At 38.5% G+C, this 57,671-nt stretch carries 49 protein-coding genes, 1 other RNA gene and 1 pseudogene (1 of these 51 cut by a window edge); 38 read left to right on the top strand and 13 right to left on the bottom strand.

Going from position 1 to position 57,671, the window contains the following annotated elements:
• Positions 1–711: 711 nt before the first annotated feature.
• Entirely contained in the window at positions 712–1,275 is a 564-nt protein-coding gene (locus D1093_RS02520) for a c-type cytochrome (protein WP_120100465.1), read from the bottom strand.
• Positions 1,276–1,379: 104 nt separating this feature from the next.
• Between D1093_RS02520 and D1093_RS02515 the strand changes: the two genes are divergently transcribed.
• The 24 genes from D1093_RS02515 (at position 1,380) to truB (ending at position 25,951) form a co-directional block, all read left to right on the top strand.
• On the top strand, positions 1,380–2,111 hold the full coding sequence (locus D1093_RS02515) for a 3-deoxy-manno-octulosonate cytidylyltransferase (RefSeq protein WP_120100463.1): 732 nt from the start codon (positions 1,380–1,382) through the stop codon (positions 2,109–2,111).
• The gene (locus tag D1093_RS02510; protein WP_120100461.1) at positions 2,108–2,971 is read left to right on the top strand and encodes a prephenate dehydratase; all 864 of its coding nucleotides are present in this window, start codon (positions 2,108–2,110) and stop codon (positions 2,969–2,971) included. Before D1093_RS02515 ends, D1093_RS02510 begins: the two co-directional genes overlap by 4 nt.
• 557 nt (positions 2,972–3,528) lie before the next feature.
• On the top strand, positions 3,529–3,933 hold the full coding sequence (locus tag D1093_RS02505) for a hypothetical protein (RefSeq protein ID WP_120100460.1): 405 nt from the start codon (positions 3,529–3,531) through the stop codon (positions 3,931–3,933).
• Between the two features lie 506 nt (positions 3,934–4,439).
• Positions 4,440–4,537: signal recognition particle sRNA small type (ffs, locus tag D1093_RS02500), an RNA gene on the top strand.
• Positions 4,538–4,759: 222 nt separating this feature from the next.
• Positions 4,760–6,700 carry a DNA polymerase III subunit gamma/tau gene (locus tag D1093_RS02495; RefSeq protein WP_120100458.1) on the top strand — a complete coding sequence of 647 codons (1,941 nt, stop codon included), beginning with the start codon at positions 4,760–4,762 and terminating at the stop codon, positions 6,698–6,700.
• Positions 6,701–6,714: 14 nt separating this feature from the next.
• A complete protein-coding gene (locus D1093_RS02490) occupies positions 6,715–7,038 on the top strand; it encodes a YbaB/EbfC family nucleoid-associated protein (protein WP_005774120.1) in 324 nt (107 codons plus the stop codon).
• 32 nt (positions 7,039–7,070) lie between these two features.
• A complete protein-coding gene (gene recR / locus D1093_RS02485) occupies positions 7,071–7,676 on the top strand; it encodes a recombination mediator RecR (RefSeq protein WP_120100457.1) in 606 nt (201 codons plus the stop codon).
• A gap of 49 nt (positions 7,677–7,725) precedes the next feature.
• On the top strand, positions 7,726–8,754 hold the full coding sequence (locus D1093_RS02480) for a YeiH family protein (protein WP_120100455.1): 1,029 nt from the start codon (positions 7,726–7,728) through the stop codon (positions 8,752–8,754).
• A gap of 375 nt (positions 8,755–9,129) precedes the next feature.
• The gene (gene tsaB / locus D1093_RS02475) at positions 9,130–9,816 is read left to right on the top strand and encodes a tRNA (adenosine(37)-N6)-threonylcarbamoyltransferase complex dimerization subunit type 1 TsaB (RefSeq protein ID WP_120100454.1); all 687 of its coding nucleotides are present in this window, start codon (positions 9,130–9,132) and stop codon (positions 9,814–9,816) included.
• A complete protein-coding gene (gene rimI, locus D1093_RS02470) occupies positions 9,816–10,307 on the top strand; it encodes a ribosomal protein S18-alanine N-acetyltransferase (RefSeq protein ID WP_120100452.1) in 492 nt (163 codons plus the stop codon). Before tsaB ends, rimI begins: the two co-directional genes overlap by 1 nt.
• 31 nt (positions 10,308–10,338) lie before the next feature.
• Positions 10,339–11,715, top strand: a complete 1,377-nt coding sequence (miaB, locus tag D1093_RS02465; RefSeq protein WP_120100450.1) for a tRNA (N6-isopentenyl adenosine(37)-C2)-methylthiotransferase MiaB — start codon at positions 10,339–10,341, stop codon at positions 11,713–11,715.
• 129 nt (positions 11,716–11,844) lie between these two features.
• Positions 11,845–12,981 (top strand): PhoH family protein, encoded by a 1,137-nt coding sequence (locus tag D1093_RS02460; protein WP_120100449.1) that lies wholly within the window; start codon positions 11,845–11,847, stop codon positions 12,979–12,981.
• Positions 12,978–13,469 (top strand): rRNA maturation RNase YbeY, encoded by a 492-nt coding sequence (gene ybeY / locus D1093_RS02455; RefSeq protein WP_120100447.1) that lies wholly within the window; start codon positions 12,978–12,980, stop codon positions 13,467–13,469. Before D1093_RS02460 ends, ybeY begins: the two co-directional genes overlap by 4 nt.
• 84 nt (positions 13,470–13,553) lie before the next feature.
• A complete protein-coding gene (locus D1093_RS02450; protein WP_120100446.1) occupies positions 13,554–14,579 on the top strand; it encodes a hemolysin family protein in 1,026 nt (341 codons plus the stop codon).
• Complete coding sequence (gene lnt, locus D1093_RS02445; protein WP_120100444.1) at positions 14,542–16,176, top strand: apolipoprotein N-acyltransferase; 1,635 nt, start codon at positions 14,542–14,544, stop codon at positions 16,174–16,176. Before D1093_RS02450 ends, lnt begins: the two co-directional genes overlap by 38 nt.
• Before the next feature lie 149 nt (positions 16,177–16,325).
• A complete protein-coding gene (locus tag D1093_RS02440; protein ID WP_012230643.1) occupies positions 16,326–16,745 on the top strand; it encodes a helix-turn-helix domain-containing protein in 420 nt (139 codons plus the stop codon).
• A gap of 125 nt (positions 16,746–16,870) precedes the next feature.
• Entirely contained in the window at positions 16,871–18,139 is a 1,269-nt protein-coding gene (metK, locus tag D1093_RS02435) for a methionine adenosyltransferase (RefSeq protein ID WP_120100443.1), read from the top strand.
• Positions 18,136–18,837: a tRNA (guanine(46)-N(7))-methyltransferase TrmB gene (locus tag D1093_RS02430; RefSeq protein WP_120100442.1), complete on the top strand. Its 702-nt coding sequence runs from the start codon at positions 18,136–18,138 to the stop codon at positions 18,835–18,837. Before metK ends, D1093_RS02430 begins: the two co-directional genes overlap by 4 nt.
• 151 nt (positions 18,838–18,988) lie before the next feature.
• A complete protein-coding gene (gene rimP / locus D1093_RS02425) occupies positions 18,989–19,615 on the top strand; it encodes a ribosome maturation factor RimP (RefSeq protein ID WP_120102295.1) in 627 nt (208 codons plus the stop codon).
• 47 nt (positions 19,616–19,662) lie between these two features.
• Positions 19,663–21,294 (top strand): transcription termination factor NusA, encoded by a 1,632-nt coding sequence (gene nusA / locus D1093_RS02420; RefSeq protein ID WP_120100440.1) that lies wholly within the window; start codon positions 19,663–19,665, stop codon positions 21,292–21,294.
• Positions 21,295–21,930 carry an RNA-binding protein gene (locus D1093_RS02415; protein ID WP_120100439.1) on the top strand — a complete coding sequence of 212 codons (636 nt, stop codon included), beginning with the start codon at positions 21,295–21,297 and terminating at the stop codon, positions 21,928–21,930. It abuts the gene before it with no gap.
• A complete protein-coding gene (infB, locus tag D1093_RS02410) occupies positions 21,927–24,455 on the top strand; it encodes a translation initiation factor IF-2 (protein ID WP_120100438.1) in 2,529 nt (842 codons plus the stop codon). Before D1093_RS02415 ends, infB begins: the two co-directional genes overlap by 4 nt.
• Before the next feature lie 124 nt (positions 24,456–24,579).
• On the top strand, positions 24,580–24,984 hold the full coding sequence (gene rbfA, locus D1093_RS02405) for a 30S ribosome-binding factor RbfA (RefSeq protein WP_120100437.1): 405 nt from the start codon (positions 24,580–24,582) through the stop codon (positions 24,982–24,984).
• Positions 24,985–24,988: 4 nt separating this feature from the next.
• On the top strand, positions 24,989–25,951 hold the full coding sequence (gene truB, locus D1093_RS02400; RefSeq protein ID WP_120100435.1) for a tRNA pseudouridine(55) synthase TruB: 963 nt from the start codon (positions 24,989–24,991) through the stop codon (positions 25,949–25,951).
• A 463-nt stretch (positions 25,952–26,414) separates the two neighbouring features.
• On the opposite strand, the gene D1093_RS02395 is transcribed toward truB, so the two are convergent.
• Positions 26,415–28,043: an MFS transporter gene (locus D1093_RS02395; RefSeq protein WP_150222263.1), complete on the bottom strand. Its 1,629-nt coding sequence runs from the start codon at positions 28,041–28,043 to the stop codon at positions 26,415–26,417.
• Positions 28,044–28,357: 314 nt separating this feature from the next.
• Here D1093_RS02395 and rpsO point away from each other — a divergent pair, with 314 nt between their 5' ends.
• The 3 genes from rpsO to D1093_RS02380 all read left to right on the top strand — a co-directional run bounded on the left by rpsO (position 28,358) and on the right by D1093_RS02380 (position 32,143).
• Entirely contained in the window at positions 28,358–28,627 is a 270-nt protein-coding gene (gene rpsO / locus D1093_RS02390; RefSeq protein ID WP_005774142.1) for a 30S ribosomal protein S15, read from the top strand.
• Positions 28,628–28,878: 251 nt separating this feature from the next.
• Entirely contained in the window at positions 28,879–31,074 is a 2,196-nt protein-coding gene (gene pnp / locus D1093_RS02385; protein WP_120100434.1) for a polyribonucleotide nucleotidyltransferase, read from the top strand.
• Positions 31,075–31,147: 73 nt separating this feature from the next.
• Entirely contained in the window at positions 31,148–32,143 is a 996-nt protein-coding gene (locus tag D1093_RS02380; RefSeq protein WP_120100433.1) for a class I SAM-dependent methyltransferase, read from the top strand.
• Positions 32,144–32,161: 18 nt separating this feature from the next.
• Here the strand turns inward: D1093_RS02380 and hslU are convergent, their stop codons facing one another.
• Together hslU and hslV are read right to left on the bottom strand one after the other, a co-directional pair.
• Complete coding sequence (hslU, locus tag D1093_RS02375) at positions 32,162–33,472, bottom strand: ATP-dependent protease ATPase subunit HslU (RefSeq protein ID WP_120100432.1); 1,311 nt, start codon at positions 33,470–33,472, stop codon at positions 32,162–32,164.
• Entirely contained in the window at positions 33,473–34,054 is a 582-nt protein-coding gene (hslV, locus tag D1093_RS02370; RefSeq protein ID WP_120100430.1) for an ATP-dependent protease subunit HslV, read from the bottom strand. It abuts the gene before it with no gap.
• Between the two features lie 218 nt (positions 34,055–34,272).
• On the opposite strand from hslV, the gene D1093_RS02365 reads away from it, so the two are divergent.
• The 4 genes and pseudogenes from D1093_RS02365 (at position 34,273) to D1093_RS02350 (ending at position 38,788) form a co-directional block, all read left to right on the top strand.
• Entirely contained in the window at positions 34,273–35,262 is a 990-nt protein-coding gene (locus tag D1093_RS02365) for an asparaginase (protein WP_120100428.1), read from the top strand.
• A 175-nt stretch (positions 35,263–35,437) separates the two neighbouring features.
• A complete protein-coding gene (gene coaA, locus D1093_RS02360) occupies positions 35,438–36,382 on the top strand; it encodes a type I pantothenate kinase (protein ID WP_244614051.1) in 945 nt (314 codons plus the stop codon).
• A 13-nt stretch (positions 36,383–36,395) separates the two neighbouring features.
• On the top strand, positions 36,396–37,769 hold the full coding sequence (locus D1093_RS02355) for a leucyl aminopeptidase family protein (protein ID WP_120100425.1): 1,374 nt from the start codon (positions 36,396–36,398) through the stop codon (positions 37,767–37,769).
• Positions 37,770–37,920: 151 nt separating this feature from the next.
• Positions 37,921–38,788: pseudogene (locus tag D1093_RS02350) on the top strand (C40 family peptidase).
• A 685-nt stretch (positions 38,789–39,473) separates the two neighbouring features.
• On the opposite strand, the gene mutT reads toward D1093_RS02350, so the two are convergent.
• From mutT to D1093_RS02335, 3 genes are all read right to left on the bottom strand, one after another.
• The gene (mutT, locus tag D1093_RS02345) at positions 39,474–39,887 is read right to left on the bottom strand and encodes an 8-oxo-dGTP diphosphatase MutT (protein ID WP_120100423.1); all 414 of its coding nucleotides are present in this window, start codon (positions 39,885–39,887) and stop codon (positions 39,474–39,476) included.
• A gap of 121 nt (positions 39,888–40,008) precedes the next feature.
• On the bottom strand, positions 40,009–41,241 hold the full coding sequence (gene argJ, locus D1093_RS02340; protein ID WP_120100422.1) for a bifunctional glutamate N-acetyltransferase/amino-acid acetyltransferase ArgJ: 1,233 nt from the start codon (positions 41,239–41,241) through the stop codon (positions 40,009–40,011).
• A gap of 131 nt (positions 41,242–41,372) precedes the next feature.
• Positions 41,373–42,326, bottom strand: coding sequence for a peptidylprolyl isomerase (locus D1093_RS02335; RefSeq protein WP_120100420.1), 954 nt, complete (start codon positions 42,324–42,326; stop codon positions 41,373–41,375).
• Between the two features lie 423 nt (positions 42,327–42,749).
• On the opposite strand from D1093_RS02335, the gene secA reads away from it, so the two are divergent.
• From secA to prmC, 4 genes are all read left to right on the top strand, one after another.
• Positions 42,750–45,467: a preprotein translocase subunit SecA gene (gene secA / locus D1093_RS02330; RefSeq protein ID WP_120100419.1), complete on the top strand. Its 2,718-nt coding sequence runs from the start codon at positions 42,750–42,752 to the stop codon at positions 45,465–45,467.
• Positions 45,406–45,897: a Fur family transcriptional regulator gene (locus D1093_RS02325; protein ID WP_120100417.1), complete on the top strand. Its 492-nt coding sequence runs from the start codon at positions 45,406–45,408 to the stop codon at positions 45,895–45,897. The genes secA and D1093_RS02325 overlap by 62 nt, the downstream gene beginning before the upstream one ends.
• 224 nt (positions 45,898–46,121) lie before the next feature.
• Positions 46,122–47,198, top strand: coding sequence for a peptide chain release factor 1 (gene prfA, locus D1093_RS02320; protein ID WP_120100416.1), 1,077 nt, complete (start codon positions 46,122–46,124; stop codon positions 47,196–47,198).
• Positions 47,195–48,061: a peptide chain release factor N(5)-glutamine methyltransferase gene (gene prmC, locus D1093_RS02315; protein WP_120100414.1), complete on the top strand. Its 867-nt coding sequence runs from the start codon at positions 47,195–47,197 to the stop codon at positions 48,059–48,061. Before prfA ends, prmC begins: the two co-directional genes overlap by 4 nt.
• Here the strand turns inward: prmC and nrdF are convergent.
• The 4 genes from nrdF to nrdH are packed head-to-tail and all read right to left on the bottom strand — an operon-like array spanning position 48,058 to position 51,798.
• Positions 48,058–49,032: a class 1b ribonucleoside-diphosphate reductase subunit beta gene (gene nrdF, locus D1093_RS02310; protein WP_120100413.1), complete on the bottom strand. Its 975-nt coding sequence runs from the start codon at positions 49,030–49,032 to the stop codon at positions 48,058–48,060. The two genes, prmC and nrdF, sit on opposite strands and share 4 nt — an antisense overlap.
• Before the next feature lie 11 nt (positions 49,033–49,043).
• Positions 49,044–51,194 carry a class 1b ribonucleoside-diphosphate reductase subunit alpha gene (nrdE, locus tag D1093_RS02305; protein WP_120100412.1) on the bottom strand — a complete coding sequence of 717 codons (2,151 nt, stop codon included), beginning with the start codon at positions 51,192–51,194 and terminating at the stop codon, positions 49,044–49,046.
• Positions 51,176–51,574 (bottom strand): class Ib ribonucleoside-diphosphate reductase assembly flavoprotein NrdI, encoded by a 399-nt coding sequence (nrdI, locus tag D1093_RS02300; protein ID WP_012230603.1) that lies wholly within the window; start codon positions 51,572–51,574, stop codon positions 51,176–51,178. The genes nrdE and nrdI overlap by 19 nt, the downstream gene beginning before the upstream one ends.
• Positions 51,574–51,798 (bottom strand): glutaredoxin-like protein NrdH, encoded by a 225-nt coding sequence (nrdH, locus tag D1093_RS02295; protein WP_005774163.1) that lies wholly within the window; start codon positions 51,796–51,798, stop codon positions 51,574–51,576. The genes nrdI and nrdH overlap by 1 nt, the downstream gene beginning before the upstream one ends.
• Before the next feature lie 678 nt (positions 51,799–52,476).
• Between nrdH and D1093_RS02290 the strand changes: the two genes are divergently transcribed.
• The 3 genes from D1093_RS02290 to D1093_RS02280 are packed head-to-tail and all read left to right on the top strand — an operon-like array spanning position 52,477 to position 55,033.
• Positions 52,477–53,229, top strand: a complete 753-nt coding sequence (locus D1093_RS02290; RefSeq protein ID WP_120100411.1) for an ABC transporter ATP-binding protein — start codon at positions 52,477–52,479, stop codon at positions 53,227–53,229.
• Positions 53,230–53,232: 3 nt separating this feature from the next.
• A complete protein-coding gene (locus tag D1093_RS02285; RefSeq protein WP_120100409.1) occupies positions 53,233–54,102 on the top strand; it encodes a metal ABC transporter permease in 870 nt (289 codons plus the stop codon).
• 10 nt (positions 54,103–54,112) lie between these two features.
• A complete protein-coding gene (locus tag D1093_RS02280) occupies positions 54,113–55,033 on the top strand; it encodes a metal ABC transporter solute-binding protein, Zn/Mn family (protein ID WP_120100408.1) in 921 nt (306 codons plus the stop codon).
• Positions 55,034–55,958: 925 nt separating this feature from the next.
• Here D1093_RS02280 and D1093_RS02275 read toward each other — a convergent pair.
• Both D1093_RS02275 and ugpE read right to left on the bottom strand, forming a co-directional pair.
• Entirely contained in the window at positions 55,959–57,005 is a 1,047-nt protein-coding gene (locus D1093_RS02275; RefSeq protein WP_120100407.1) for a sn-glycerol-3-phosphate import ATP-binding protein UgpC, read from the bottom strand.
• A gap of 2 nt (positions 57,006–57,007) precedes the next feature.
• Positions 57,008–57,671: the 3' portion of a sn-glycerol-3-phosphate ABC transporter permease UgpE gene (gene ugpE, locus D1093_RS02270; RefSeq protein WP_120100406.1), read on the bottom strand. It continues 188 nt past the right edge of the window; only the last 664 of its 852 coding nucleotides appear in the window; the start codon falls outside the window, past its right edge — the gene reads right to left on this strand; the stop codon is at positions 57,008–57,010.

Here is a 57,671-nt window from a genome sequence, read left to right as displayed (position 1 = left end):
TTTATAAACGATTAGATACTCGTGCAAAAGGTGCTGCCATCAGTGTTCTTGTATAAAGAATTTTCGAGGAGGGTAAAAATATAAGCCGCAGAACTCTATTTAACCAGTTTGCTTTTCACGCATAAAATTGCTCCCCACGAAAGTGCTTCCTTCCAACCATAACGCATAAATAAATAATCTAACTCATATTTTAGTTATCGATACGATAAAAGGTCAATAATCTGTACCTGCACCTCTAACCTCAAAAGAAAACGTCTATTCATCAAGAATCATACAATGCAGCTTAGGATTATGGCCGTATAAGAACAATTAATTGTCTCCGTCTATAATAAAAACACATAGAGATTGATGTGTATAGAAAAATTAAGATAAACCTCATGTAGAGCTTTAATTACACAATTATTATATTCAAAAGCAGAAAGCTATCGCTCATAAAGAGATAATCCTTCAGCAATAACTTCATAGACAAGCATATGTAGAAAAGGTGAAGCAAACAGGTCTTGAAAACAAATCTGTAGATGACAACGTTAAGTGCGCATTTTTTAAAAAATCTCTTTAAGAGCAGGAAAATATGCAACGTTAAGTGTATTCTGTTTTACATGTGGGCGTTGCCCCTATCAAAACATTCATAAAAGCTCTTTCGATAAAACCTTGAAACAAAAGCTACAAAAAATTGAATTTTTTTTCTAAACTACACATCTAGAATGTACGTTATTTTGGCCCGTTCACTTTGTTATTATCGATTGGTAAAGGAACAGGATGATCGGATAAACTGCGTAAATAAAGCAAAAGATCGGCACGATCTTGGTCATTTTTAATTCCACGGAAAGACATAATGGTCCCAGGAAATGCTTCACGTGGAGAACGCAGATAACGATCTAACGTTACAAAATCCCATTTTTGATCAGAATGCGCACGCAATACCCGTGAATAGGCAAAACCTGCGGCGGATGCCAAAGGGCGGTCAACAATTTCCCAAAGAACTGGACCAACGCGCCCTGCTTGATTGCGTCCAGAAGTATGGCATATGGCACATTGACGAAAAATTTTACGCCCATTTTCAAAATCGCCTTGTTGAAGGCGGCTATTGAGTGATACAGGAATATCGGATTCTTTCTGTTTTTCTTTAAATGTATCATTCTTGGTAACTGTGTGATAATATTGGACTGATGAAGAATGATCGTAAACTATATCGCTGAGTGTGGAAATTCCCACAACAATAACCAGCACACATAAACATGCGCCAATAAAATAGATAGCTTTCCAGCGATTCATAAAAACTCAAATGTTCACGGTTTCATTACCATTTTTAGTATAAGTTTTTTCTTTATAACACACAACATCATAAATACAGCACAAACGACGTTTGGAATCTTGCAATGGCTCTTGAACCGATTATTCTTATTCCTGCCCGTATGGGATCAACCCGCCTTCCTCAAAAAGCTCTTGCTGAAATCAGTGGAAAGCCGATGATTGTTCATGTCGCAGAACAAGCTAAAAAAGCAGCAATAGGGCGTACAATCGTTGCAACAGATCACAATGATATCGCCAAAGCTGTTGCAGAGTATGGGCACGAATATATCATAACACGAGGTGATCATAAATCTGGATCTGATCGTATTTATGAAGCTTTAATGCGTATTGATCCTGAACAACGCTACAATGCTATTTTAAATATACAAGGTGACCTCCCAACGATAATGCCTCGTGAAATCATTCATGTATTACGTCCTTTAGAAAATAGCTTTACTGATATCGCAACCTTGGGGGCTCAAATCATTGAGAAAGATGAAAAAAGAGATCCCAATGTTGTCAAAGTCATTGGAACACCGCTTTCTCAAAATCGCCTTCGTGCTCTTTATTTCACTCGTGCTACAGCTCCTTATGGAGAGGGTCCTCTTTATCATCATATTGGAATATACGCTTATCGGCGCGAAGCACTTGAAAAATTTGTATCATCCAAACCCTCTACACTCGAGATGCGTGAAAAACTTGAACAATTACGCGCATTAGAGCATAATATGCGTATCGATGTGGAGATAGTCGATACGATTCCTTTAAGTGTAGACACACAACGTGATCTTGATAGAGTACGTAAGATTTTAGCATGAAAACACTCAAAAAAACCAATAAAATCTCTTTCCAAGGAGAATATGGTGCTAATTCCCATATTGCTTGCTCCAATATGTTCCCCAACATGGATGCTGTGCCCTCTGCTACTTTTGAAGACGCCCTTAATTTGGTGGAAAATGGGAAAGCTGATCTTGCTATGATCCCTATTGAAAATACTCTTGCTGGACGCGTTGCAGACATTCATCATCTTTTACCACAATCATCACTTTATATCATTGATGAATATTTTTTGCCTATCCATTTTCAACTTATGGTTTTGCCCGGCGTTACCCATGACGACATTAAAACCGTCCACAGTCATATACATGCCCTTGCACAATGTCGAAAAATCATACGAAAAAACGGTTGGAAACCTGTTGTTTCTGCTGACACCGCTGGTGCTGCAAAATTTATAAAAAAAAGTGCTCAACGTTCACAAGCAGCCTTAGCACCTATGATCGCAGCAGAACTCTACGGGCTTGATATCCTTGAAAGAGATGTTGAAGATAACCCTCATAATATTACGCGTTTTGTCATTCTTTCGCGTTCTCAACAGCACGTGCCTATCCCCCAAAATGGCGAAAAAATTATCACCAGTCTTCTTTTTCGAGTGCGCAATGTTCCCGCTGCTCTCTATAAGGCTATGGGAGGATTTGCAACAAATGGTATCAATATGACAAAATTAGAAAGCTATCAAATCGGTGGAAATTTCAATGCAACACAATTCTTTGTTGATATTGAAGGACATCCTGAAGATCCCATGATGAAACTCGCCTTAGAAGAGTTGTCTTTCTTCTCTGCTGAATTGCGTATTATCGGTACTTATCCGGCACAAAATGATCGAACATCGCATATATAAAGGCAACGAAACCATTATCCTTTTTTGCTGATCTCGAAGAACATCCTAAAAATCCTATAATGCAATGTATCTTGGAGAAACCCGTTTTCTTATGCTAAACCCGCTTTATCATAAATGCTAAAGTAGAAAAAGAGAGATAACATCCGATAATGGAATATATAAATTGCTTTGATAATGTTTTTTGACAAATTACATTATGATAAATAGCAATTCAACGTGTACAAAGATCTATGTAAAGAAAAAACTGAAAATGAAAGCACTTTGACCCTCCATTTTCTTTATATAAAAGAAAGATTCTTAAGAAAAGATATCATATCCTATAGCCGTTTATTCCCATAAAGATAACAAACTTCTAAATTAGCTCATAAAAACAATTTAACTTATCATTAGAGTATATTAAGATAATAGGTCTTTAAATCTCTTGAATTTAGATAATTTTCAACGTGCTTTTTATAAAGCGAGAAAATGCTGTTTAACCCTGTTTTTTTGAATTACGTTTAAATTTTCCTATTTATAAAAACTGATTTATGATTCTTTTGTTAAAAAAGGAAAAGATAATGCAAAAAATCTTCACGCAAGGATTATTAGCTGCAAATATTCTCGCCTACTCTAGTATTGCATTTGCTGGATTTAGCGAGAGTGTATGGGATTTTGCGCCAAATGAAACTGTTACAATTGGTGCACCCGATGAAATACAGCAAGGTGCTGAATATGGGTGCAAAGCATTTAAACCCGAAAAAGTATCCTTTACTTTATCATACTCATCTCCTTCTGACGTCAACAAACTACACATTGCTGCAGATGATGAAAAGAAAATAACACATGATAAAGAACATAAGATCTTTACGATCAAAGATGTAAAATCCCTCGATATAGGTTTCCCTGGATCAGGATATTATACTTTTAAAAATATTACTAAAGAAAGAGTTATTGGTCTAGATTGTGAAGCAGGGGATTTTTAATAATATTTTCAACAATATCTTAGCGTTGCGTAGATGTATAAAAAGGTTTAAAGCGAGCTTTTTTTCGAAATCGGGCATGTCAATCATTAACGCTCAGTTTTTGAAAAATTCAGCTTTGTGCTTATGGAATAAAAACTATATCATAAAGTTAAACCGTCAAGAAAAATAAATTTCAAAAAGACTGAAGATTGAACAGCTTTTGTAAATTATGAAATTATTTATTATATTTTCATTATCAGAATGAATGGTTTGTATGAGACTATCGTATCTGTCTGCGCCTTGAAGCCTCTCAAAATTGCTACACGCTATATCGTATATAAACAGAGAAATAAAAAAGCTTTGTTCATGGCAAATCAGTGGAGGAGTTGTTTCTGAAAATTTAAATCTCTATTACTTTTTGTTGTCTATAATACAAGAATGAAGTTCAAAGTAAAAATTCTTATGTTTGTGTTATATTTTTTGTTTCTGAGCTTGATTTTTCATTCCAAATGGACAATATGAACTTGGGAGGTTGGTGGTGGACGAACTACTCGCCAACTGGGTCAGGTCTGGAAAGAAGCAGCCCCAACGAGTTCTGGTACGGGTCATCGTGCCGGCCTCCTATTTTGATGAGGAGATTATTTTTTGCTATGTTTTAGCAAGATATTTAATCTTTAGAGCATCATTTGTATGCAGCATATAAAGGGATTTGGTTATTTTTAAGCAAATATCCCATAAGAAATACATTGATTGAGAAAAAATCCTTTTATATGAGAGTACAGTATTGACCTATGCTTTGTGTATGATCAAAATGTACGCATAAAAAATTTCAAAGTTGGAAACATTCATGGAAAATGTGCCGGCAGAAACAGCTTATCGTGTTCTTGCTCGTAAATATCGACCTCAAAACTTTTCTGATCTCATTGGTCAAGAAGCGATGGTGCGTACTCTCACCAATGCCTTTGAAAAAGGTCGTATTGCACAAGCATGGATGTTAACAGGGATTCGTGGTGTAGGTAAAACGACAACAGCACGTATTTTAGCACGTGCGCTCAATTATAAAACAAAAGATATTGATCAACCAACAACGGCCTTGGAATCTCTTGGTGAGCATTGCACACAAATTATTGAAGGGCGTCATATTGATGTTATAGAAATGGATGCCGCTTCTCATACCGGCATTGACGATATTCGTGAAATTATTGAACAAATACGCTATCGTCCTGTTTCTGCGCGCTATAAGGTTTATATTATCGATGAAGTCCATATGCTCTCAACGCAAGCCTTTAATGGTTTGTTGAAAACGCTTGAAGAACCACCATCCCATGTGAAATTTATTTTTGCCACAACAGAAATTCGCAAAGTTCCCATTACAATTCTTTCGCGTTGCCAACGTTTTGATTTGCGACGAATTGAATCAAAAGCTTTGAGTGCGCATTTGCGTAAAATTGCGAAGTATGAAAAGGTCGAAGTAGAAGATCAAGCACTCTCTATGATTGTTCGTGCTGCAGAAGGCTCTGCACGTGATGCATTATCCATTTTTGATCAAGCTATTGCCCATAGCAATGGCAATGTTACTGCCACCGCAGTGCGTACAATGTTAGGATTAGCGGATCAAGCACGTATTATTGATCTCTTTGAATTTATCATGAAAGGCGATGTTATCCATGCTTTACATGAATTACGAAGCCAATATGATGCAGGCGCTGATCCTCTAACGATATTAACAGAATTGGCCGATTTTAATCATCTGGTCACACGTTTACGTTTCACACCAGAAATAGTGGAAGATTTCTCACTAACTGAAGAGCAACGTTTAAGAAGCTTAGACTTTTCAAAAAAACTTTCCGTTCCTGTTTTATCCCGAAACTGGCAAATGTTGCTCAAAGGCATACAAGAAGTTAATCAAACTGCACGTCCACTGCAAGCAACAGAAATGCTTTTAATTCGTCTTGCACACACAGCTGATCTCCCCACTCTTGATGAAGCCTTAAAAAAACTTACGCAGGAAAAAACACCTCTCACACTTGTTTCAAATTCTTCTCATCAAGAATCGATAAATGCAAATAATACAACAAAAGAAACAACAGCTGATATCCATGCTTCCTCAAGCATTTCACATACATTACCAAATCAGACAGATTTAAAAACATCCTTGCAAGACCAATTAGACCACTCCTTAAAACTAGAAAATTTTGTTAAAAATCAAAAACCTGAAAACACCAACACCCAAGAAATAATAGAACCTCTTGAAACGTCTCAATCGACTAAACTTTCTGAAAAGAGTGCAAATTTATCGCAGTCTGTCACGCAAACAATAGGAGAGATTACTGAACCTAAACCCCTCGTGATTAATTCTTTACACGATATTGTTAAATTAGCCGAACAGCATAATGATGTACCTTTCAAACTCCTTGTTAAAGAGTTTGTTCATCCCGTTTCCTTTGAAACTGGGCATATTACTTTAAGACTTTCTGAAAATACCCCACAATTTCTTGCTCATGATATCGAAAAAAAAATCTCTCAATGGGCTAAAAAACGCTATGTGATAACTTTTGTTAATGAAGGCGGCGGTCCAACCTTACAGGAAGAAAGTGTTGCGATTCAAAAGACTCTTTTTTCCAATGCAGAGACAGATCCGGATATCGCAAAAATCCTCAACCATTTTCCAGAAGCAAAAATTGTCGATATACGACTTAATCGAGAAGAAAATGATCTTGATTTACCCCCCGATACCTTTAAAAATACTGATCTATTTGAAAATGAAAACGATAGCAATGATGAATAAGGATACCTATTCCTATGCGTGAAATGATGAGTATGATGAAAAAAGCCAAAGAAATGCAAGAGAAAATGCAGAAAATTCAGGAGGAAATGGCTAATCTGCAAGCTACCGGCACTGCAGGAGGTGATCTCGTCAGGATCACTTTAAATGGCAAAAATGTTATAACAGCCATTCAAATTGATCCTTCATTACTTAAACCTGAGGAAACTGAGATTCTTGAAGATCTCATTATGGCGGCTTATAATGAAGCAAGAACAAAAATTGACAACGCACTAGAAGAAAAAACCAAAAGTATGACAGCAGGGCTACCGCTCCCGTCAGGCTTCAAGCTTCCATTTTAATAAAACGATTTTTTCCCCACGGGATAAAATACATGTCTAAATACATTGCAGGCCCTGAGATTGAGCGTCTCATTCAGATTTTAGCACGGTTGCCAGGTCTTGGACCACGTTCAGCGCGTCGTGCTGCGCTTCATCTTATTAAAAAAAAGGAAACTTTGCTGGAGCCTTTAGGAGCAGCAATACAAGTAGCGATAGAAAAAGTCGGCATTTGTTCTGTTTGTGGCAATGTCGATACTATTGATCCTTGTTCAATTTGTACAGATCCGCGACGTGATGATACAACAATCATTGTTGTTGAGGATATTGCTGACCTGTGGGCTTTAGAGCGTGCAAAAACTCTCGCCGCACGTTATCATGTATTGGGTGGACGACTCTCACCCTTAGATGGAATAGGTCCTGACGAACTCAACATTGCCACCTTAATACAACGTGTTGTACAAAACCCAATCACAGAGATTATTCTTGCTGTTAATGCGACTGTCGAAGGACAAACAACCGCTCACTACATCACCGATCAGCTTTCCAATTTTTCAGTTAAAATTACGCGACTTGCTCATGGTGTTCCTGTAGGAGGAGAGCTTGATTATCTTGATGATGGAACTTTAGCAGCGGCTGTACAAGCAAGAACAAATCTTTAAAACTTTTTACTTTGAACCTTTAGCTCTTTAATGACGAGGAAATATTCAAATGCTAAAGAAGAACCTCTCACTTTTAAACAACTTTGGTCCTGGTATTTTAGTATGTTTACTCATATCAGCTTTAGCGTATGGTTTAGAAGTTCTAGAAAAACAGCTTTTTGGGCAAGCATGGCTTGAAAGTCTTGTCTTAGCAATTCTCTTAGGGTCTGTTACCCGTAGTTGTTTTACGATGCCAACCTATTTTCAAAAAGGTATCACTTTTTGTGCCAAAACACTTCTTGAAGTTGCTATCGTCCTTCTAGGAGCAAGTATTAGTATTCATGCCGTTCTTTCCGCTGGTTGGAGTTTACTTGCAAGCATTGTATTCGTTATATTTGTAACCATTATTCTTAGCTTTATCATCGGGCGAATTTTCGGGCTTTCTAAACATTTGGCAATGCTCGTTGCTTGTGGAAATGCTATTTGTGGGAACTCAGCCATTGTTGCTGTAGCTCCTGTCATTAAAGCAAAACATGAAGAAATTGCTGCATCAATTGCTTTTACAGCTCTTTTGGGAATTCTTATTATTTTATGTCTCCCCTTTGCACATCCACTTCTAAATTTATCCTTTAATCAATATGGTGTGCTTGCTGGCATGGTTGTTTATGCTGTACCACAAGTTTTGGCGGCTACTGCATCTGTCTCTTTTGCCAGTGTTCAAATTGCAACCATTGTTAAATTGGTACGCGTTCTCATGTTAGGCCCTCTTATTTTTGCCCTGTCACTCATCTATCGTCGATCAGAGCAAATCCACTTTCGTTGGCATACTCTCGTTCCATGGTTTATTATTGGTTTTATGATGATGATGTTGGTCCGCTCGAGTAATCTTATCCCCGAAACAGCTCTCAATCCTATCAAATTTATTGCTCAATTGTTCACGGTCATTTCAATGGCTGCATTAGGACTAGGTGTTGATATTCGTTCATTAAAAAAAGCAGGATGGCGCGTTATTTTGGCTTCGACTTGCTCTATCATTATTCTCGGTATTTGTAGCCTTATCATGATACAATTGAATGATTTAAATCATATAACACTTTAAAAATATTCTTATTTCTTTTTTCAACAGAACATGTGATAAACTCAGACAATTGCCAATATTATTAAAACAGCTCTTTCATTTAAATAATCCTTTCTTAAATGATTTTATCTATACACTAACTCTGCTTATGATATATAAGAGAATGATTTTGTTTTATGGATTTAAAGTGAACATAGAAAAATTTATCATTGTAAATCAATTTATTAACAATCAAAACAAATAAGGATCAAATCAATATTTCGTCTTATTCCATAAAAAGATATTGTTGCTTATTGGCACTAGCAACTTTCATACAAATGAACTATACAACGATAAGAAAAATTAAAAATACCGTAGATTTTTTTATCTATCGTTTTATTCAATTAAAATATTTTTATGCTTATTCTTGCTATCGATACTGCTTCAATTTATTGTGCTGTTGCGCTCATTCATCATAAGTCTGTTATTGCGCGTATCGATGAGCGCATGAATAAAGGACATGCTGAAAAACTTATTGGACAGATGACACAAATAATGACACAAGCCAATATGACGCTTGATCAAGTTGAGCGTATTGCAGTCAATGTTGGACCTGGATCATTTACTGGTGTGCGTGTTGGTGTTGCCACAGCACGCGCTTTGGCATTAGCACTTGAAATACCTGCTGTTGGAGTGAGTGCACTTGAAGCTTTAGCAGCACAAGTCACAACCAATAAAAATACTGCATCCGCAATTACTGTTGTCATTGAAGCAGGCAGAGAGATGTTTTACCATCAAAATTTCCATAAGGATCTCACACCTTTGGGAAAACCGGGATTAAAAACAATTGAAAATATCCTCGAAGATTTGCCCAAAAAAACCCAACTGACTGGCCCAGCAGCTGATATCGTTATGCAGCATATTGAAAACCACAAAATAAATGAAAAAATTATCCTAGAAAAAATCCCTTGTGAAGCAGCAGATATTGTGCACTATGCTTATCTTGCTGCAAACAAACAACCACAAAATTCGCCTCGCCCCCTCTATCTACGTAGCGCTGATGCAAAACAACAAACTAATTTTGCGTTACCACGAAAAAAATAATGTTTAAATTTTTAGTGACAAAAAAGCATCTTGGAATTGCTCCATTACACGTTAATGATAGTGCTTCTCTTCACCAAATTCATCAACATTGTTTTACCCCAGCTTGGGGAAAACAAGCTTTTGATACTTTTTTAACAGATCACTCTATCTTTGGGTACAAAGTTTTTCTCATTGATCACTCTGATCAAATTTTAGGCTTCTGCCTATGCCGCCTCATTCTTGATGAAGCAGAAATCATCACAATTGCTGTCCATCCTCATTATCGTCAACAAGGAATTGCTACCCTACTTATTGATCATACAATTCGCCATCTTCAAGATAAGTGCGCTATAAAATTATTTTTGGAAGTAGAATCCACAAACCTTTCTGCTTTAACCCTTTATCAACGCTTCGAATTTCAAAAAATTTCTGAACGTCTGGCCTACTACCCGTCAAAAAATGGCCGTGGTGATGCAATTATCATGCAAAAAACTTTTAAGCAAAGAGATTGAGATTTGTGTAAAAAACATTTAGACAAGCACTATGAATAAAGTAAATCCTAAAAATACATCTCCTGTTACTCCTAAAAAGGTTTTTATCAAAACCTATGGGTGTCAAATGAATGTTTATGATAGCCAGCGGATGACTGATAGTCTCAGTGCACAAGGCTATGTGGCAACACAAACGCCTGATGATGCCGATCTTATTCTTGTCAATACCTGTCATATTCGTGAAAAAGCAGCAGAAAAACTCTATTCTGATCTTGGTCGTTTACGTGTTATGCGTCAAGAGCGAACGCCTGATAAACCCTTGACAGTTGGTGTAACAGGTTGTGTTGCACAAGCTGAGGGAAGTGAAATCTTGCGTCGTGCTCCAACAGTGGATCTCGTTATTGGTCCGCAAATGTATCATCGCTTACCAGAGTTTTTAGAAAAAGCCAAACAAGGTAAAAAAATTATTGAAACAGATTATGCTGTTGAAGATAAATTTGCTCATTTGCCGCCTCATAATAAACGTGCAGTAAGAAAACGGGGTGTTAGCGCATTTTTAACAGTACAAGAAGGCTGCGATAAATTTTGCACTTTTTGTGTTGTTCCTTACACACGCGGTGCTGAAATATCGCGTTCTGTCGAGCAAATTACCGAAGAAGCCCGTCAACTCATTGAAGCGGGTGTTAAAGAAATTACGCTGCTTGGACAAAATGTTAATGGTTGGCATGGACAAAGTGCAGATGGCAAAACCTGGCGTCTTGGTGATCTTCTTTATCATCTTGCAAAACTCGATGGTTTAAAGCGTTTGCGTTACACAACCAGCCACCCCCGAGATATGGATGATAGCCTTATTGCCGCGCATCGAGATCTTGATATGTTAATGCCTTACTTGCATCTTCCCGTTCAGTCAGGCTCAGATCGCATCTTAAAAGCAATGAACCGCCAACATAAAAGCTCTTATTATCTTCATATTATCGAAAAAATTCGGGCTGCACGGCCAGATATTGCCTTTTCAGGTGATTTTATTGTAGGGTTTCCAGGTGAAACAGATGAAGACTTTGAAGAAACCATTAAGCTTATTCAACAAGTGCAATACAGTTCAGCTTATTCTTTTAAGTATTCCCCCCGTCCTGGAACAGTAGGGGCCACCATGAAAAATCACGTTGATGAATCTGTAAAAGATGCTCGGCTTCAACATTTACAAGTTCTTCTCCTTGAACAACAAAATACATTTTTACGTTCTAAAATTGGACAAAAAACGGATGTTCTTATCGAAAAACCTGGACGTCATTCAGGGCAAATGGTGGGGCGCTCCCCTTGGCTTTTACCTGTTGTCGTCGATACAGAATCCTCTACAGGTAGCGTGGTAGAAATTCATATTAAAAATATAAGCTCAAATAGTTTTGTCGGTGAAGTGACAAATAGATAAATATGTCTCTACTATCTTGTTAACAATAAAGATTTTGGAAAACTCTTTTATTTTCAAAGAAAATGATTACATCTAGAGAATGAATTTTTATGAAAGAAAATTTGCCTTTTATAAAGTTCACTCAAAAAAATGTGTAATATTGATGTCGATATGGAGAATAAGCTGAAAGCTTCAACTGAAAAAATAAATACTGACATTGAAAAAATTGCACCCTTGGAACAAGAAAGCACTTCAGAGACAAGCCAAGTCGTTTTGATTTTCGAAAATAATAAATATGCAAAAGCGGTTTTTGGTCAATTTGACGAAAATCTTGCTTATATTGAAAAAAAACTTAAACTTAGTATTCATCCGCGTGGTAATGAAATCTTAATCCATGGAAATATTTCTGTTATAAAACGTGCGCAATATGTATTGCAGCAACTTTATGAGCGTGCCAAAACAGATCAAGAGCTCACTTTATCAGATATAAAAGGAGTGATTGCTATGGCGAATATACCACAGAAGAAGAAAGAAGACACAATAACACACAAATCTGCAACGAGACGTATACCAGCACGGTTGAGTATCCATAAAAAAATAATTCATGCAAGGACTCCAACACAAGATGCTTACATACGCGCGATGGAGCGTGCTGAACTTGTATTTGGCGTAGGACCAGCAGGAACAGGAAAAACGTATCTTGCTGTTGCACATGCTGCAATGCTTCTAGAACGTGGTATCATTGAGCGAATTATTCTCTCACGTCCTGCTGTTGAAGCTGGAGAACATCTGGGGTTTCTTCCCGGTGATCTTAAAGAAAAAGTCGACCCCTATTTACGACCACTTTATGATGCTCTTTATGATATGATGCCTGCTGCAAAAATAGAACGCATTTTAGCTTCTGGTGTCATAGAAATCGCTCCTCTTGCCTTTATGCGTGGGCGAACACTTGCTCATGCTGCGGTTATTCTTGATGAGGCACAAAATACGACACCGATGCAAATGAAAATGTTCCTCACACGTCTTGGAGAAGGAACACGTATGATTGTTACCGGTGATGTAAGCCAAATTGATTTGCCTATAGGGCAAAAATCAGGTCTCATTGAAGCAATCCGTATTCTTTCAAATGTAGAAAATATTGCCATTGTGCGCTTTGATGAAAAAGATGTTGTACGCCACCCGCTTGTTGCTGCTATTGTTCATGCCTATGATCGTGATTCTGAAATACAAAATAAAAAAAAATCACGCGTATGCAATACATTAAAAAATGAATTTGATTCATCATGATTATTATTGATATAATGGTTAAAAGCGCAGGGTGGAATGATGAGAAAATGCTTTATAATATCACCGAAAAAGCATTAACGATGGCAATGCATCATGTTTCATTGGAAAATGTTGTAAGCGAGATTAGTCTGCTTTTTACGGATGATGAGCATATGACACAAATCAATGCGCAATGGCGGGGTAAAAATAAATCCACCAATGTATTATCCTTTCCGGCATTCCCAATTAAAGCAGGAAACCCTCCTGGTCCTATGCTGGGTGATATTATTATTGCGCGAGAAACTGTTGTTCTCGAAGCAGAAAGACAAGGAAAAACATTGCAAGACCATTTAACGCATATGATTGTTCATGGTATCTTGCATCTTCTTGGCTATGACCATGAAACCGATGATGAAGCACATCAAATGGAAAAACTCGAAAAAGAAATTCTTCAAAAGCTCTCCATAAAAGATCCTTACGCTGAGTTATCTATAAATGATAAAATTTAACTTTTAAAATCAATATGACGAGCATACCATTTAAAACCTCTCATTCACCTATCATAAAAAGAAAGTTTAGAAGATTTTAAAACCATGGCAAACAAAATAAATGCACAAAATAATAATCAAATATCTTCTAATAATGAAAAAGATCCCTCTCAACAGACCAATCATACAGAAAAATATTCTCTGATGAATCATTTGTTTTCATTCTTACGGGGGCGTCATTGTGCATCTACGTCACTGCGCGATGATCTTACCGTTGCGCTTACAACTAACAATGAAAAAGATACCGCCCTCTTCTCACCTGAAGAACGTACGATGCTGCATAATATTTTACGCTTGCGTGAAGCACGCGTGGATGATGTTATGATACCGCGTTCTGAAATTGAAGCATTGGAAATAAATACCTCGCTTGGAGAAGCCCTTAAATGTTTCGCAAAAATTGGTCATTCTCGCATCCCTGTTTATGCTGAAACTTTAGACGATCCACGCGGCATGATCCATATCCGCGATATTCTTAACTATATGACTCGCTTTATTATTAACTCTACAAAAACCGAACAGAAATCCGATTTGCTTCCATTAAACCATACAGATTTACATACCCCCATCGGTGAATTAGATTTGATTCGAACCGTTCTCTTTGTTCCCAGTTCTATGCTTGCAAGCAAATTATTAACACGAATGCAAACCACACGAACACAAATGGCTCTAGTTATTGATGAACATGGGGGAACAGATGGTCTCGTTTCGATGGAGGATATTGTTGAATTGGTTGTTGGTGATATCGAAGATGAACATGATCATGTTGACAATGCGATCGTACGCGAACACAATAATAAGTGGCTCGTGGATGCAAGAACCGAATTAGAAGATGTAGAGAAAGCTCTTGGACCTGATTTTATCGTAGGGGAATATGGTGATGAGGTTGATACTATTGGTGGTTTAATTGTTTCCATTCTTGATCGTATTCCTGCAAAAGGTGAAGTTGTCGAAGCTGTTCCTGGCTATAAATTCCGTATTTTAGAAGCTGATAAACGCCGAATTAAGCGATTGCGCATTTTTCGCATTCCAGAAAATGAAAATTTTGAAAACAATGCCATCTCTAAAGAATAGTCGAGCGTTTTTAAACAATTTTATCGTTTTTTTGTTCTCTATTACCGGCTGGAAGCGACAAGCATGGATATTTCTATGTGGTGCTCTTACTTCCCTTGCACTGCCACCCTTTTATTTAACACCTCTGTGCTTTCTAACTTTTCCCATTTTTATCGTTTTACTTGACTCAATACAGTCCTCTCCAAACAATAAAAAACATTTTTTTATCTACGCTTTAAGCTGTGGAACTTTTGGTTTTAGTTATTTTATTTGCGGACTTTGGTGGCTCTGCAATGCTTTGTTGACAGATCCAGATTCTTTTGGTTGGGCGATCCCATTCGCCATCTTATTTCCTCCTCTCTACCTTTCTCTTTATTGGTTTTTTTCTGGTTTCATTGTCGGTTTATTATGGACAAAAGGAATAGCACGCTTTTTCGTTTTAGCCTTTGCCTTAGGATTGTCCGAGTGGTTGCGTGCGTTCTTATTCACAGGATTTCCGTGGAATGCTCTTGGCTATACAGCCATGCCAACCCCGATGTTCATGCAATCTGATGCAATCGTAGGACTTTACGGAATGAATATTCTTGCTGTCTTAACCTACAGTTTACCAACAGTTTTACTCACTGATGAAAAAAAGAAAGCAGCACTTTTTCTTTGCTTAGCACTTATATTCATTCACAGTGGTTTTGGATTTTATCGTCTCCATACGATAGAGAATACAACTGAAGATCAAAAGAGCAATTATTGGGTTCGCATTGTTCAACCTTCTATCCAACAAAATATAAAATTGCGCGATAATACACGAGAAGCTATATTGGAAGCACATATGCATCTGAGTGCAGCACCAATAACTGATAAAAATCCAGAACCCGATTTTATCGTATGGCCTGAAGCATCTGTTCCTTACCTTCTCTATGATAACTCATCTGTCACAATGCATATTGCCTCTCTTTTAAAACCTAAACAATGGGCTATTATCGGAGCGATACGCGCCAATGATGATATCCCTCATTCCCAAACACAATATTTTAATACTATTGCAGTCATTAACGCTCAAGGTAATATTTTACACACTTCCGATAAACTTCATTTGGTCCCTTTTGGTGAGTATCTTCCCTATCAGAATTTATTGGAAAAAATTGGATTACGTATTCTCACTGATAATATTGGTGGATATAGTGCTGCACATGTGCGCAAAACTGTCACCATGCCAAACGGATTTTCTTATCTACCGTTGGTTTGTTATGAAGCAATATTTCCTCATGAAATGACTTTTAAAGGTTCCCCGCCTCAAGCAATCGTTAATGTTACAAATGATGCATGGTTTGGTGTATCACCAGGACCCTATCAACATCTTCAACAAGCACAGCTTCGTGCCGTTGAACTGGGAATTCCCCTCATACGAGCAGCCAATAATGGAATATCAGCTGTTATTGATTCTTATGGACGAATCGTTGTAGCTCTTCAGCAAAATGCTGTGGGCATTATTGATTCAGAAATTCCATCATCCATTACTCCTATAGGAAGCAATGAATACAGAACTTTCTCTACTTTTATCTTATTCATCCTTATGCTATTGTGTCGTATTGGTTTTGGTTCTACAAAACAGCTTAAATGATTCAAGTGCTCCTTGTGCGGTATTATGTTGCGTGTACCAGTAATATTGGGAAAAAATATTACATATTATTTTAATTATATGATAAATCAACTTCGCATAAATCTGATGTTGATTTAAAATAAAAGTGCTGGAAATTAAAGAGTTGCATTATGACCGAAACTAGAAAAAAACCTGACCCTATAGATATCTATGTTGGAACTCGTATCCGTTTACGTCGTAATATTTTAGGACTTACTCAAGAAAAACTAGGTGAAAAATTAGGCATCACTTTTCAGCAAATTCAAAAATATGAAAAAGGAACAAACCGTATCGGTGCCAGTCGTCTTCAAGCGATAGCAGAAATTATGGATGTTCCTGTTTCTTATTTTTTTGATAAAGGACTTACCTCTCAACAAGTAGAAGGTTTTGCTGAAAGTGATCACAATTTTATGGACTTTTGTTCTAGCAGCGAAGGTATCCAACTCATGCGAGCTTTTACGAATATCTCTGATGCTAAAGTGCGTCGAAAAATCATTGATTTGGCAAAAGCACTTTCTGAGGAAGATTTGACAAATAAGCTATCAAATTAAATTTATATTTTTTCTCTCTTATTCATATAAATTCGCATTGACGATTTGCTGTCGAATTGGCAAACCGTAGCAACTTTAGTAGGCAATTAATTGAATTGTTGGTTTTCTTTTTTGAAGGAGTTCCTATGCCGCATCAAGATTATCTTTTTACAAGCGAATCGGTATCGGAAGGGCATCCTGATAAAATTTGTGATCGTATTTCCGATGAAATCGTTGATATGATCTATAAAGAAGCGCAAAAGACTGGGACTGATCCTTGGTTAGTGCGCGTTGCTTGCGAAACTCTCGTCAGTGTAAACCGTGTTGTTATCGCTGGTGAAGTCCGTGTTCCTGATACACTCTTAAAAAAAGATAAAAATAAAGAATTTATCTATGATGAAACTGGCTTTCCACTCATTAATCCTACGCGTTTTCGTACAGCAGCGCGCCGTGCTATTCGCGCCATTGGCTATGAACAACCAGGATTCCATTGGAAAACTGTTAAAATTGATGTTCTTTTGCGCCCTCAATCCGCTGACATTGCAAGAGGCGTTGATAATGCGACGGATCGGCATGGTGAAGAAGGAGCAGGTGATCAAGGCATCATGTTTGGATATGCTTGCCGTGAGACACCTGAATTTATGCCTGCACCAATTTATTATGCACATAAGATTCTCAAACTTCTTGCCGCAGCCCGCCATAAAGGAGAAGGAGAAACTGGGAAATTAGGACCAGATGCTAAAAGCCAAATCACCATACGCTATAAAGATGGAAAACCCATAGAGGTCACATCCATCGTTCTTTCAACACAACATCTTGACGAAAGTTGGGATTCCAATAAAGTCCGCACAGTTGTTGAGCCTTATATTCGTCAAGCTTTACATGATATTCCTATTGCAGCTCAATGCAGTTGGTATATTAACCCAACAGGAAAATTTGTCATTGGTGGTCCTCAAAGCGATGCTGGATTAACAGGACGCAAAATTATCGTGGACACTTATGGAGGTGCTGCCCCCCATGGAGGTGGCGCTTTCTCAGGAAAAGATACAACAAAAGTTGACCGTTCTGCAGCCTATGCGGCACGCTATCTGGCTAAAAATATTGTTGCGGCTCATTTAGCAGAGCGATGCACAATTCAACTCTCCTATGCCATTGGTATTGCACAACCTTTGTCGATTTATCTTAATTTTCATGGGACAGGAAAGGTTGATGAAAAGGTTATCGAGGCAGCTATTCGCAAAATAATGGACCTTTCCCCCACCGGAATTCGCAAACATCTTGACCTTAATAAACCAATCTATACAAAAACAGCTGCTTACGGTCATTTTGGGCGAAAACCAAAGCATGATGGTTCGTTTTCATGGGAAAAAACTGATCTTGTGAAAACGCTTCAAACGATGATCAAAATTCCATGATTCAATATAATACGCACAAGAGTGAAGCCTTTTTTGGACGTCGAAAAGGAAAGCGGCTGGGAAACAATCAGCTCGCGCGTATAAAAATGCTTCTTCCTAATTTTAATATTGATTTAAATATCCCCCCTCCTTCAAATATTACCTCCTTATTTTCAAACAAAGTAAAAGAAATTCGACTTGAAATCGGCTTTGGTAGCGGTGAACATTTACTCCATGAAATGGAACATTTTCCACAAACCGGTTTTATCGGTGTCGAGCCCTTTATCAATGGCATGGCAAAAATATTGTTTTCCCTTGAACAGCATACACACCATCAAAATCATCTTCGCCTCTATAATAATGATGCTACGCACCTGCTTGATTGGCTCCCTGATAACTCGCTTGATGGCATAGATCTTTTCTATCCTGATCCTTGGCCGAAAAAGAAACACTGGAAACGACGTTTCATCAATATAAAAAATCTTAACCGTTTCGCTCGCGTTCTTAAAAAGGGAAAATTTTTTCGCTTTGCGAGCGATATAGACAGTTATGTAAACTGGACCCTCTATCATTGTGCACACCATGATCACTTTGAATGGAAAGCAGAAAGTCCCCAAGATTGGAAAACCCCTTATCCACTATGGAAAGGTACACGCTATGAAGCAAAAGCTTTACGCGAAGGACGAACGCCTGCCTATCTTACCTTTATAAAGACATAAATGATCAAGAGCTTTTCTCACAAACATCTTGAAAAATTTTGAATTTAAGAGTATCAATAACTAAATTCTTGGTCTTATGATGAAGAGTGGGTCGTTGGACCTGCTCTTTTTTAATATCATGAAACTGACGAAAATAACTTGGATAAAATGTATGAACGAAGCTAAAAAAATAAGCAATCTTGACGAACCACGTCTGTTTGAAGAAGATGGTATCGAGGCGCGGGTTGCTGCTCTTATCATTCCGCTGCTTAAGCCTTTAGGTTTTCGTTTGGTTCGTGTGAAGCTTCTTGGACAAAATGGTTTAACACTTCAAATTATGGTTGAACGTGCTGATGGTTCTCTCACCGTAGAAGATTGTGAAACTGTTAGTCGAACTATTTCCCCCCTTCTTGATGTAAAAAATGTTATCGAACGCAAATATCATTTAGAAATCTCATCGCCTGGGATTGATCGTCCATTGGTCAGAAAATCTGATTTTTTTCATTGGCAAGGACATCTTGCAAAAATTGAAACCAAAATAACCATTGATGGGCGCCGGAAATTTCGTGGAATACTTACCAATATCACGCAGGATGGATTTATTTTAAACACTGATAAAGCTGCTTACGGAGAAGCCATGTATACCTCTATTTCATTTTGTGATATCACAAGCGCGCATTTAGTGCTTACCGATGAGCTTATTCGCGATGCATTGAAAAAAAATAAAGATTTAAGTCAACAATTCATTCCTAAAGATAATCCTACCAACTCAACAAAGACGCTCAATTTCAAGAAATAATATCACTGGGAAATACCCATTGTGTGGCACAAAGAAGGAGAAAATTGATGGCTACAAGCGCTAACAGGCTTGAAATTCTGCAAATTGCAGATGCTGTTGCACGTGAAAAGTCAATCGACCGTGAAATTGTTATTTCTGCGATGGCTGACGCTATTCAGAAAGCAGCACGTTCTCGTTATGGTCAAGAAACCAATATTCGTGCTGAAATCAATTCCAAAACAGGTGAAATTAAATTACAACGCCTGCTTAAAATTGTTGATGTTGTTGAAGACTATACAACGGAAATTACTTTGTCCGATGCACTCAAACATCAAGAAGAAGCAAAAATCGGTGATTTTTTTGCTGATCCTTTACCTCCTATGGATTTTGGACGCATCGCAGCACAATCGGCTAAACAGGTGATTGTACAAAAAGTACGTGATGCAGAGCGTGATCAGCAATATGAAGAATTCAAAAATAAAGTTGGTGAAATTATTTCTGGTACAGTCAAGCGTGTGGAATATGGCAACGTTATCGTTGATTTAGGACGCGGCGAAGCTATTGTGCGTCGTGATGAATTAATTCCTCGTGAATCCTTCCGCTATGGAGACCGTATCCGAGCTTTTGTTAATGATGTACATCGTGAAACACGTGGACCTCAAATTTTCCTTTCACGCACCCATCCTCAATTTATGGTAAAACTTTTTACGATGGAAGTTCCGGAAATTTATGATGGTATTATAGAAATCAAATCGGTTGCCCGTGATCCAGGTTCACGAGCCAAAATTGCCGTTGTTTCACGCGATGGCTCCATTGATCCTGTTGGAGCCTGTGTTGGAATGCGCGGAAGCCGTGTACAAGCTGTTGTTGCTGAGTTACAAGGCGAAAAAATTGATATCATTCCTTGGTCACCTGATGCAGCAACATTTGTCGTTAATGCACTGCAACCTGCTGAAGTTTCTAAAATCATCCTTGATGAAGATGCTGAACGCATTGAAGTTATCGTGCCCGATGACCAACTTAGCCTTGCTATTGGACGGCGTGGACAAAACGTTCGCTTAGCTTCGCAACTCACAGGATGGAACATTGATATTTTAACGGAAAAGGAAGAATCTGAAAATCGTCAAAAAGAATTTACTGAACGCAGTAAATTGTTTATGGAAGCCTTAGAGGTTGACGAAATGATCGGACAGGTTATGGCATCAGAAGGCTTTTCTTCTATTGAAGAAATCGCCTACATCGATCTTGAAGAAATCGCTTCTATTGATGGTTTTGACCATGATACCGCTTCTGAAATTCAAAGTCGAGCCCGCGAATATCTTGAACATCAAGAAAAAGAACTTGATGACAAACGCAAAAAGCTTGGAGTTTCTGACGAATTGCGAACACTTCCTGGAATGACAAGTGCTATGCTGGTTGCAGTGGGTGAAGATGGTGTAAAAACGATAGAAGACTTTGCTGGCTATGCCGTTGATGATTTAGCTGGGTGGAGAGAACGTAAAGAAGGTCAAACAAAGAGTTTTTCTGGTGTTTTAACCCCTTTTGACATTACACGCGCGGATGCAGAAGCTATGGTTTTAGCCGCACGTGTACAAGCAGGCTGGATAGACCAAGCTGATCTTGTTGCAGAAAATCCTGTAGAAGATGAAAATTCTGCAGAAAATGAAAAAACAGATGATTTGGATGTGGATACACTTTAAATGAATGAACGGACTTGTATTGTGACCCGACAAAACGCTTCAGCACAAACGCTGATCCGTTTTGTTATTGGTCCCAATAACCAAATTGTTCCTGATCTTAAAGCGAATTTACCAGGGCGCGGCGTCTGGATTTCTGCCCATCACACTGTTATTGAGAAAGCGATCAAACAGAAAGCCTTTCATAAAAATTTTAAAACAGATGTTGAGGTTGAACCAAATCTTGTGCATATTGTTGATAAGCTTTTACTCAAAGCTGCTCTTTCAAGCCTTTCCATGGCAAGAAAAGCGGGAGCTGTTGTCATGGGAGCAACGAAAGTTGATGCTGCTATCCGCTCTGGTCAAGTTATTCTTGTACTTCATGCTAAAGAAACAACAGAAGATGGAAAACGAAAAATTGCACAGGCCATTCATACAATACAACAACAAACAAATCGGACGATAGAAACCATATCTTTATTTACAAGTGATGAAATGCGTGTAGCTTTTGGTTCTAATCCTGTCATGCATGCAGCCTTATTGGATACAAAGGCTGCTGAAGGATTTCTCAAAACAACATATAAATTAATCAGCTATCGTGATGACAAGCATAATAAGCACGGTGAGATGACGGCACAAGCCGTGAAGGAAGTACAATGAGTGAAAATAACAACGACAAAACAACAGGCAAGAAGACACTAACTCTCAAGCGGTCTGTCTTGGAAACGAGTACGGTCAAGCAAAATTTTAGCCATGGTCGCACAAAAGCTGTCGTTGTCGAAACCAAACGACGTAAAATTACGCGACCTGATGAAAAAGCTGAGACCTTGCAGCCTATTACAAAACCGCATGTTGCACCCCAGCGCTCTAAACCCCGTTTTGAAGAAAAAAAACCTCAGGAATCTGTGACCAAAAGCAATCTTTCATCGGCTGAAATGGAAGCAAGACTTCGTGCGTTAGAAGAGGCACATATCCAAGAAAGGATAATGAGAGAACAAGCTGAAAAAGAAGCAAAACGCGCTAAAGAACGTGAAGAAATTTTAAAGCAAGAAATCAAAGAAAAAGAAATACTTCAAAAACAAGAAGAAGAAAAATCGCCAGTACAGATTTCACCTGTTTTTTCTGAGCCTCCCCTCATTGAGGAGACAGATATTCCTCTTACGCCTAAAAACACAACTGTGATTGAAAAACGCAAAATAGATGAAAATAAAGAGGAAGAACGGTATAGCCGACGTGCTAATCCTGCTAAATCAGAAATACGTGCACCCAAAATTGTCAAAGGAGCTGATGAACGGCGCCGTGGAAAACTGACTCTTAATAGCGCGTTAGACGAAGAAGGGAGTGCACGGGGGCGCTCAATGGCTGCAATGCGACGCAGACAGGAAAAGTTTAAGCGTGCACAAAACCAAGAACCAAGAGAAAAAATTTCTCGCGAGGTTGTTCTTCCTGAAACAATTACCATTCAAGAGCTCGCACAACGTATGACTGAGCGTTCTGTTGATGTCATTAAATTTTTAATGAAACAAGGACAAATGATGAAACCTGGCGATGTTATTGATGCAGATGTTGCTGAACTCATCGCTGTTGAATTTGGTCATACTGTTAAACGTGTTTTAGAATCTGACGTCGAGGAAGGTATCTTTAATATAACGGATAATCCTCAAAATATGCAGCCGCGCCCTCCTGTTGTAACCATTATGGGCCATGTTGACCACGGAAAAACTTCTCTTTTGGATGCCATTCGCAAAGCCAATGTTGTTTCTGGTGAAGCAGGTGGTATTACGCAGCATATTGGGGCCTATCAAGTAGAACAAAACGGTCAAAAAATTACCTTTATTGATACACCAGGGCATGCAGCATTTACTGCTATGCGTGCCCGTGGGGCTCGTGTTACTGATATTGCCGTTCTTGTTGTCGCCGCTGATGATAGTGTCATGCCGCAGACGATTGAATCAATTAATCACGCCAAAGCTGCTGGTGTTCCTATTATTGTTGCTATCAACAAAATTGATAAACCAGCTGCAAATGCACAAAAAGTGCGTACAGAACTTTTACAACATGAAGTGTTTGTTGAAACGATGGGCGGTGAGACTTTAGATGTTGAAGTTTCCGCTAAAACAGGTCAAAATCTTGATAAACTTCTCGAAGCTATCCTGCTTCAAGCTGAAATGCTTGATCTGAAAGCGGATTCTGAGCGAACTGCAGAGGGCGTTGTCATTGAAGCTAAACTCGATCGTGGACGTGGATCTGTTGCAACCGTTCTTGTTCAAAAAGGGACATTACACCCTTCTGATATTATTGTTGCGGGAAATGAATGGGGGCGTGTGCGTGCTTTGATTGACGATCATGGTCGCCATGTCAAAGAAGCTGTTCCTTCTACGCCTATTGAAATTCTAGGCATGCAAGGTACTCCACAAGCTGGAGACCGTTTTGCTGTTGTCACGCATGAAGCAAAAGCACGGGAAATTTCTGAATATCGTCAACGATTAGCACGTGACAAAGCTGTTGCTCGACAAACTGGTTCACGTGGTTCTCTTGAACAGATGATGACAAAATTGCAAACGGCTGGTATTAAGGAGTTTTCCCTTATTATTAAAGGAGATGTGCAAGGATCCATTGAAGCAATCGCTTCAGCATTGGAGAAACTAGGAAATGATGAGGTTCGTGCGCGTGTTGTACATTCTGGTGCTGGAGGAATTACCGAAAGTGATATTTCTCTTGCGGAAGCTTCTAACTCAGCTGTGATTGGTTTTAATGTTCGAGCCAATAAACAGGCGCGTGATTTTGCTAAAACACAAGGAATTGAAATTCGCTATTATAACATCATTTATGATCTTGTTGATGATATCAAAGCGGCCATGTCTGGTCTCCTCTCACCAGAACAGCGTGAAACTTTCCTTGGTAATGCTGAAATTTTAGAAGTCTTTAACATTACAAAAATCGGAAAAGTCGCTGGATGTCGTGTTACAGAAGGTAAAATAGAACGAGGAGCCGGTGTTCGCCTTATCCGTGATAATATCGTTATTCACGAAGGAAAACTGAAAACACTCAAACGCTTTAAGGATGAAGTCAATGAAGTGCAAAGTGGTCAAGAATGTGGAATAGCCTTTGAAAATTATGAAGATATGCGCGCAGGAGACATCATTGAGACCTTCCGTATCGAACATATTAATCGCACGTTATAAAATAATCCCATAACTTTACTCTGTTTTAAAATGAGAAAAGTTATTGCGATTCTATACACAATGCCTTTTTTTTCCTTATCTGGGTGGTCAAAAAAAGAGGTCTTGGAGCAAGGATAAAACTTTGATGAAAAATGCAGGGCCATCGCAACGGCAACTTAGAGTAGCAGAGCAAGTCCGTCATGCAGTAGCGCATATACTACAACGTGATATTTTGCTTGATGATGTTTTGAAGGGTGTTGTGATTTCTATCTCTGAAGTGCGTATGTCTCCAGATTTAAAAATCGCTACTTGCTTTGTATCACCTCTCAGCAAGCTTAAAAATGCTTCCCATACCGATGTCGTTGATACCCTCAATAAACATAGTCGTTTTCTCCGTGGAGAAATCAGTCATGCGTTGAGACAAATGAAATATATGCCAGAACTGCGTTTCCGCCTTGATAATAGTTTTGATAATTTTTCAAAAATTGACGCTCTCCTTCGCTCGCCTGAGGTTGCACGCGACCTTCATCGTGATAAAGATGAGGATTAAAAGGATGACATGGCAACGCAAAAAAAAAGGCCGTCCTGTTTCTGGCTGGGTCATATTTGATAAACCCAAAGGAATGAAATCAACAGAAGCTGTCTCACAAATCAAATGGCTCTTTCATGCGCAAAAAGCAGGGCATGCCGGTACACTTGATCCTCTTGCTTCTGGTCTTCTCCCCATTGCCTTGGGCGAAGCAACCAAAACCGTTCCTTACGTGATGCAAGGCAAAAAAACTTACCGTTTCCATATTGCTTGGGGGCAAGAGCGATCAACAGATGATCTAGAAGGAGAAATAACGAAAACATCTCTCAAACGTCCAACACAAGAAGAAATACTTTCTCTTCTTCCTCAATATACAGGTGTTATTTTGCAAACACCTCCACAATTTTCAGCAATCAAAATTGCTGGAAATCGCGCCTATGATCTAGCGCGAGAAGGAGAAGTCGTTGAAATTGCGCCCCGTGAAGTGGAAATAGAAACTTTCGAATTAATAGAAATGCCTACCAAAGAGTCCTCTGTCTTTGAAATAACCTGCGGAAAAGGAACTTATGTGCGCTCGCTAGCACGCGATATGGGACGAGATCTGGGGTGCTATGGGCATATCGCTGATTTAAGACGTATCGCCGTCGCACCTTTTGATAAAGAGGATCTCATTACATGGGATGAACTAAAAACAGCAATATCGCTCAATAAAAACACCACAGATGAAAATCAGAGTTCTTTTGAAAGAGACTTCTCAACACTCGATGAACTGTTAATTGAAACGGGAGCCGCATTAGATTGTCTCCCACATTATCCGCTTACCGGAAACCAAGCGCAGAGAGTTATGAGGGGGCATTCTATTCCTTTATGTGCTAATAAAACGCCTCTTGATGAAGAGGAGGTTTGTCTCCTCTATAAAGAACAACTTCTTGCTATTGGCATTCTCGGCAAAGGTCTATTTAAACCAAAGCGGATTTTCACAATTTAAGTGATTCTTTCTTATAAACATCTCTTGTTGAAAGATCTTATTCTCTATAAGATTAAGAGAACTATGTTGCTTTTCATTTCTCTACACTCACCTCATTCATATCAAGATTTAAAGACGGTGTGAAAAACCAAAACCATTATGCACTGTGTCATCTCTTAATGTCACACCCCTCGTCTTTAAGAAACTTCATAAGGAGCTTTTTTATTTCTTTTTCTATCGTTTTTACCTATACGTTTGCGCCCATTTTTAATGTGCAAAAAAACAATTTGGATTGATTCAATATAAACTAAGATAGATAGCTTTAAAATGAGAGAAGCTTTAATTTTTAAGGGTATAACTTAACATAAAAATGACAAAATATCATTAAATCAATGTATTAACCATTGAAACACTCATTTTTTGTTCTTATGCTAACCAATTGAGCTAAAGAATATAACAACCATATTACAAAACTGTTCTACCCTTAAGGAAGATGATCAGAAGGAACTTTTAAAAGCATCTCATTGACTTGAGGTATTGTCTGTCGTTCAATCATGCGGTGCACTCTTATACCGTTAGGAGCGCAATTTAAATGACGCAAACGCTTATTAACTTCAGCATCTGCTTTTGTACGACGATGATTATGGCGTAAATAATCTACCCATGTTGGCATATGGTAAGCCTCTGTCCAATATTGGGGTCTTTCTAGATCTCGTAAAAGAACCCATTGACGCGCACCATCACGTAGACGAATATGGCGTCGACGCGTCATCACTTTGAGAAACTCTTCCAGATCATTTTCATGAATTTGATAATCGATCATGATCATGATCGGGCCACTTCTTGCTTTTAGGTCGAGTAAGAGTTCTGGCTCTCTAAAATGATCAAGAGGATTCAAATCTATTTGAGGAATTTCTTGAATTCTAAATTTTATCCCTGCAAGAGCCCCAACAATCAAGAATAGAGAACAAACACTCAAAGCAATTGTTGGAGAATAACCATCCGCCAAAGCACCCCAAATTGCACTTCCAACAGCCATCCCCCCATAAGATGCTGTTTGATAAAGTGCTAAAGCACGCGCAACAACCCAGCGTGGTGTAGAGAGTTGGACAGATGTATTAAACAATGATAATGCCAAAACCCAACTTAGGCCTGCAGGAAATAAAGCAATATGGCTTACAATCAATGAGCGGCTTATTCCCAATAAAAAGCAAGAAACGGCAAAACCAATAAATGCACTTGCAATAATTGTTTCTGAACGAAAATGATGCCGTACAAATGCATTAATAATCCCTGCTGTCATGGCTCCTAACCCAAAACAACCAAGCAATGTACCATAAAGAAGGGCACTTCCTCCGAGAACTTTATGCGCAACAATTGGCAAAAGGGCTAAAATCGAAATCGCCCCTATACCAAAAAGGAATGCTCGGACCATAATACTCAGGAGATTAGGTGACATCGCAACGTAACGCAAACCATCTGAAACAGCCCCTAACAGCCTTTCTCTTGGTAATGGGTTGTTTTCATCATTCGACTTCCAGAAAAATAATGCACCAATAAGAGGGATATAGCTTATAGCATTAAACAAAAAAGCAGCAGAAGCCCCCAAAGTTGCAATGATGGCTCCCCCAATAGCAGGACCAACACTCCGCATCAAATTAAAACCGACACTATTCAAACTAACAGCAGCAGGAATATTTTCCCTGCTCACAATATCTCCTATCGTTGCTTGCCAAGAAGGATTATAAAAGGCTGTGCCACATCCAATCAAAAACGTAAAAAATAACAAAAGCCAAGGTGTTAGAAATCCCATATAGGCTAAAACAGATAAGATCATGGAGATAACCATCATCATAATCTGTGCGCTCAACATAATTTGACGCCGATTAAAATTATCCGCTAATGCCCCTGCCATCAAAGAAAACATAACAAGTGGTAATGTTGTCGCACTCTGAACAAGCCCAACCATGGAATGCGAAGAACTAATTAACGCCATTAACCACCCTGCTCCAACAGCCTGTATCAGCCCCCCTAAATTAGAAATAAGAGTAGATGACCATAAATTTCGAAATACCGAATTACGAAAAAGCTTGAATGTTGAAATGCTCTGCATCTTTTCCCTCCAAATCGGTATTTATTACTTTTGTTACCACACACACGCTCATAATCTTTGTCTCAAAAGGATGCATAAATCTTTAAAAAATTTCTCATAAAACCCTATTTAAATCAATATTTCAAAACAAAAGCCTTTATTTAAAGAAAGGCTTCAAAATGCTGTCAAGGACTAGTATTTTAACCTGCTTTCCTATATAAGAGCGAAAATAGGTGAGAGTCTTCGACTCTTCTTATTTCCTCGCAGACCCTGGCTGAACGACATCTCGGCTATGGGTGACTTTATGTTTCTTCGTTTTTTGAAAGGATAATACGATGTCGATTACAGCTGAACGTAAACAAGCTCTTGTCGCAGAATACGCAAATAAAGTTGGTGATACAGGATCACCAGAAGTACAGATTGCTGTACTTTCTGAACGTATTTCTAATTTAACAAACCACTTTAAGTCTCACAAAAAAGATAATCATTCTCGTCGTGGTCTTTTAAAGATGGTGTCTCAACGCCGGCGCCTTCTTGATTATCTTAAAGGAGTTGACCAAAATCGTTATCAGACACTTATCAAAAAGTTAGGTTTGCGTCGCTAAAAGAAAAATGGGGTGGTGTAAAAAAACCACCCATTTTTTCAATATGTTGCTTTTCGTTAAAAATTTTAAAAACTGACACGTTATTATGGGATAGCACTGCTCATCATTTCGCATTTAAGGCGATTTATCTCTCTCTTCTCGCAACAAAGATGGAAGTAGCTTGTTAGTCTACCCCAGAGCTTAAAAATATGCTACGCAAAGCCAGAATGTGAGCAATCAAAGATTTAAACACTGGTCATTAAGGATAAAAAATGTTCAAAACGCACAAGATAGAAATTGAATGGGCCGGGCGTCCGCTCACCCTTGAAACAGGGAAAATAGCACGTCAAGCTGATGGTGCCGTGATTGCTACCTATGGTGAAACGATTGTCTTAGCAACCGTTGTATCGGCAAAAAGCCCAAAACCAGACCAGGACTTTTTTCCACTCACCGTTAATTATCAAGAAAAATCCTATGCTGTTGGTCGAATACCTGGGGGCTATTTAAAACGTGAAAGTCGGCCAAGTGAAAATGAAACTTTGGTTTCACGCTTAATTGATCGTCCAATTCGTCCTCTCTTCGTTGAGGGATACAAAAATGATACACAAGTCATTGTTTCCGTTATACAGCATGATCTTGAAAATAATCCCGATATTCTTGCGATGATTGCCGCCTCTGCCGCTTTGACCCTGTCAGGGGTTCCTTTCATGGGACCTATAGCAGGTGCCCGCGTTGGCTATTGTAATGGACAATATGTTCTCAATCCTCATATTGATGAAATGCCTGAATCAAAACTTGATCTTGTGGTTGCTGGAACAGAAAGTGCTGTTTTGATGGTTGAATCAGAAGCACAAGAATTACCAGAAGATATTATGTTGGGTGCTGTGATGTTCGGTCACAAAGGCCTTCAACCTGTCATTGATGCTATTATCAAGCTTGCTGAGGTAGCTGCAAAAGATCCGCGTGATTTTGTTCCTGAAGATCTTTCTGACCTTGAAAAAGCAATGCTAGAAATGGCTGAACAGGGTATACGAAAGGCCTACACAATTACTGATAAGCAAGAACGTTACGCCGCAATTGATGCCCTAAAAACAGAAGTTGTTCATAAGTTTATACCAGAAACAGAAGATGACTGTCAATTTAGTGCTGACCAAATTGCAACCGTCTTTAAACAGTTGCAAGCAAAAATTGTTCGCGGAAACATTCTTGATACAGAAAGGCGTATTGATGGGCGCAACCTTTCTACTGTGCGCCCTATCCAATCAGAAGTGAGTATTTTACCCCGCACACATGGTTCTGCACTCTTTACCCGTGGAGAAACACAAGCGATTGTCGTTGCAACATTGGGGACTGGTGAAGATGAACAATATGTTGATGCCTTAACGGGGATGTACAAGGAAACGTTCCTTCTTCATTACAATTTCCCCCCATTTTCAGTAGGGGAAACAGGACGCCTTGGTTCTCCTGGTCGTCGTGAAATTGGACATGGAAAATTAGCATGGCGAGCAATTCACCCCATGTTGCCAACGAAAGAATCTTTTCCTTATACCATTCGTGCTGTCTCAGAAATTACTGAATCTAACGGATCTTCTTCTATGGCAACGGTTTGTGGAACATCGCTTGCTCTCATGGATGCTGGTGTTCCGCTCGCGCGCCCCGTTGCAGGTATTGCCATGGGATTGATTAAAGAAGGAGAACGCTTTGCTGTTCTGTCTGATATCTTAGGGGATGAAGATCATCTTGGAGATATGGATTTTAAAGTTGCAGGAACAGAAAATGGTATTACTGCTTTGCAAATGGATATCAAAATTGATGGTATTACCGAAGAGATTATGAAAATCGCACTTGAACAAGCTAAAGACGGTCGGATTCATATCCTTCATGAAATGGGCAAAGCTTTAACCAGTGCACGGGCTGAACTCAGCGAATTTTCGCCACGTATTGAGGTTATGAATATTGCTGTTGATAAAATTCGTGATGTGATCGGCTCTGGTGGTAAAGTTATTCGAGAAATTGTGGAACAAACTGGAGCAAAAATTAATATTGAAGATGATGGGACTATTAAAATTGCTTCTGCTGATGCTAAAACCATTGAAGCAGCAAAACGCTGGATCCATTCTATTGTCGATGAGCCTGAAGTTGGTTCTATCTACCAAGGAACAGTTGTAAAAACTGCTGATTTTGGCGCATTTATAAATTTCTTTGGTTCTCGTGATGGGCTCGTTCATATCTCTCAACTTGCATCAGAACGCGTCACCAAAACAACGGATATTGTTAAGGAGGGTGATAAAGTTTGGGTTAAACTCATGGGTTTTGATGAGCGTGGAAAAGTTCGGTTATCTATGAAGGTCGTTGATCAAGAAACCGGAAAGGAAATGACCGATGATCAATCGGTGAAGGAAGAAAAATACGTGGATGAAAAAAAGCAACCTGAAAATAAGCGCCGCCGGAAGAAAAAAGAAGAGTAAGTTTTTCTTCTTATCGTAATCATGAAATGCCATCCCAACATTGGAATGGCATTTTTCTGTGAAAGGGCTACATGTGTTATCATTGTTACCTTTTGAAAATCATGCACTCCCTTATCCAGATCCAAACCAATGTTGGCTAAGTTTCGGTTTAACAGAAATCCCCTCTTCAGAATGGGCTAAAAATTTAAAAGTTATCACACCTTGGCGACCAGATTTTTTAAAATTTGTCGATACTCAATTTCACTGCTCTCCTCAAATCGATAAAACTCGCATCTATGATGGTGCGCTTTTGCACCTAAGCAAATATCGTGGTTTTAACCAAAATTGTTTTCTTGATTTATTAGAATGCGTTAAACCAAGTGGATGGATTGTAATCAGTGGGAATAAAACGGCTGGTGCTGCTTCAATGATGAAATGGGTCAAAAAAATTGTTCCCATCACCCATAAACTCTCTAAAAATCATGGTCTTGTATTTTGGATGCAAGTTCCTCCACAAATAGAGAAACAAAATATTGCACAATTGCGCTCACCACCGCTTTCTTTTGATAAATTTCAAACCACTTCCGGTATGTTCTCACATGGTCGTATTGATCTAGGATCTGCGGCGCTTGCTTCTTATATGCCCAAAGTTATTGCTGGAAAAACGGCTGATTTTGGAGCTGGCTGGGGCTATCTTTCTCACGTTGCACTTGAAAGCAATGTAAAACTGACGACTCTTGATCTCTATGAAGCAGATTACAACGCTTTGAAAGCAGCAAAACAGCACCTTAACCTCACAACAACCCCTTTTCCAATTCATTTTTATTGGCATGACCTTGTGCATGAGCCTGTCACAAATCTGTATGACACAATCATTTCAAATCCACCGTTTCACACACAACAAACGACAGATATCTCCTTAGGAAAATATTTTATTCTAAATGCTGCAAAATGCTTGAAGTCAGGTGGCAGTCTACTGCTTGTTGCAAACCGCCACCTTCCTTATGAAACATTGTTAAAAGATATTTTCCGCACAGTGTTGATCCGTGAACAAGCTCATGGTTTCAAAATTATCGAAGCACGAAAATAAACAAAACAAGCAATATCTCTAAAGAATAAAACGAGAAAGATCGATATCAGCAGCAAGCTCGCCAATAGATTGTCTCACATAAGCAGCATCAATTTTAAACGATGTTCCAGCTTTATCGGGCGCTGTAAAAGAAATCTCATCCAAAACGCGCTCCATCACGGTTTGCAAACGACGTGCCCCTATGTTTTCAATCCTTGCATTTAAATCAACAGCAATATCTGCTAAAGCATCAATCGCATCATCGGTTATTTCCAAATGAACCTCTTCCGTTGCCATAAGAGCAATATATTGTTTAATCAAGCTCGCTTCTGGTTCTGTTAGAATGCGTCGTAAATCCTCCCTTGTTAAAGGGTTGAGCTCCACGCGGATAGGCAAACGTCCTTGAAGTTCTGGTAATAAATCAGATGGCTTAGAAACATGAAATGCACCTGAGGCAATAAAAAGAATATGATCTGTTTTAATTTGCCCATATTTTGTAGCAATTGTTGTTCCTTCCACCAAAGGCAAAAGATCACGTTGGACGCCCTCACGCGAAACCGCAGCACTGGCTCCACCATCCCTCGTTGCAATTTTATCAATCTCATCGATAAAAACAATACCATCATTTTCAGCAACACGAAGCGCTTCTTGAATAATTTGTTCCTGATCAAGGAGTTTTTCAGATTCATCATCAATGAGTGGTTTAAAAGCATCCCTTACTGTCGTTTTACGGACTTTTGTACGACTGCCCATTTTGCCCAAAATATCGGATAAATTCATAATCCCCATTTGCGCCCCAGGCATACCAGGAATATCAAAGGTTGAAGCACTATTGCTATTATTATCAACTACTTCAATTTCAATCTCTTTCTCATCTAATTCACCTTCACGCAATTTTTTGCGAAAACTATCACGGGTAGCCGGACTTGCTGTTTTACCAACAAGGGCATCTAAAACGCGCTCTTCAGCATTCACGTGAGCCTTTTCTTTTATTTCATCGCGTTTCTTTTCACGCACAAGAGAAATGGCGATCTCAACAAGGTCTCGAATAATTTGCTCAACATCACGTCCCACATAACCAACTTCAGTAAATTTAGTCGCTTCTACTTTCACGAAGGGGGCTCCAGAAAGTTTTGCTAATCGACGTGCGATCCCTGTCTTACCAACACCTGTTGGTCCTATCATTAAAATATTTTTTGGCATCACTTCTTCACGCATCGGCTCATCAAGCTGTTGTCTACGCCACCGATTACGTAGTGCAATAGCTACAGAACGTTTAGCATCATTTTGGCCAATAATAAAACGATCAAGTTCAGAAACAGTCTCACGAGGGGAAAATACAACACACATTTAAATAGCTTTCTCTAAAGAAGATAATTCTGCATCCAATGTTTCAATCGTAAAATGATCATTGGTGTAAACACAAATTTTAGCGGCAATAGCCATAGCTTTACGGGCAATCGTTTCGGCATCCAAATCCAAGTCCATGAGTGCTCGCGCTGCTGAAAGAGCAAAATTTCCTCCAGAACCAATGGCCATAACCCCATCTTCTGGCTCTAAGACATCACCAAGCCCTGTTAGAGCTAAAGTTACTTTCTTATCCGCCACGAGCATCATTGCTTCTCGACGACGCAAATAGCGATCTGTTCGCCAATCTTTTGCAAGTTCTACACAAGCACGCATAAGCTGATCAGGATATTGCTCAAGCTTTGTTTCCAATCTTTCCAGTAATGTGAACGCATCTGCTGTAGCACCTGCAAAACCAGCAATAACCACTCCGCTTTTTCCAAGACGGCGGACTTTACGTGCATTGCCTTTCATAATCGTCTGTCCAAGAGAGACTTGACCGTCGCCAGCCATCACAACTTTGCCACCTTTTCGTACCGTAATAATCGTTGTACCATACATTATGTCTGGCTTATGTTCTGTCATAAGGAAACTCCTTAATATTAATTTTTCTTTTTAATATTATCTTTTCATCCAATGTAAAACTCAATAACTACTGTCCTATTTAAGAACATATATAGCAAAACACAATGATTCAGCATCACTCAATTTGTTGAAATTGAAAAAATGATATTATTGTTGTCAATGTAAATTACTGCTAAATAGTTTTATGTAAACAGTTTGTGCCTTTATAGAGGAAAATTATGAAAAAAATAGCTATAGGAACCTTAGGTGGAACAATTGCAATGACTGCTGATCATTTTGGCCACATGCAACCAACTTTAACCTCAGACAACCTCATAAAAAGTGTTCCTGATTTAAATAAGGTTGCTGATATTCATGCACAAACATTAATGCAAATGCCAAGTGGATCTTTATCTTTTAAAATTCTTTTTGAAATAATCAAGTGGGCAAAACAACAAATAAATGCTGGTGCAGAAGGAATTGTTTTAACGCAAGGAACTGATACTTTGGAAGAAACAGCTTTTTTCCTTTCTCTTTATTGGAAGGAAGCTGAACCGCTCATCATAACCGGTGCTATGCGTACCCCTCACGAAGCAGGTGCTGATGGACCCGCTAATATTTTAGCAGCAACACGTGTTGCAGCAGCTCCACAAAGCCGTAATAGAGGTGTTCTCGTTGTCATTAATGATACGATTCATTCACCGTATTGGCTCTATAAAAGCCATACCGTCAAAGTTGAAACATTTCAGTCAGGTCTCGCAGGTATTCTAGGGACTATTTTAGAAGGAAAAATCATTTATTTCAATAATCAAAAATTTTTCCCGACAACGTTTGATCTTCCCCAAAACCACAATCATCAAGTTGCACTCCTTTATTCCTCTTTATCGTCTGATGCACAATTAATGAAATTCTGTCTTGAAAGTGGATATTATGCTGGACTTGTTATTGCCGGTTTTGGTGCAGGACACTGTAGTTTTCAAGAAGCAGACCTTGTACAACAATATGCACAAAAAATACCAATCATTATTGCTAGTCGTTGTTGTAATGGCTCAACAACACGTATAACGTACGGCTATAAAGGTTCAGAAACCGATATGATCGCTTCAGGTGCTCTCATGTCCGGTTATTTATCAGCCGTAAAGGCGCGTTTACTTTTATGGGCTTTTTTGGCACAAGGGCACTCATTGGCACAAGTCCGTGCATACTGGAATAACTGGACGATAAGTTAGTAAAAATAGTCTATTATCTTAAAGAAGAGAGCATGCAAAACAAAATTTATTTGAACGCAAAGCAGTTTACCTGTCTGTTCTTAACCAATTACTACAGCAAAAAGATTCTCGAAAAATACAAATGATTGATACGATTATACAAAAAATTAATCAGGAAGATAATTTGGTCAAATCCATTTCTGACCGATATTCGCCCTATCGCGTCTTTACTGCACAAGAATGGTCAGAATTCCGTGCAGACACACCTCTCACCTTGACTTTTGATGAAATTAAACGTTTACGCTCTATTGATGACCCTATCGACCTTGAAGAAGTCCAACGCATTTATCTTTCTTTATCGCGTCTATTATTATGCCATGTTGAAGCCGTACAAGAACTTTTTCACAAACGTCAACAGTTTCTCCATCAAGAAGAGACTAGAAAAACACCCTTTATTATTGGAATTGCTGGTTCCGTAGCAGTAGGAAAATCTACCACCGCTCGTATCCTTCAAGAACTGTTGAAACGTTGGACATCTAGTCTTAAAGTTGATCTGATCACAACGGATGGTTTTCTCTATCCTAACACAATCTTACAGCACAAAAATCGTCTGAATCGTAAAGGATTTCCTGATTCCTACGACATTAAAAAATTGCTGTGCTTTCTTTCGGCGATAAAAGCAGGTGTCAGGAATATCCCTGCTCCGCTTTATTCGCATATGACCTATGATGTTCTAGAAAATCAGACAATTACCATTGACCGTCCTGATATTTTAATTGTTGAAGGGATTAATGTATTACAAGTCAGTGATCTTCCTAAAGATGGAAAAGTCATTCCTTTCGTGTCAGATTTTTTTGATTTTTCAATCTATGTCGATGCTGAAACAGAAATCATTCGTCACTGGTATTTAGAGCGCTTTAAACGTTTACGTAAAACAGCTTTTCAAAATCCTGAATCCTATTTTCATCGTTATGCCCTTCTCAATGAAAAAGAAGCCTTAAAAATCGCTGAGGATATTTGGCAAACAATTAATTTAAAAAATTTACAAGAAAACATATTGCCAACACGACCACGCTCCAATCTCATTCTACGAAAGGGAAAAAATCATTTGGTCGAGTATGTCGCACTTAGACGACTATAAGGATCTCATAACTATGCACCAGCATCCCATTCATTTTAGCTCAATACGTATCGATAACAGTTGCCCTATCATCTTGGTAAACCAAAGAAATCTTGCCAACTTATCACTTGATGCGTCAACAACAGCATGGATAAAAGTTAATGACTTTGCTGGCAAAGCAGGACAAATACTCTTTGTTCCTCACAAAACGGGGCATTTAAAAAAAGTTTTATTTGGAATTGGCAATGGTAACGATCCCTTTATTACAGGACTGCTTGCTCAAAAACTTCCTGCTGGTCAATGGCATTTAGAAGGTGAAACCTCTGATGAAATAAATACTTATCTTGGATTAGCATTGGGAAGCTATCAATTTAATCGCTATCGTCAAAACTCTTCTTTCAAATCATTATCCATCCACGTGAATGAGACTGTTGATTTTGATGAGCTCCAACGTATTTATGAAGCTGTCTTCTTCGTCCGTGATCTCATCAATCTTCCAGCTAATGATATGACCCCTGATACTCTCGAAGAAGAAGCACGACGACTAGGGAAAACATACGGTGCTCATGTCAGAAGTATTTGTGGAGATGATCTCTTAACCCATAATTTTCCGATGATCCATGCCGTAGGACGAGCAGGCAGCGCTGCACCACGACTGCTTGAGCTACACTGGGGGCAAGAACATCATCCTAAAATAACGTTGGTAGGCAAAGGCGTAACTTTTGATACGGGGGGACTGAATATTAAATCAGCCAATAACATGTTGCTTATGAAAAAAGACATGGGAGGTGGAGCACATGTTTTGGGATTGGCTAAACTTATCATGGATGCAAAATTGCCTTTCCGTCTACGTGTTTTGATTCCAGCTGTAGAAAATGCAATTTCTGCCAACGCTTACCGACCAGGTGATATTCTCAAAAGTCGTAAAGGTTTAAGTGTTGAAGTGGGGAATACAGATGCTGAAGGGCGCCTTATCCTCGCTGATGCACTCGCCTATGGTGATGAAGAAAGCCCTCAATTCATGCTTTGCATGGCGACTTTAACGGGGGCAGCACGGATAGCATTAGGACCAGATCTTCCCGCATTTTATTGTAATGATTCAATATGGGCACAACAAATTTCTGAATCGGCTCACGCTGTTTTTGATCCTCTTTGGCAAATGCCCCTTTGGAAACCTTACCAAGAGATGTTATCATCGCCAATTGCTGACCTTAACAATGTAACTGGAAATAGCTTTGCTGGCTCTATAATGGCTGCTTTATTTCTTAATTCTTTTGTTGAAAAATCTGAACATTTTGCGCATTTCGACCTTTATGGATGGGTTCCAAAAGAAAAACCGGGGTATCCTATTGGGGGATCGGCACAAACTATTCGCGCTCTTTATAATATTTTTAAAAATGAAGTTTGACACAAAATATTCACAAAGATGGACAATTTTGCAGCTTCAAAAGAATTATCTTATCCCCTTAAATTATGCTCTGTGCTTTATTTAAAGATGAAGTGTTCTGCTCGTGCAGTCGTCATGAAATCCATTTAAAGATAAAATGAAAGGTAAACAAATGATCTTTAAAGATCCGAGATTACATGCATTCAGAGAAGATCTAGCAGATAAACGTCTTGAAACAGAAATTACAGCACAGCGCTTTGTGCAAGGTGAAAAAAGACGTGTTAATGTACCTGTTACTGGACTCTTTAAAGAAAACAATAAAAAAAGTGAAATGCAGACAGAGTGCTTATTCGGGGAAGAACTTTTTATCTTTGAACACGGAGAAACCACGTCATGGGGACAATCTCTCAAAGATGATTATGTTGGCTATATTGATACAACAGCGCTTTGTATATCAACTGTCAAACAAACACATGTCGTTTCAGTCCCTCGTACTTTTCAATATTTTCAAGCTGATTTGCATGGACCAATGGAATATCCTCTATCTATGGGAAGTAAGGTCACTGTTGTTGATGAAATTGAAGTCCGTGAAACCATGTATTCTATACTTGAAAATGGGAGATCAATCATTAGCAATCATCTTAGCCCTATTGAACACGTGTATAAAGATTATGTTAGCGTTGCTGAAATGTTTATCCGCACGCCTTACCTTTGGGGTTGGACCAGGGGGCTTTGGACTTGATTACTCAGGAATCATCCAGCTTTCTATGAGAATGACCGGTCAAATGGTCTTACGTGATACTGACATGCAGCAGAAAACTATCGGAAATCCTCTCTCAGACAGTGATAAACTTCAACGAGGTGATTTGATTTTTTGGCAAGGTCATGCTGCCATTATGGTTGATCATGAAAATATCATTCATGCAAATGGCTTCTCTATGGACGTTGTGATCGAACCGCTAGAGGAAGTAATTATACGTATTGCTCAAACATATCAACGATATCCCATCGCAAAACGCCGTCCAATTCAAGAAATTTAATCCCTTTCCTATAAAAAACAAATCATTGAATTTTTTATATTTAATCATTCCTTAATCGCATGTTTTATGTGTTTTAAATTGTTTTTCTTAGACACGACTCTTTTTACGTTATTGAAATTTTGTTGAATGAAAAATAGTAAAATATCAACAGAAAAAGGATAGTTTATGATTATAAAACAATATGTTATTATATTAAATGTATTACGATAATACTTAAAGTCTTGAACATGTAAAATAATCTCTCATGACAAGCTCAAAGCATTTTCTTCTAAAGAGTCTTTTGATTTTTTCCTATCATCAATATCTTATGAAATAAATACCCCTGATATCTCTTAGCACCCCCAAGCTCAACTCACAACAATACGCATAAAAAGTATAAATCCATTATCTAGCACCACTTTATGCTTCTGAATCATGCAGAGCGATCATTATAAATTTTTCCAATTCTCAATGTCGCGATAATCTCTTAGCTATTTGAGAATGTTCTTTCAGCACAAATTTCATGTCTTTTTTAATTGTTTTATCCCTGTGGGGCTCTCCGCTTGGAGCATGCAAGAATGGTTTTGATTGATTGAGCATCCATAGATTTTAAATGTAAAGATTTTACAGGATTAAGCTTTTCCATCTAATATGAAAAATTATAAATAAATACTTATATCTAAACAATATTTTCTTCTTATACTCATTAAAGAAGATGATTTTTTAATACCTGAACCAATGGTTTATCAGCATCAGGCATAGGATATCTCTCAAGATCATTCATAAAAACCCATTTTAAATTTTGTCCTTCTCGCCCTTGAGCAACACCTTCATAATGGCGACAAAGATACAACGGCATTAGGAGATGAAATGTCGCATAGCTATGGCTCACAAACGTTAAAGGGTGTAAATTATCCACCTGAACATACACGCCAAGCTCTTCTTCTAGTTCACGAATCAATGAAATTTCTGGAGTTTCACCGTGCTCAACCTTTCCACCAGGAAACTCCCATAAACCAGCCAGCGATTTTCCTTCAGGACGCTTGGTAAGCAAAACACGATTATTTTGATCTAACAATGCGCAAGCAACAACAACAAGAAGGGAATTTTTTATACCCATATCGCTCTCCAATGAGAATATAATTATCTCTTTATCATATTCACTTACCTCAAAAAGAGTTCACATATCTCATTCTCTTTAAAAAAATAATAGGCCGCGTTACATATAGAGAGTGCATCCGTTAACTTCTGTAATCGCCATTGATCATAACGTATTCCTTGGTCAAATCGCAAGACCAAACCGTCGCCTTACCAGCGCCCAAACCAATATCAACACGAATTGTGATGTATTTACCTCGCATATAAGCGGCTATTGTTTCTTCGCAATAGTTAGGATCTCGTTCACCATTGACAGCTAAGCGATATTCCCCAAACCAAATCGTCAACAGATCACGATCTACTTCAACGCCGGCCTTTCCAACCGCCATAACGACTCGCCCCCAGTTGGCATCTTCACCGGCAATAGCCGTTTTTACAAGCGGTGAATTTGCAATGGATAAAGCAATCGTTTTCGCTGCATTGTTTGTTGTAGCACCACTCACATTAACCTCAATTAAATGACGCGCACCTTCACCATCACAAACCACTTGGAGTGCAAGTTCATGCAGAAGAGCACTCAATTGTTTCACAAAAACGCTATAACGTGAATCAACTCTCTGCGTAAGGGGAGGAAAGCTTTCTTTGCCTGTCGCAAATAACATAAGTGTATCTGATGTCGAAGTATCACTATCGACAGTAATCGAATTGAAAGAACCCTCAACAGCCTCTGATAACATGGATTGAAGCATCTCGGAAGAAATAGTCGCATCACTGACCACAAACGAGAGCATTGTTGCCATATCGGGTGCAATCATCCCAGCACCTTTTGCAATTCCATGAATGGTAACATTCTCCCCTCCACAATCAAAAGTACGCGTCGCAAGTTTTGGAAATGTGTCTGTTGTCATGATGGCTTTTGCAGCTTCCAACCAATTTCCCTTTTCTGCTGTCTCTGCCATACTTGGTAAAAGATCTACAATACCTGAAGCATCCATTGGCTCACCAATAACACCTGTAGAAGCTATAAAAATTTCATTTTCTCTTACCTTTAAAGTGTCCGCTGCTGCACAGATGATTTCATTGGTTGTGTTCTTTCCTTTACTCCCCGTAAAAGCGTTTGCATTTCCAGAATTCACAACAACACCCCTCGCAACCCCATGGGGAAGCGATGCACGACAATGCTCTACAGGGGCAGATGGACATTTTGAACGTGTAAAAACACCTGCCACACTCACTGGTTTATCGAATACCATAAAAAGGAGATCTGTACGATCTTTATATTTAATCCCAGCTTTAGCTGTTGCTATCCGTACACCAGATAATGGGGAAAGCTCTTGGATATTTTGAGGCGTCAAGGGAGATATTTTAAAAACCACAATATGCTTTCTAAAAAATAAATAAAATGATTGCAGATTAATAACCTCTCATAGAAAACTGCTAGGTTTTTTTTGAAAAAACGAACCTAGCGAACTATCTATTAAAGAGGCTATCTATTTATTTTTTCTCGTTATTCCGTATCTTCTTCGTCGGATGTCTCATCGGGAAGCAGCGTTCCATTTTGATTAAGCGATTCCATGATTTTTGTAACATTAGGATCAGGATATTTCACATCTATCTTGCTACGCAAATCAACGATGAGTTCTTGATAGCGCTTTTTTATCAACTGTGTGCGCAACATCTCTTTAACATCATCAAATGCAGGAGGCTGTTTTACACGACGATCTTCTAATTTAATAATATGCCAACCAAAAGGACTTTCAACGGGTTGTTTCGTGTATTCGCCAACTTTCAAACCAAATGCTGCATCTTCAAAAGGCTTAACCATTTGACCATGACTAAAATAACCAAGATCACCCCCAACAGCAGCGGAACCATCTGTTGAACTTTTCTTTGCAATCTCTTCAAAATCTTCGCCTTTATTTAAATGCTTAATGATAGCTTCTGCTTCTTTTCTGGTTTTGACCAAAATATGACGAGCTTTAACTTCATCTTCTTTAGGTAAAGCAGTAATTTCTTGCTTATAAAGAACTTCCAAATCAGTATCCGAGATTTTGTCAACAATTGCCTGTTTAAAATAAAGCTGTTGGAGCACATTGTCACGCATAACTGCCATTCGTTTATCGTAAGCTTCTGTCTTATCAAGACCTTTGCTTTTGGCTGCTTTTGCAAGTGCCTGCATATCCAAATAAGCTTTTAAGACCATAACACGGCGTTGTTCATCAGGAAAACGGGCTAAATTAGGATTTATTTCAAGTGCTAACTCATCCAATTGTCCTGCTGTAATATTCTTTCCATCAATAACAGCCATAACATGAGAAGGAGAAACGGCTTTTTCAGAAGCTTTCTCCAAAGTCTTTAAATCATTCGACGATGAATTCGCACCTTCTTGGGCCCTCACCCCTAAACTTGTACTTGCCAATAAAGTTGATGCTAAAAACAGCGTGATAAAGTTAAATTTCATAGATATACTCCTTAAAAATGCAAGGCAGGTTCAAGATTCCAATTTTCTTTACCATAACACTTTAATCTTTAAACAGAGAGAAATAAATCAGTAATTTTATTTTAAAAAGTATAAAATTGCCCTTCTATCTCGATTTCTTCAACCCTATCTAACACAAATGAAAAACATGATAATGGAAAAAATGGCGTATTGTATCTTAAATTACTTTGTATTGTATCTGTTAAATAACATAGCTAAAGTTGACATAGCGCCCTTGGCCTCTTATCTCTACTCTACAATTTAAAGTGAAAAATTGCACACCGGCAAGTATAATGGTACCATCTGCATTTCATGATATCAGAAGACTTAAAGAAAATGTGGAACATGGGGAGATCGTATGAATTTCCCAATAAGAGTGACAACAATTAAAAGAAAGGGCCAGAGATGGTCAGTTTAGGTGTTTTTGCACGTAAATTTTTTGGTTCAGCTCATGAGAGACGTCTCAAAGCATTCCGCCAAAAAGTTGCACAAATTAATGCTTTGGAAGAACAATTTGTAAAATTAAGCGATGAGCAGCTTTGCCAAAAGACAGAAGTCTTTCGTAAACGTCTTAGTGAAGGTGAAAGTATTGATTTACTCTTACCAGAAGCGTTTGCAACGGCTCGTGAAGCCGCAAAACGTGTTTATGATATGCGTCCTTTTGATGTACAACTTATTGGTGGAATGGTCCTTCACAACTGTGGCATAGCTGAAATGCGTACCGGTGAAGGTAAAACATTAATGGCCACTCTACCAATTTATCTCAATGCATTGGAAGGTAAAGGCGTTCATGTTGTGACAGTAAACGATTATCTTGCCAGTCGTGATGCTGAAACAATGGGAAAAATTTTTAGTTTTCTTGGGCTTACAACGGGTGTCATTCTTCATGATCTTGATAGCGATGCCCGTAGAGCAGCCTATGCATGTGACATCACCTATGCGACAAATAATGAACTAGGTTTTGATTATTTGCGTGATAATATGGCTTTCGATCATAGTCAAATGGTTCAACGTGGGCACCACTATGCAATTGTCGATGAAGTGGATTCTATCCTCATTGATGAAGCGCGGACACCCCTTATTATTTCTGGTCCTCTAGAAGATCGTACAGACTTTTATAACCTTATTGACACATTTATTCCTGCCTTAACGCCAGAAGACTATGAAATAGATGAAAAACAAAAAACAACGACCTTTACCGAAGTTGGTACTGAAAAAATTGAAAAAATGCTTGAACAATCTGGGTATCTTAAGGGTGAAAGTCTTTATGACATAGAAAATGTCGCTATCGTTCATCATGTTAATAATGCTCTAAAAGCTCATAAACTATTTGTTCGCGATAAAGATTACATTGTTCGCAATGATGAAATTGTGATTATCGATGAATTTACAGGCAGAATGATGCCTGGACGGCGTTATTCTGAGGGACTTCATCAAGCGTTAGAAGCTAAAGAGCATGTTGCTATTCAACCAGAAAATCAGACACTTGCTTCCATCACTTTCCAAAATTATTTCCGCATGTATAGAAAATTATCTGGAATGACTGGAACTGCAACAACAGAAGCCGAAGAATTCAGAAATATTTATGGTCTTGACGTTGTCGAAGTCCCAACCAATTTACCAGTACAACGTCTTGACGAAGATGATGAAATTTATCGAACAGCAGAAGAGAAATACCGAGCGATTGTGCATAATATCCGTCAAGCGCACGAAAAAAAACAGCCTATTCTTGTTGGAACAACCTCTATTGAAAAGTCAGAGCAATTGGCAGAACGTTTGCGAAAAGAGGGTATTACCGATTTTAGAGTCTTAAATGCTCGCTATCACGAGCAAGAAGCATACATCATCGCACAAGCAGGTGTTCCTGGTGCTCTTACCATCGCAACCAACATGGCAGGACGCGGTACAGATATACAGCTTGGTGGTAATGTTGAAATGCGCATCCGACAAGAATTACACGATATCCCCGAAGGGCCAGAGCGAACTGCTAAAATTGAAGAAATCAAAAAAGATGTCAAACAACTTAAAGAAGAGGCTTTAGCGGCTGGGGGACTTTACGTTATTGCGACTGAACGCCATGAAAGCCGTCGTATTGATAACCAGCTTCGTGGGCGTTCTGGTCGCCAAGGCGATCCTGGTCGCTCAAAATTCTTTCTTTCTCTTCAAGATGATCTTATGCGTATCTTCGGCTCCAACCGTATGGATAGCATGCTACAGAAACTTGGATTGAAAGAAAATGAAGCTATTATCCATCCGTGGATTAATAAAGCTCTTGAAAAAGCACAAAAAAAGGTCGAAGCACGAAACTTTGAAATTCGTAAAAATCTGCTAAAATATGATGATGTCATGAATGATCAACGCAAGGTTATTTTTGAACAGCGTATGGAGATCATGAACGCAGACGATTTATCAGAAATGATCCATGAAATGCGCGATGAAGTTGTGGAGGATCTGGTAGAGACTTATATTCCATCAGGAACATATTCTGAAAAATGGGATGTAAAAACTCTCGAAGAGGAGATTCAAGAGCTCTTTAATCTTGAACTTCCTGTGCAAGAATGGGCAAAAGAAGATGGAATTGCCGAAGAACAAATTTTAGAGCGTATCTCAGATGCTGTTACAAAACTCGAAAATGAGCGTACTGAACGCTACTCTCCAGAGGTTATGGCTTATTTTCACAAAGCAGTATTGCTCGAAACCATTGACACGTTATGGCGTGAACATCTGGTCAGTTTAGATCATTTGCGTTCTGTTGTTGGTTTTCGTGGTTATGCGCAGCGAGATCCACTCAATGAATATAAAACAGAATCTTTTGAGCTCTTTCAAGGTATGTTGAGGAATTTACGCCGAATTGTCACTTCTAAACTTATGCGCTTTGAGATTATTCAACAACCTACCGAATCGACCATGCCTGAACAAACTGGTGCTGATTCTTCTGTCTTTAATGATCAAAATCAAGGAAATGGTTCCCATTTATGGGCACGATCACAAGAAAATAGATTTGTTAATCCACAAGACCGTGACCCCAATGATGTAACGACATGGGGAAAAGTTGGACGCAATGAACGTTGCCCTTGCGGTTCAGAGAAGAAATACAAACACTGTCATGGAGCCTTTGTTTGAAAAGCAAACAATGAAGATGAATAAAAAACGAAACTATGAGCAAGAATTGCGCGCGGCTGGTTTAAGAGTAACGCGCCAACGGCGTGTTATTCTTGATATTTTGGCTGATACAAATGATCATCCCAATGCATTTGAAATTTTTCAGCGTGCAAACAAAATAGATTCGAGTATTTCGCTCTCAACGGTTTATCGAACCATGAAAAAATTGGAAGTCAATGGGACAATTCACCGTCATACCTTTAGTGGTGGTCCATCTCGTTTTGAGCAAGCAGATGGGCAACATCATGATCATCTCATTGATATAGAAACAGGACAAGTTATCGAGTTTCATTCGGATGTTATTGAAAAATTGCAAGAGGAAATTGCAAAATCCCTTGGCTATGATATTATTCATCATCGTCTTGAACTTTACGGAAAAAAAAACTCTTAAAAAGATGATTATATGCCATGAGATGAAAACATCTCAGACCGGCTGTATTTTATAAAAATTTACCTTGAAAATAGAATAGTTTTCATTGGCAAAAAAGTTTTTCTGCTTTATTACCCCTTTTTGTATGATGCTGTACGCTCATTCATTGCCAGTGTTCTAACAAAAAAGCATTGCAATAAGATATTATAAAAAATTGTATTATGAAAAATTAGGCTAATATTATCATGGTTTCTTTGCCACAAGATCGCATAAAACAGCTTGAAAAGCGCTTTGAAATAATTGAAAGCCAAATGACGACCAATCCAAATGCTGAAACATATGTCAAATTAGCTTCTGAATATGCAGAACTACAACCCGTTATTGCTTCTATACGCGCATTAAATGCTCTTTACGCAGAGATTACAGAATTAGAAACAATTATCAACGATAAACAAACAGATATAGAGATGCGTCATCTTGCCCAAGAAGAACTCCCATCGTTATATAAAAAAGTAGAGCAACTTGAAAAAGAACTCCAAATTCTGCTTTTGCCTAAAGATGTAGCAGATGAAAAAAGCGCTATTGTTGAAATTCGAGCAGGAACGGGTGGATCAGAAGCTGCACTTTTTTCCGGTGATCTTTTCCGCATGTATGAACGTTATGCCCATGCTCACCATTGGAAAGTAGAGATTATTTCACTCAGTGAGGGGGAAGTTGGTGGATATAAAGAGATTATTGCGACCATCTCAGGCAAAGGTGTCTTTTCTAAATTGAAATATGAATCAGGTGTCCATCGTGTGCAACGCATCCCTGAAACAGAAACCGGAGGACGTATCCATACATCAGCTGCTACTGTTGCAGTGCTTCCAGAAGCTGAAGAAATTGATATTCATATTCGTCCTGAAGATATTCGTATTGATACAATGCGTGCATCTGGAGCAGGAGGACAGCATGTCAATACAACGGATTCAGCTGTTCGTATCACCCATATTCCAACAGGAATTATGGTGGTACAGGCAGAAAAATCACAACACCAAAACCGTGCACGAGCTCTTCAAATTTTAAGGGCACGCTTATTCGATATCGAACGACAAAAGGTAGAAAGTGAACGTTCAGCTTCTCGTAAAAGCCAAGTTGGCTCTGGTGATCGTTCAGAACGTATTCGTACCTATAATTTTCCACAAGGGCGCGTCACCGATCACCGTATTAATCTGACCCTGTACAAGCTTGATCGCATTTTGGAAGGAGATCTTGATGAGATTATTCATGCACTCATCTCAGATTATCAAACAGCACTTCTCATGGAAATGGATAATAATTGAGCAAATATTCTTTCAAAAATGTCATCCAACAAACGCAAGAAAAATTGCGCACGAAAGGAATTTCTGAAGCCGATCTCGATGCGAAAGTACTCGTTGAATGGATAACAGGAATCAATGCTGCGACAAGAATTTCTAAACCAGATATGCATTTATCTTCTGAGCATATTAGACAAATAGAACAAGCTATAAAACGCCGTATTGCGGGAGAGCCCGTCTACCGTATTATAGGAGCACGAGAATTTTATGGTATATCTTTCGCGTTGTCTCAAGAAACGTTAGAGCCCCGTCCGGATACAGAAACACTCATCGATCTTGTTCTCCCTTTCCTAAAAAAACAGGTTAAAAATTCAAAAAGAATAACATTCCTTGATATGGGAACAGGAAGTGGTGCCATTGCCATTGCTATCCTTAAACAAATTCCCCAATCCTATGCAGTGGCGGTCGATATTTCTGAAGATGCCCTTAAAACGGCTACAAAAAATGCAAAAAATGCTGATGTCATACATCGCTTCACACCTCTTCTTAGCGATTGGTTTGATTCTGTTACAGATCGCTTTGATTTTATCGTTTCCAACCCACCCTATATTCCCGAAAAAGATATCAATAAACTTGCAAAAGAAGTGCGCTTACATGACCCATTGCGCGCTCTTAACGGGGGAAAAGATGGGCTTGATTTTTATCGAAAGCTCGCCCATGAAGCCGCCAACTACTTAAAAGAAAACGGCACTATCGCTGTTGAAATCGGCTATTCTCAAGAAAAAGAAGTCTACGATTTGTTTGAAAAAAATGGCTTTCAATGTTTAGAAATGCGCAAAGATCTCAATGGGGTACTCCGCGCACTTCTATTTGCGTGCAAGCCTTAAAATTCCCAATCATCATCCGTGGTAGCAACTGCCTTACCAATGACATAAGAAGAACCAGCTCCTGAAAAAAAGTCATGATTCTCATCAGAGTTTGGCGATAAAGCTGCCAAAATCGCAGGGTTAACACGACAAACCTCAGGGGGGAAAAGAGCTTCAAAACCCAAATTCATTAAAGCCTTGTTGGCATTATAATGAAGAAAAATTTTCACATCTTCCGTCAATCCAAGGGAATCATAAAGATCTTCAGTATATTTGCACTCGATGTTATAAAGGTCAAAGAGCAAGTTAAAAGCAAAATCTTTAACTTCTTTTCTTTTGGCTTCCTCAAGCTTTGCATAGCCCAATTGGAATTTATACCCTATATAATAACCATGGACTGCTTCATCACGAATGATTAATCGAATGAGGTCTGCTGTATTGGTCAACTTAGCGCGACTGGCCCAATACATGGGCAAATAAAAACCAGAATAAAATAAAAAGCTTTCTAGCAAAGTCGAGGCAATTTTCTTCTTTAGTGGATCATTTGCTTCATAACGCTCAAGGACTAATCGAGCCTTTTTCTGTAAATGACTATTTTCTTCTGACCATCTAAATGCATCATCAACTTCTACCGTCGAGCAAAGAGTTGAAAAAATAGAGGAATAAGAACGTGCATGAACCGCTTCCATAAACGCAATATTCGTTAAAACAGCCTCTTCATGCTCTGTTATCGCATCAGCAAGCAATGAAATAGCTCCTACCGTATTTTGAATTGTGTCTAGAAGCGTTAATCCCGTAAAAACACGAATCGTCAATTTACGTTCTTCTTCCGTCAAACTTGACCATGAGGGAATATCATTGGAAAGTGGAACCTTCTCAGGCAACCAAAAATTTCCAGTTAAGCGGTTCCATACTTCAAGATCTTTCTCATCGTGTAATCTATTCCAATTAACAGCAGACACAATAGGATTTTTGGTTGTAATCTTTGTCATATGATGACCTCCTATAAACTGCACGAAACACAGCCATCAACTTCTGTTCCACTCAATGCGACTTGTCGCAGCCGCACATAGTAAATACTCTTTATCCCCTTTTTCCAGGCATAAATTTGTGCGCGGTTAATATCACGTGTGGTAGCGGTATCCGGAAAAAATAATGTTAACGAAAGACCTTGATCAACATGCTGTGTTGCAGCAGCATAGGTATCTATAATTTTTTCAGGACCAATCTCATAAGCATCTTGGTAAAAATTCAAATTCGTATTATCCATATAAGGTGCGGGATAATAAACGCGCCCAATTTTCCCCTCTTTGCGAATTTCAATTTTTGAAGCAATTGGATGAATAGAAGAAGTGGCATGATTAATGTAGGAAATAGATCCCGTAGGAGGCACTGCCTGCAAATTGCGGTTATAAAGCCCATACTTAATAACGCGTTTCTTGAGTTCCTGCCAATCCTTTTGATCTGGGATAACAATATTATTTCGTGCAAAAAGCTCTTGTACAAGCGCAAACTGCGGTTTCCATTCTTTTTCAATATATTTTTCGAAAAAATGTCCATCGGCATAAGCTGATTTCTCAAATCCTGCAAACATCTCTTGACGTTCGCGCGCAATTAAATTGGAAACCCGTATGGCGTGATATGTCACAATATAAAAATAGATATTAGTAAAATCAATCGCTTCTGGAGACCCATAATAGATCTGCTCACGCGCTAGAAACCCATGCAAATTCATCTGTCCCAAACCAATCGCATGACTTTCAGCATTGCCTTTCGCAATGGACGGCACGCACGCAATATTACTCATATCCGAAACCGCAGTAAGGGCGCGAATAGCAGATTCCACCGTCTGTCCGAAATCAGGACTTTCCATAGCTTTGGCAATATTCATCGATCCAAGATTACAGGATATATCACTTCCAATCGTGCGATAGGTTAAATCTGTCTCCAGTTCACTCGCCTCACTCACCTGCAAAATTTCTGAACATAAATTGCTCATACTTATGCGTCCAGCAATCGGATTCGATCGATTAGCAGTGTCCTCAAATAAAATATAAGGATAACCAGACTCAAATTGAATTTCCGCTAATGTCTGAAAAAAAACGCGTGCACTTATTTTCTTCTTACGAATCTTTGCATTATCAACAAAAGAGCGATAATGCTCCGTTAAAGAAATATCGCTAAAGGGTTTGCCTGTCACACGCTCAATATCATAAGATGAGAAGAGATACATATCCTCATTATTTCGAGCAAGCTCAAAAGTAATATCAGGAATAACCACCCCAAGCGAAAGCGTTTTTATTCTGACTTTTTCATCAGCATTTTCACGTTTTGTATCCAAAAATTTCATAATATCTAAATGATGTGCATGCAAATAAACAGCTCCAGCTCCCTGTCGTGCCCCAAGCTGATTGGCATAAGAAAAAGAATCTTCCAAAAGTTTCATCACCGGTAAAACACCAGATGATTGATTTTCTATTTGCTTAATTGGCGCTCCAGCCTCCCGCAAATTTGTTAAACAAAGTGCCACACCTCCACCGCGTTTTGAAAGCTGCAAAGCCGAATTAACCGCACGACCTATCGATTCCATATTATCTTCAACACGGAGCAAAAAACACGAAACCAATTCACCACGTTGTTTTTTTCCAGCATTTAAAAATGTTGGCGTTGCTGGTTGAAAACGCCCCGTAATAATCTCATCCACAAAACTTTCAGCAAGAGCTTTATTTCCTTGTGCTAAATATAAGGCCACCAGACAGATACGATCTTCATAACGTTCAAGATAACGCTTCCCATCAAAAGTCTTTAGCGTATAGCTGGTATAGTATTTAAATGCACCTAGAAAGGTAGGAAAACGAAATTTAAACGCATAAGCGCGTTTAAAAAGCTTTTTAATAAAAGAAAAATCATAAAGCTCAAATAAAGCTTTTTCATAATAACCTTCCTCTATTAAGTAATCTATTTTTTCCTTCAGATTATGAAAAAAAACTGTATTTTGATTAACATGCTGAAGAAAATATTGCCGTGCAGCAAGCCGATCCATATCAAATTGGATATGACCATTTTCATCATAAAGATTAAGCATTGCATTCAGCGCATGATAATCCGTAATCTGATCGGATTTCTGCGACTGTTCTATCCCAATTGTTTCCAAAATCTTTCCAATCCCTTTTTTACACAAATAACGTCTTCATCAGTGCCACGCAGCTCAAAACGGTAAAGGCAAGGGACACCACATTTTTCAGCAATGATCTTACTGGCTAAACTATAATAGCGACCAAAATTACGATTCCCACTGCCAATAACACCACGAATTAACTTGCGGTTCTCAGCTTCATTAAGAAAATGAATAACGGCTTTCGGCACCGCCCCTCTTCCTTCTCCATCTGCATAGGTAGGAACAACCAATACATAAGGTTCACCAACGAATGCAGAGGGCTTTCTTTTATCAATTTTGAAGAGTCGTTGACCAAGCTGCGAGACAAAATGTTCTGTATTACCCGTTGCACTCGAATAATAAACAATAAGCCCCATTAAGCACAAAGACCACTAATCATATCTGGTCTAAAACCAGACCAATGATTCTCACCACAAACAACGACAGGAACTTGACGATACCCCAGAGATTGAACAAAACTGTATGCTTGTTCATCACAAGAAATATCAACAACACGATAATGAATGCCCTTTGCATCAAAAGCACGGCGTGTAGCATCACATTGAACACAAGATGGTTTGCTATAAATAGTGATCGACATTTTCTTCAACTTTCACAATTCAAAACAATCAACCCTAAAAGAGTCAATCTAATAATTTTATAGGTACTCAAGAATAACAAACAACAGAAATTGTACGCAAAACGTGCGATTATTTTCAAATAGCACACAGCTTTTTGAAAATAACGGAATCTCTCATCAAATAACTTCAAAAACTATGATGAGAATAAGCGATTGCTCTACAACTTAAATGACTCCCAGTTATAAAACAATCTTTTGCTTGGCACACAATTCCCTCCTGCTGTCTAAAAAACTAACGTTCTAAACCACCGTTTTCAAGAGTTCTGTTTTACTCTTTTACGGCAAAAATCAATTACAAAAATGAAAGGAAATCCTTCCAAAAGAGACCTTCCAGCAAGAATATCGCTCTACTCTTGCTCAACAAACTTTTACGATAATATTGGAAATAACTTAGATACCAAACGAAACACACTAACACCCTCTCTTGTGCTTATTTAGAATCACCAATCATTTTGATACTATATATAGTATATACTCTCGCTCTTTCGTCAAGAAAAATTCGACCATTATTTTGAATTGTCCACGATCTTCCCACTAAAATATTCAGCACTCAAAAATTATGTAATAATATAACATTTTATTGACAAACGTTATATTATTACATAATTTTCAAAGTAATAAGCAACGATGGTATACGTTATGGATCTGCACTTTAAAAAGACAACATTAGGCTATGGGAATAGAATAACGATCAAGGGCTTTTCAGCAAAGTTCAAAGCGGGTTCCTTGATTGCAATAACGGGTGATAACGGCGCTGGAAAATCAACATTGCTCAAAGCCATCGCTGGATTGATTAAACCTCTTAAGGGGAAAATTACAAAACCCCAAAAAAGCCGTATTGCTTATCTTGCTCAGCAGTGTGATATAGACCAAACATTTCCCATTGATGTGAAAACGCTTATCAAAACAGGATTATGGTCCTTTTGTGGATTATGGAAAAACCAACGCCCTTATGATTCCAAGATTCAGAATGCGCTTGAAATGGTTGGACTCACAGCACTTGCTACTCGTTCACTTGAAACATTATCAGGTGGGCAATTACAACGCGCCCTTTTTGCACGTATCATTGCACAAGATGCCGATATTATCTTGCTTGATGAACCTTTCAATGGTATCGACCGCAATACTCAAAAAGACCTTCTTGCATTGATCACATACTGGAAACAGCAAGGACGCACCGTTCTCACAGCACTCCATGACCCTCTCGTCGTGCAAGAATTTTTTCCTCAAATGATTCAAATTAATCAACAAAATGCCTTTTATGGAGAAACAACACAGTTTTTCGACAACACCATTCACCACGTCATGCCCCCTCTCGCTTCTAACTCTTTGTGTATTCGTACACAAAATCACCTCCCTCCTATTAATGATTCTCTCTTTCTTAGGTTATAAGACGTGTATGCATTTTTTCTTGCCCCCTTTGTTGATTTCCACTTTATGCAAAACGCCCTTATCGGCTCTATTCTCCTCTCTATTAGCGCTTGTCCTGTTGGTGTATTTTTGATGCTTCGTGGAATGAGTTTGACAGGAGATGCTATCTCTCATGCCATTCTTCCTGGTGTTGCAACTGCTTTTCTCATTTGCGGCTTCTCCCTTATATCTATGACACTTGGTGGTATTTCTGCTGGCATTATTGTTGCTTTAGCAACCGTTTTAATTTCACGAAATAGTTTTCAGAAAGAAGACGCATCTATGACCGTCTTCTATCTTATTGCACTTGCAGCAGGTGTCATTATTATCTCACTGAAAAATTCAACCATTGAACTGCTTCATCTCTTATTTGGATCGGTTCTTGCAATTGATACACAAGCTCTTTGGTTGATCACCACCATAATGCTGATTACACTTTGCAGCCTTTTTATTTTTTGGCGTGCGCTTGTCTTAGAAAGCTTTGACCCTCTCTTTTTTAAATCACTCTCTCCATTGAGTAAATATATTCACATTTCATTGCTTGGACTTGTGGTGTTGAATCTGGTTGGAGGCTTTCAATCACTAGGAACATTACTTTCCGTTGGCATTATGATGATTCCCGCGATTACAGCCCGTTTTTGGTTTTCACGGCTCCTCCCTATTTGCGTACTTTCTACTCTTTTTGGAATCATTTCTAGCGTATGTGGTCTTTTGCTTTCTTTTCATCTCTCCCTGCCTTCTGGCCCTGCTATTATCATTGCCGCAGGATTGATTTACCTTATTTCCTGCTTTATCAGTCCACGCGGTTTTATTGTAACATGGTTTCCCAACCTTTTTTATACTTCCTCACTTTAAAGAAAAAACAATGCCTAAATTTACTCAAAAATTTGTTCTTCTCAGTGCTTTATTGTTTGCCCTTTCTCCCTTTTCTGCTTCTGCACACAATAAAATAAAAGTTGTTACAAGCTTCTCTATTCTTGCAGACATCGTAAAAAATGTAGGAGGCAACAATATCTCTATGACCACTTTTGTAGGACCCAATGCGAATACCCACACTTATGAACCTACCCCCCTTGACGCTCAAGCTCTTAGAAATGCTCAGATTATTTTTATTAATGGACTTCATTTAGAGGGGTTCATTGATCGCCTCATCACTGCAAGCGATACAAAAGCACTTCTTGTCGAGGTTAGTGCTAACATTCCCCCCCTCGAAATGAAAAATCAAGAACATGATGCCCATCACCACCATCACAGCATTATTGATCCGCATGCTTGGCAAACAATTCCCAATGTCGAAATCTATGTGAAGAATATCGCTGTTGCTTTTTGTAAAATTGATCCACAATCTTGTCCGCTTTACAATAAAAATGCTGAAACCTACATCAAAAAGCTTAAAACAGCACAAGAGACCTTAAAAACAAAAATTGCCACTATCCCTAAAGATAAACGTATCATTATCACATCTCATGACGCTTTTGGCTATTTTGCCAAAGAATATGGCTTTACTATCCTTGCCCCCCAAAGCGCTTCAACAGAAGCTGAAGCAACTGCAGCTGATGTTGCTAAACTTATCAAACAAATTAAAGCGAACAAGGCAGCAGCATTGTTCGTTGAAAATATCTCTAATCCCCGGCTCATAAAACAAATTTCAAAAGAAACAGGTTTAAAAATTGGTGGAACCCTTTATTCTGATGCATTGTCAAACGAAAATGGTCCTGCTGCAACTTATCTCGATATGATGAAGCATAATGTGAATACCATCATTGATGCCATCACTAAACATTAAAAAATTTTTTATAGAAGAAAAAAGTTCATAAAATCATAGGTCTATGATTATGTTATCAATGCTATGAAACAAAATTAATTTTACAGAAAAAATTTATACCTTATAGAAATCAAATAGATAAACTCATCAATGGATTTATTCCCTCATGGAGCCCAAATCACAAGCATTATTATTCTATTTTCCAACGTTTCTTTTGCAATAATTCTCAACACTTAAAGTAATTCATAAGAAGCATTTTAAATCCTTTCTTAATAGTTTTTTATTCATACGGCTCCTCCCGCTTATAACAGCGAGCGAATGGTTTTGATGATTCAACATGGAACAAAGGTGGAATGAAAAAAATTTACGGTATTAGGGCTGTTCCTTAATACACAAAACAGTAAATTATCATTACAAATCAATCTATTGCTGTTAAGTAGAACGTACCTATTTTTGTACAAGATACTCAGAATAGCGTCCTGTTTTTATAGATAAAACGGACTTTTTATATCACCGATTAAAGCTAAGATATGGGGACCTAATGTCACTATTTGAGAATAATTTTCTCTCTTTATTTTTCTTATTCATTCTTTATAAGATAGATCAATTATCTCATTAGAAAAGATCATGATAAGATATTGTTTTTTTATGAAAAAACGCTTTTCTAAATCCGCGAAAATATGGTTAATAAATTGTTATCTCTATTCATTTCAATGAAAAGAACTTATTATTTTTAATGTTCTTCTTATAGAGTGTAAAAAGATAGAATTTCTTCATATGAGTATTTTGACATTCTCAGTGTCATGGGGCAATGGGTCATTACAAAAACTTTTAATTTTTTTAATCTCATCGTTACACTTTTATTTTGTGAATATAATCAAGAGAGTCAAAACACAACATTATCATGATGCAACATAAAAGAAAGCTTTGTCACATCAATTAATGTTTACTTATTCCTTGTGCGCTTTCCAGTGTTTTTGTTAAAGGTATGAAAATCTTGATGAGCAACAGTGAAACTTAATTTTTGACCATAGTCGTGTGTCAAGCGTTCTTTTATTTCAATCGTAAAAATGATATCATTCCAACGTGTTAAAACATGGCAACCTGTTCCGATCGGCTTGATAAGCTCAATGTTTGTGTGAAAGACAGGTCCTTTATCGGGGTGTTCGCCCAATAAGATTATTTCAGGTCTGAAAGCTAAAAGATCCGTCTCTTCGCTGTAAGCACATGAATGCCCTAAATGTTGTTCTAAGACATAACGATCAAGAAAATTCATAGGAGGAGAACCAATAAAATCGGCAACAAATGTAGTTGCTGGCGTATCATAAATTTCCATTGGTGTTCCAATTTGCTCGATCGCTCCTTTATTCAAAATGACTATCCTATCGGCTAATGTCATGGCTTCTAGTTGATCATGGGTAACATAGAGGCTGGTTGTTCCTAATGAACGCTGTAGCGTTTTTATCTCAATACACATTTGCGCCCTTAATTTTGCATCAAGATTTGAAAGAGGTTCATCAAAGAGAAAAACACGGGGTTGACGTACAATAACACGCCCCATTGCAACACGCTGGCGTTGTCCCCCTGATAATTGTCGTGGTTTACGATCAAGAAATGGTTCTATCTCCAAAAGCTTTGCAGCATGTGCAATGCGTTTTTTTATTTCTTCTTTCGGAGTTTTACGATTTTTAAGACCATATTCTAGGTTTCCGCGAACTGTCATATGAGGATAAAGAGCATAATTTTGAAAAACCATCGCAATATCACGATCAGCTGGTTCACGATCATTGATCCGTTCGTTATCAATACACAATTCACCTGAGGTGACTTGCTCAAGTCCTGCAATAATACGCAACAAGGTTGATTTTCCGCATCCTGAAGGACCAACAAGAACAAGAAGTTCTTTATCAGCAACAGTTAAGTTTAAGTCATCAATAACCAGAACGCCGTTGTCATACTGTTTTTTTATATTTGATAACTGGATTGTAGCCACAATTACTTCTCCGTTTCAATAAGGCCTTTGATAAAAAGCCGCCGCATGAAGACAACAACAAGAACAGGTGGTACCATGGCAACAACTGATACTGCCATAAGGATATTCCATTGAGGATCATGTTGCAGTGATTCGACAATAAGCTGTTTTAAAATAATAAGAATTGTTTGATGATTTTGATCCGTTGTGATGATAAGAGGCCAGAGATATTGTATCCATCCATAAATGAACATAATGATAAATAAAGCAGCGATATTACTTTTGCTAAGAGGAAGGAGAATATCCTTAAAAAATTTAAATGGTCCTGCACCATCAACACGTGCTGCCTCTAAGAGTTCATCAGGAACAGTCAAGAAAAACTGGCGAAATAAAAATGTAGCGGTTGCGGATGCAATCAGGGGGATAATCATTCCACTATAAGTGTCAATCATCCCCAATTTTGCAACAACCGCATAGGTTGGAAGAATACGAACTTCAACAGGAAGCATCAATGTAACAAAAATAAGAATAAAAGCCGTTTTTCGGAAGGGAAAACGCATATAAACAATTGCATAAGCAGACAAAAGTGAAATAATAATTTTTCCAATGCTAATCCCTAAAGCCATAATAAGTGAATTCAGTAAGAGTGGCCAGAGGTTAGGGAGACCAAGCCGTGCAAGACCATCA

The organism is Bartonella kosoyi, from assembly GCF_003606325.2.
GTDB lineage: Bacteria > Pseudomonadota > Alphaproteobacteria > Rhizobiales > Rhizobiaceae > Bartonella > Bartonella kosoyi.
This window is presented reverse-complemented; position numbering and strand designations above follow the sequence as displayed.

What these genes read in the sequence shown, in the direction of transcription:
- D1093_RS02520 (WP_120100465.1), bottom strand. Translation starts at nt 1,275, where the DNA reads ATGAATCGCTGGAAAGCTATCTATTTTATTGGCGCATGTTTATGTGTG.
- D1093_RS02515 (WP_120100463.1), top strand. Translation starts at nt 1,380, where the DNA reads ATGGCTCTTGAACCGATTATTCTTATTCCTGCCCGTATGGGATCAACC.
- D1093_RS02510 (WP_120100461.1), top strand. Translation starts at nt 2,108, where the DNA reads ATGAAAACACTCAAAAAAACCAATAAAATCTCTTTCCAAGGAGAATAT.
- D1093_RS02505 (WP_120100460.1), top strand. Translation starts at nt 3,529, where the DNA reads ATGCAAAAAATCTTCACGCAAGGATTATTAGCTGCAAATATTCTCGCC.
- D1093_RS02495 (WP_120100458.1), top strand. Translation starts at nt 4,760, where the DNA reads ATGGAAAATGTGCCGGCAGAAACAGCTTATCGTGTTCTTGCTCGTAAA.
- D1093_RS02490 (WP_005774120.1), top strand. Translation starts at nt 6,715, where the DNA reads ATGCGTGAAATGATGAGTATGATGAAAAAAGCCAAAGAAATGCAAGAG.
- recR (WP_120100457.1), top strand. Translation starts at nt 7,071, where the DNA reads ATGTCTAAATACATTGCAGGCCCTGAGATTGAGCGTCTCATTCAGATT.
- D1093_RS02480 (WP_120100455.1), top strand. Translation starts at nt 7,726, where the DNA reads ATGCTAAAGAAGAACCTCTCACTTTTAAACAACTTTGGTCCTGGTATT.
- tsaB (WP_120100454.1), top strand. Translation starts at nt 9,130, where the DNA reads ATGCTTATTCTTGCTATCGATACTGCTTCAATTTATTGTGCTGTTGCG.
- rimI (WP_120100452.1), top strand. Translation starts at nt 9,816, where the DNA reads ATGTTTAAATTTTTAGTGACAAAAAAGCATCTTGGAATTGCTCCATTA.
- miaB (WP_120100450.1), top strand. Translation starts at nt 10,339, where the DNA reads ATGAATAAAGTAAATCCTAAAAATACATCTCCTGTTACTCCTAAAAAG.
- D1093_RS02460 (WP_120100449.1), top strand. Translation starts at nt 11,845, where the DNA reads ATGTGTAATATTGATGTCGATATGGAGAATAAGCTGAAAGCTTCAACT.
- ybeY (WP_120100447.1), top strand. Translation starts at nt 12,978, where the DNA reads ATGATTATTATTGATATAATGGTTAAAAGCGCAGGGTGGAATGATGAG.
- D1093_RS02450 (WP_120100446.1), top strand. Translation starts at nt 13,554, where the DNA reads ATGGCAAACAAAATAAATGCACAAAATAATAATCAAATATCTTCTAAT.
- lnt (WP_120100444.1), top strand. Translation starts at nt 14,542, where the DNA reads ATGAAAATTTTGAAAACAATGCCATCTCTAAAGAATAGTCGAGCGTTT.
- D1093_RS02440 (WP_012230643.1), top strand. Translation starts at nt 16,326, where the DNA reads ATGACCGAAACTAGAAAAAAACCTGACCCTATAGATATCTATGTTGGA.
- metK (WP_120100443.1), top strand. Translation starts at nt 16,871, where the DNA reads ATGCCGCATCAAGATTATCTTTTTACAAGCGAATCGGTATCGGAAGGG.
- D1093_RS02430 (WP_120100442.1), top strand. Translation starts at nt 18,136, where the DNA reads ATGATTCAATATAATACGCACAAGAGTGAAGCCTTTTTTGGACGTCGA.
- rimP (WP_120102295.1), top strand. Translation starts at nt 18,989, where the DNA reads ATGAACGAAGCTAAAAAAATAAGCAATCTTGACGAACCACGTCTGTTT.
- nusA (WP_120100440.1), top strand. Translation starts at nt 19,663, where the DNA reads ATGGCTACAAGCGCTAACAGGCTTGAAATTCTGCAAATTGCAGATGCT.
- D1093_RS02415 (WP_120100439.1), top strand. Translation starts at nt 21,295, where the DNA reads ATGAATGAACGGACTTGTATTGTGACCCGACAAAACGCTTCAGCACAA.
- infB (WP_120100438.1), top strand. Translation starts at nt 21,927, where the DNA reads ATGAGTGAAAATAACAACGACAAAACAACAGGCAAGAAGACACTAACT.
- rbfA (WP_120100437.1), top strand. Translation starts at nt 24,580, where the DNA reads ATGAAAAATGCAGGGCCATCGCAACGGCAACTTAGAGTAGCAGAGCAA.
- truB (WP_120100435.1), top strand. Translation starts at nt 24,989, where the DNA reads ATGACATGGCAACGCAAAAAAAAAGGCCGTCCTGTTTCTGGCTGGGTC.
- D1093_RS02395 (WP_150222263.1), bottom strand. Translation starts at nt 28,043, where the DNA reads ATGCAGAGCATTTCAACATTCAAGCTTTTTCGTAATTCGGTATTTCGA.
- rpsO (WP_005774142.1), top strand. Translation starts at nt 28,358, where the DNA reads ATGTCGATTACAGCTGAACGTAAACAAGCTCTTGTCGCAGAATACGCA.
- pnp (WP_120100434.1), top strand. Translation starts at nt 28,879, where the DNA reads ATGTTCAAAACGCACAAGATAGAAATTGAATGGGCCGGGCGTCCGCTC.
- hslU (WP_120100432.1), bottom strand. Translation starts at nt 33,472, where the DNA reads ATGTGTGTTGTATTTTCCCCTCGTGAGACTGTTTCTGAACTTGATCGT.
- hslV (WP_120100430.1), bottom strand. Translation starts at nt 34,054, where the DNA reads ATGACAGAACATAAGCCAGACATAATGTATGGTACAACGATTATTACG.
- D1093_RS02365 (WP_120100428.1), top strand. Translation starts at nt 34,273, where the DNA reads ATGAAAAAAATAGCTATAGGAACCTTAGGTGGAACAATTGCAATGACT.
- D1093_RS02355 (WP_120100425.1), top strand. Translation starts at nt 36,396, where the DNA reads ATGCACCAGCATCCCATTCATTTTAGCTCAATACGTATCGATAACAGT.
- mutT (WP_120100423.1), bottom strand. Translation starts at nt 39,887, where the DNA reads ATGGGTATAAAAAATTCCCTTCTTGTTGTTGTTGCTTGCGCATTGTTA.
- D1093_RS02335 (WP_120100420.1), bottom strand. Translation starts at nt 42,326, where the DNA reads ATGAAATTTAACTTTATCACGCTGTTTTTAGCATCAACTTTATTGGCA.
- secA (WP_120100419.1), top strand. Translation starts at nt 42,750, where the DNA reads ATGGTCAGTTTAGGTGTTTTTGCACGTAAATTTTTTGGTTCAGCTCAT.
- D1093_RS02325 (WP_120100417.1), top strand. Translation starts at nt 45,406, where the DNA reads ATGAACGTTGCCCTTGCGGTTCAGAGAAGAAATACAAACACTGTCATG.
- prfA (WP_120100416.1), top strand. Translation starts at nt 46,122, where the DNA reads ATGGTTTCTTTGCCACAAGATCGCATAAAACAGCTTGAAAAGCGCTTT.
- nrdF (WP_120100413.1), bottom strand. Translation starts at nt 49,032, where the DNA reads ATGACAAAGATTACAACCAAAAATCCTATTGTGTCTGCTGTTAATTGG.
- nrdI (WP_012230603.1), bottom strand. Translation starts at nt 51,574, where the DNA reads ATGGGGCTTATTGTTTATTATTCGAGTGCAACGGGTAATACAGAACAT.
- nrdH (WP_005774163.1), bottom strand. Translation starts at nt 51,798, where the DNA reads ATGTCGATCACTATTTATAGCAAACCATCTTGTGTTCAATGTGATGCT.
- D1093_RS02290 (WP_120100411.1), top strand. Translation starts at nt 52,477, where the DNA reads ATGGATCTGCACTTTAAAAAGACAACATTAGGCTATGGGAATAGAATA.
- D1093_RS02280 (WP_120100408.1), top strand. Translation starts at nt 54,113, where the DNA reads ATGCCTAAATTTACTCAAAAATTTGTTCTTCTCAGTGCTTTATTGTTT.